Genomic DNA, 53885 nt, shown 5'->3' with positions numbered 1-53885 from the left:
AGGCGGTGGTGCTGGTCATCGTCGCCGCGCCGCACCGGCAGGCGGCGCTCGACGCCTGCGCCTTCCTGATGGATTTCCTCAAGACCTACGCGCCGTTCTGGAAGAAGGAGATCCACGGCGACGGCCATGCCGCATGGGTCGCCGCGCGCACGCGCGACGAGCAGGCGGCGGAGCGGTGGGGCTGAAACGGGGCGGCGCTGTCCCGGGCCGCAGGCTGCAGGCCTCAGGCTGCCGGTGTGAAGCGCTGCCACCAGGCGCAAGTCACAAGCCGATGACGCATGACGCATGACGCAACGACAACGGATGGATACCGATGAGACTGACCATCAAGACCTTCGCCAGCCTGCGCGAGCAACTCGGCACCCCGCAGGAGACCCTCGAGCTCGATACCGCCGAGGTGTCCATCGCCGGACTGCTGGAGATCCTGGCCGCGCGCGACGCGCGCTGGGCCGAAGCGCTGCGGCAGCGCCAGCCGATCCGGGCCGCGGTCGACCTGCAACTGGTGGACCGCGCCTACGTGGTGCGCGGCGACAGCGAGATCGCGTTTTTCCCGCCGGTGACGGGCGGCTGAGGGCGGCTGGGGGTCGACCGCCTTCGATGCCACCGCCGGCGTCCGGCGGCCGGAGCCGCCGGTGCGCCGGCCTCTTCAGCGGGCGCAGCTCGCGACCAGCTTGCCGACCTCGATCACTGCCTCCTCGATGCGCCGCGACCACGGGCTGCTGTAGTTCAGCCGGATGAAGTTGCGGTAGCTGCCGGAGATCGAGAACATATACCCCGGCCCGATCGTGATGCCGCGCTCCAGCGCGAGCTGGTAGAGATGCATGGCATCGACCTTGGCCGGCAGCTCGACCCACAGCACGTAGCCGCCGGCCGGGCTGGAGATGCGCGTGCCTTCGGGGAAGAAGCGCGACACCATCGCCCGCATCAGGTTGGCCTGCTGCGCGTAGGCCTTGCGGATCCGGCGCAGGTGGTGCTCATAGCCGTCGCGCTCGAGGTACTCGGCAATGGCCAGCTGCGGCACCAGCGGCGTGGCCAGGGTATTCAGGAACTTGAGCTTCTCGACCTGGTCGCGATAGCGGCCTGGCAGCGCCCAGCCGATGCGATAGGTCGCGGTCAGGCTCTTGGAGAACGACGAGCAATGCAGCACCAGGCCCTTGCGGTCATAGCTCTTCAAGGAGCTGGGGTGCGCGTCGCCGAAGTAGAGCTCGTTGTAGACGGCGTTCTCGATCACCGGGATGTCCGCCGCCGCCAGGAACTCGACCAGTTCCCGCTTGCGTTCGTCGGGCATCTGGAAGCCGAGCGGATTCTGGAAGTTCGGCATCACCATGCAGGCCGCGATCGGCTGCGACTTCACGATCGCCGCCAGCTCGCCGATATCGATGCCGTGCTCGGGGTGGGTCGACACCTCGATCGCCTTCATGCCCATGCGCTCGATCGCGTGCAGCATCGCGTAGAAGGTCGGCGACTCGACCGCGATCACGTCGCCCGGCTTGGCCACCGCCTGCAGGCACAGGTTGATCGCCTCGGTGGCGCCGACCGTGACGATGATCTCGTTGGGATCGACCGGCATGCCGTTCTCGAGGTGGCGCCGCGCGATCTGGCGCAGCAGGCGCGGATCGCCCGGCGGCAGCGCGTTGGTCAGGCTCCACAGCGTCTTGTCCCGGCCGGCGGTATAGGCGTAGCGGTTCAGCTTCTCGAAGGGGAACAGCACCGGATCCGGATAGGGCGAGCCGAGCGGCACCGCGTCACCGCTGCCGATCGAACGCAGCGTCGACAGCACCAGCCGGCTGACGTCCACCGTCGATGACACCGCGATCGGCTTGGACGCGCGCAGGTCCTGCATCTGCCGCTCGCCGTCGGCGCGCTCCAGGTTGACGAAATAGCCGGACTGCGGCCGGCTCGCCAGCAGGCCGCGGCTCTCCAGCAGCAGGTAGGCATGGAGCACGGTGGTGATGCTGATGCGGTGCTGCTGGCTGGCCTGGCGCACCGACGGCAGGCGCTCGCCGTGCCGATAGACGCCCTGGCGGATCAAGCGCTCGATATCGTCAGCGAATTTCTCGTAGAGCTTCATCGCAGGCCTCCCGCGCCGGTGGCGCCCGCCGTCGGCCAGGCGATGGCGCCGAACGGATCGGGACCGCTGCCGGTGGCAGGGGGGTGGATGGCCTTGCTTCTCTTCCTGGCTTCGTCCTTCACGGCGGGGGCTCCGATGGTGGCGAGGCGCCGGGCCCGTGGGGAGGGCTGCCGGCCGCGCGCAATGTTGATGGAAGGAAGAGTAAGAGGGAGCGGCTGCCCGCAGTACGCACACATCCGCCCACGGCACAAGAGTACAGTTTCTATCCCGCCTGGGCGGCGGCCGGATTGTACTCGGAACCACGTGACGTGCGCCCGCAGCCACTCCAAAAGCGCGCGCCGGACGCCGCAGCGCGACCGAGCCATGTCCGGCGTCTTGGCGGTCACCCGGGCAAATGCCATTACACTGTCCGGCCTATGACGTACACCCTAGCCGCCCCGGTCGAGGCCGAGCTCGACATCCGCAAGAGCCGCTTCCTCGCCCTGGCCATCCCCGTCGCCGACCGCGACGCCGCCATGGCCGAACTGCAGCGCCTGCGCGCACTGCATCCCACCGCCACACACGTCTGCTGGGCCCTGCTGGCCGGCGGACAGTCCGGCATGTCCGACGACGGCGAACCCTCGGGCACCGCCGGCCGCCCGATCCTCGAAGTGCTGCGCCACCACGACCTCGACGGCGTGCTGGCCGCCGTGGTGCGCTACTACGGCGGCATCAAGCTGGGCGCCGGCGGCCTGGTGCGGGCCTATACCGACGCCATTGCCGCCGCCCTCAAGCAGGCCGAACGTGTCGAACGGATCACCTACGCCACCTTGGCCGTGGAAGTCGACTACGCCGACGAACCGCGCGTGCGCCGCTGGCTGGACCAGCCCGAACAGGCCGGCTGCAGCCTGGCGGACAGCGCCTACGGCGCGCGCGCCCTGCTGACCCTGCACCTGCCCGCGGCACAGCGCGAGCGCGCACGCGCCGCCCTGCGCGACGCCACCCACGGGCGCGCAAGCTTTCCCGAGCAGCCCGGCGATGACGACGCCTGAGGCACCCGCCATGTCCGCCCCCTCCCCGCATCCCGCCACCGCCACGCTGGAGCCCGCCGGCACCCGCTTCCCGGTGGCCCCGGGGCAGACCCTGCTCGAAGCCGCGCTGCGGGCCGGCGTGACCCTGCCCCACTCGTGCCGCAACGGCACCTGCCGCACCTGCATGTGCAAGCTGCACGCCGGCGCGGTCGACTACCGCATCGCATGGCCCGGGCTCAGCCTGGACGAGAAGGAAGACGGCATGATCCTGGCCTGCGTGGCGCTGCCGCGCGGCGACGTGGTGATCGAGGTGGCGACCCCGTTCTGAAGCGGCGGCGGAGGCATTTGCGGGAGAAGGCGTCCTGGCGCGTATGCCCGCGCCAACGCCCTGCCCCGGCCCTACCCCGGCCACACCGCCACCGTGCGCGCATGCCGCGCCGCGCAGTCCGCCAGCGCGCCCAGCACCTCGCGCATCATCCACCCCTGCCACGCGTCGTAGTCGGCCATGGTCGGGGCATCCGGAATGCGGCACGGCGCCGCGAGCGCGCTATCGAGCGGCGGCGGCAGCGCGGGTGGCGTCGACGGCGCCGGACAGGAGGCGCATCCGCTCAGCATCAGGGCGGCAATCCACGGGAAGGGGCCTGGCACGTTGGAGTTCCTCCTCAAGACGATCGAGCCGCGCCGCCAGCGCGGACTGGGACTGCCGGTAGGCATCCGCCGCGGCACGCATGGCAGCGCTGCTGGCGCGCAAGGTCTCGAGCGCCTGCGCCGACTGCCGCGCCTGCGCCCCGCTGGCAGCCAGCGCGCTCGCAGCCTGCACGGCCTCCAGGCGCCAGCCATTGGCGGTCCAGCCTGCCGCGCCCAGCAGCAGGCCGGCGCCGGCCAGCCCGGCCAGCTGCCATGCGCCTACATCCGGCATAGCTCACGCTCCTGCCGCCGCCGCTCGACCAGGCCCGGCAGCACGCGGCCGCGCGCCAGCACCCAGCGCGGCAGCTCGTCGCAGGCGCCGGCCACGTCGCCGGCGTTGAGCTTGCGCAACAAGGTGCTGGCAGCGAAGGCCTCCGGCCCGACGTTGTAGACGAAGGACGCCAGCGCCGCCCGGCGCGTCTCCGGCAAGGGCACCGCCACCAGCCGGTCGACCGCGCCGAGCGCCTTGCCCAGGTCCGCGCGCAGCAGCGCCTCGCACTCCGCCTCGCTGCGCCGCTGCCCGAGGCGCACGCCATCGGTATGGCCGTAGCAGATGGTGGCGATGCCGACCGGGTCCAGGTAGGCTGCCGGACGGTAGCCCTCGAACAGCGCCACGGCGGCCGCCGCCAGCGCCAGCGCGCCGGAGCCGAGCGCCAGCGTCACGCGTTGCGGCAGCGCCATCTCAGCGCTCCCGCCGCGGCCGCCGCGCGCGCCACCACGGGCGGCCGATCTTGACCCACAGGAAATGCGCGGCGAGCAGCAGCACATAGCCCAGCGTGACCGCGCTGGCCCAGTCGGCGACGCCGTAGCCCATGAAGGTCATGATCGGCACGGGGGTGGCCGGCATGACCTTGGCGGCCTCCACTGTCATGTCGGCTTGGTTCATCGGGAATCCTCCGGCACAAAAGAAAAAACCCGCGCATGGATACCACGCGCGGGCACCAACGGCACCGGCCGCAGCGCTCAGTCCCAGGGCGCCTGCGGCCAGGCGCTCGCCTGCGCCGCATCCGGATCGATGGCGCGCAGCGCCTTGCGGTACTGGCTCATGGACCTGAGCCGCTCCACCTCCGGCTCCGTCAGTTCGCCCAGCAGGAAACCGTCGAGCAGCGGCGCGATGCGCCGCTCGGCCTCGGCCAGCAGCCCGTCGCGCCGTGCCGCGGCCTCGTCGGCTTGCAGCCGAGCGGCCAGCGCGCCGTCGAGCTGCCAGCCTTCGTCGCGCCACACATGGGCGGGACCGGGCCGCGGCTCGTCGGTGAGGAAAGGCGGCAGGTCGCCGATGCCGCTGTACTCGGCGCCCGCCTCGAAGCGGCTGCCGTCGGCCGTGCGGTAAAGCGGCACCCCGCGGTAGTCGGGCTGCGCGGTCCAGGCGCCGTCCGCCGCGTTCTGCGGCACGCCGCCCGCCGCATCGCGGTAGACGGCGATGGCGCGGCCGGCCGCGCGCGGCGGCGGCACCGGCGTGGCATAGCCGGGCACGATATGGACGCCGGGCTCGAGCGGGCTCGGATCGGCCACGCCCAGGCCGAGGTATTCGCCGGTGGTCGGGTGGTAGTTATGGATGTCCATGAGGTTCTTCCTTGTCTTGGGGTCAGTACTTGATGCAGGCGAGGAGGGCGATGTTGCGGGGGCGGGTTTCCCCTGCACCAGTAATTTCGGTAGACAGCTGCGGACCTTCGGCCTGCCCGTTGGCACCGTACTGGGCAATCGATCCAGATGTCCCCGTACCATTGAAAGCTGCTCTGAAGGTATGCCTATGGCTTTCCACGCTGCCCAACTGAATGCTGGCAAAGCTCCGTCCGCTATCGACTCCTCGGCCGTCATCCCATGCACGCACGAACTCCCCTCTCAACTCCGGCAGATTGAACGTCGTCGACCCGTCCCCGGCGCCGAAGCTCGTGCCGATCTCGGCGAACAGCTCCGCATACGTCGTGCGCGATACCGCGCCGCCGTTGCACTTCAGCCAGCCGGCCGGCGCCGCGCTCTTCGCGTGGAAGGCGACCGTACCCGGCATGATCAGGCCGAAGTTGGCGACGCCCAGCGGGCCGAGCTTGATCCACGCGGTATTGGCCGCGTTGCGCTGCTTGAGCAACCCGTTGCCCGTGTCCGCCCAGAACTGGAAGGGAAAGGACGGGTTCGGCTCGACCGAGCCGGACTGGTTGGTGGCGATGGCCGCCAGCGCGTTGTTCAGGTCGGCGCGGAAGGCGGCGCCGGCCTGGTTGTCGATCACCATGTCGTGTTGGGACATGCTTTATCTCCTGTCGAGAAAGGTGGTTAATAGCCGACGGCATCCCAGTCGAACCGTCTGGAGACGGGCGCGCCGGCGCTGTTGAAGAAGCGGATGGTGAACCCGCTGCGACTCTTGCCCGCGACCGTGAAGAAGTCGCCTTGTGCCATGTCCTGTGCGGTAACACCGAGCGAGGGCACGATGCGGAACGGCCGCGCGAAAGCGATCGCGTACGGCGCCGCCGGCGCCACCACGTCGCGCGCGTAGTCGCGCCGGTCCGGCATATCGACGCTCACGGCCAGGCCGCGCACCAGCACGTTGTGCGTGGGCGAGGCGCTGGCCAGCTCGGCCTTCCACTGGAAGGCACGCGCCTCGTAGTCGCCCACGGCGAAACGCTGCCAGGGCGACCAGGCCGGCGAGCCGCCCGGGTCGTCGGCGGTGGTGCGCACATAGAGCGCCACCGCGGTATCGCTGATGCGGTCGCCGTCGATGGACTGCCAGCCGTCGATCCGCTCCAGACGGAAGTCGAACAGGTCGCCGGTGTCGAAGGACACGGTGTCGATCGCCGCGGTCAGGCGCGAGCTTTCCACCACGCCCAGGTCCAGCGCACCGGCAAAGGCGTAGCTGCCGTGCTCCACGATGCCGCCCAGCGAATCGACCAGACCCCAGCCACCATTGCCGACCACCGTATCGACCGGACCGATGCCATCCACGCGCGGCTGGCTGTCCCACAGCCCGCTGGCGTCGACCGGCCCCTGCTCGTCGATCAGCGCGCGCCCGACCAGCTTGATGCCCCCCAGCGCCGCGTCGTAGACGATGCCCTGCTTCGAGCCGGCAAACTGCGGCTGTTCTGCCACCGTGGCCACCACGTTGAGGTCGAGCAGCGACGGCGCGGTAGTGGTCACCTGAGCAGCATGCAGCGACTCGTTGCCGCTGGAGTCGATCCACTTGGCCAGGTAGGCCCCCTCCAGCAGCGGCAGCTGCGCGGCGTTGGCCGAGCCGGCGGTATAGCCGCCGATGTCCACGGCGCTGTTCCACGAGGGTTGCTGCAGGTCGGTCGTATGGCGGATGCGGGCCTGCCCGCCGTTGCGCACGTCGAGATCCACCGAGGCATCCCAGCTGAGGTTGGCGAAGCCGTTCAGCACCGCCAGCGACAGTCCGCTCACGTCGTGCGGCGGCGCCGACTTGCCGATCACGCGGTGCGCCGGCGAGTAAGTCCAGTCCGGGCTGCGCACACCGATGGCCGAGACATAGCGCGCCCGCACCATGTAATAGGCCAGGTCTTCCACCGGCGCCAGGTAGGTACTGGTAGCGCCGGCCGGCAGCGCGGGCAGCGCGGTCCAGCTGGTCTCTTCCAGCAGCTTGAATTCCAGCTCGATCCGCCCGCGCTGCCGCAGCGTGACATCCTGCGCCGGTGGCCAGGACACCAGCACGCGCGAGATCACCACGCCGCTCTGGCTGAGGATCAGTTGCTCCTCGCCCGAATCCATGCGGATCTGCCCGACCGTCTCCACACGGAAGGGATTGGGCAGATTGGTATCCGGCGCCGGATCCGAGGTAGTGGCGTCGCCATGGTTCCAGTCGTACACCGCGGCGGCCTCCTCGTTCAGCACCAGGTCGACGCCGCCGTCGTCGGACATCTTCCATGACATCACGCGGAACACCTTGTCCTGCCAGCCGAACTTCGCCAGGTTCAGCTTGACCGTGCTGTAGGCTGACAGCTGGAAGGCGCTCAGCTTGGCCGGGAACTCGACCACGATGCCCTGGCGCGAGCGCTCCAGGATGATCTTGGCCAGGCGCTGTGCCGTCACGGTGTCGATGGTGAACGGCAGTTCGATGTCGCGCTCGATCACCTCGCCATCCTGCTGCGCGTACAGCGCATTGCGCTGCGGCGGGAAGTCACCGGGCTGCCAGTTGCCGGACGGATTGATGAAGGTGCCCTTGACCGCATTGAAGAGGTCGCGCCGCGACATGCGCGGCTGCACCTTGACCTGGCCGCGCAGGTCGTCCTCGCTCAGCGTCACCGTGGGGATGTCGTAGGCGCCGGCAAAGACGCGGAACACCCCGCCGGAGATCACCACCGCGCCGGCGCCGGCCGTGGTCATCTCGGTCAGGTTGTCGCGCGGCGACTTGTCCAGCATCACCACCCCGTTGCAGCGGTAGCGGGATTCGCTGCGGTCGTTGCCGAGCGGGACCAGTTCGTCCGACACATTGGCCGCCGCGCGCACCGTCGCCGCATCGACATCGCCATCGCCGCAGGCGAATCCGCGCGCATCCCGCAGGTAGTCGTAGACGCACAGCGCCCAGTTGTCCGACCACGTCGTGGTGCCGTTGCGCGGGTCGTAGACACGCTTGCCGCGCACCAGCGCCTTGATGTTGGGCAGGCCGTTGGGGAACAGGTCGGCGTCGTACTCCAGGCGCACGTAGAGATAGCAGACGCCGCGCAGGCGGTGCTCCCGGGTCCAGCCGGGCACTTCGGACACCAAGTCATCATCGGCACCCTGGTCTGACGAGCCAAGATGGCTGCGCACCTTCACGTAGGCCTTGGTACGGCGTCCGTCGAACGTCAACGCAAACGCTCGGGTGTCCTCCGGAAAGTCATCAATCCTGACTTGGCTCGCATTCCCGGCGACCACGATGCCCTTGACCGGTACGCTCCGGGTAGCAGCGCGGCTATCCTCGCCCTCGACCGGAAGGAGTGCCACCAGAGAAATGATGTTGCGCACCTCTTCACCGGCCTCGATAGTGACCGACCGCTGCCCAGCCTTCACAGGCCACTCGACTGTCTTCGACTCGTTCCACTCCTTGAGGAATCGGCCACCGACGGGAAAGCCCTTGGCATCCAGCCTTCCTACGGCATCCTCGCCGAGGTAGATCTCTTCAATGTCCTCGCACTCGTGGTCCGCCAGCGCCACCACCAGGTGCATGAACTGGTTGGCCCGCCCGTCACCATGCGTGCTGGCCGCGAACACCAGCGGGCCGGACGTCATCGCCCTGCCGTAGACCAGGTTGCGGGGCTGGACGTTGGAGCGGACGATCTGGGTCCGGCCCTGGGCTTCGCTGGTGAAGCTATTGGGAATCCTGGGCTTGAAAACAGCGCCCATGACGGCACTGAATGCGGCAGATGCCCCGAACATCACGACGGCATACGTGATGGCAGAAACAACCTCTGCGGCAATACCAGTAACTGAAAGTGCCCCGACAACCCAGCTCGCGATTGCGGCTATGCCTTCTGCCATGCTCCACCTCTTAGATTTTCCATGCCGCCTTCGCGGCACTCATTGGTAGAAAGACAAGCCCATTGCGCGCCTGGACCGCGATCGCGCTTCCGAGGCACAATGCGAGAGCTTCGCCCTCCGGAGCGTCGATAAGCACGATGTCACCGCGACCAGCCTGCATCGCGGCAACCGGCTCGCCCAGTGTCAATCTGGCGAACCCGGCGACGCCGCCATAGTCGCGCAGCAAGCGCAGCGCCGACTTGTCGGATGAGTAGGCCCCACGCCAACGAACTGCATGATCGACACCAGTCATCTCCAGCACTGCGTCGGCCACGAACATGCAGCAATCACTGGACCCACGTGCAAATGCTCGGTCGCGACGCGCTTCGATGAACGCCGCGAGCCGGCTCGGCCAATCGTTGAACCGTTTCATCCACGCCCCCAAATCAGTTGCTTTTCCACCATCTGCGACACGTACTCGAAACCACGGTCTCCGGGAAACCTGCTCTGCTGATCCTCATGGTTGTAGCGCCGCGTCCTGGCTCGCTCCCAAGCGACCATGCGCGACTCCGCCGATAGCGTGATGGTTGCCGTTTCCCCCACCGAAGTGTTCATCGTGTCCATCCTCCCCGCGAACAGCCGAACTGGTTCACCAAACAGCCGCAGATCCTCCCGCAGTGGCGCGAACCAGATCTGGCAAGCCTTGCCCTGGTACTGCTCCGCCAGCGTGATGGCGATCAGCTCGGGCGGCACGCCCGCCAGCGTGAGGCGCACGCCGATGGCCTCGAGGCCGGCCTGCTCCTGGATCGGCTCGATGCCGCCCAGCGCGCCGATGCCCAGCCACGTGGCGCCGTTCCACTCGATGTCGTAGCCGGCGCTGCACACGCGCAGCGGCTGGGAGAAATCCATCTGCACGAAGAACAGATAGGGCACGTGGCCCGCGCGTACCGCCGCGGCGGTGGCCTGGTCGAGGGGGCGCGTCATGCCGGCACCTCGATGAAGTCCACCGCGAAGGTCTCGTGCCGCCAGGCCGCGGTGCTGACGAACTCCCAGGTATCGCTGGCCGGGCGCATCAGCGCCTTGGGCTTGTCGAGCGCGATCGAGGAGCGGTCGGCGGGCGCGCGCCGGAACGGCGGTGCCACCGGGATCTGCGCCAGCCCGGCGGCGTCGCTGGTGACGTCCGCCGTGACGAGCTTGAGCTCGCCGCCGGCGGCGATGAACTCGCCGGCGCGCAGCACCAGCGTGGCGGCCGGCCAGGCGCGCGACGGCAGCAGGCGGAAGTCGCTCAGCGCGCCGTTGACCTGCGGCGCTGCCGCGCCGGCCAGCTCCGGACGCGCCGCGACGATGGCGGCGGCGGGTGTGCCGTGCGGCCACAGGTAGAGGCGGCCCGCCATGCCGTTGAGCGCGGCCAGCAGCGCCTTGAGCCGGCGCTGCTGCGGTTCGCTCAGCGTGGAGAAGGTCAGGCGCGCCCGCCACAGCGCGCCGGGCCGCTCCACCGTCTGCGTGGCCCGGTTCAGCGGCGAGGTGAAGCTCTCGGTGTTGGACTGCAGTCCGAACATCGCGCCGGACGGCAGGAGGTCGTCGGGAAAGGTCAGGATGGCCATGGCTTATCGTCTCTGGGAAAACTGGCCGCCCCGGTTGATGCTCTCGAGGATCTGGGCCTTGGTCTGCTGCTGGCTCTGCTGGATCGCGGCGATCACGTCGGCGCGGTCGGAGCGGCTGTCGATGTTGTAGGTGTTGTGGAAGGTGATGGCCGGCGCGGCGCCAGACACGTCTCCCGGACCGGGCAGGGCCGTGTCGGGCAGGATGCGGCCTGCCACGTCGGGCACGAACAGCTCGGGGCGGCCGCGTTCGCCGATCAGGTAGGGCTGGCCGGCATCGACGTTGCCACCGCTGGCACGTATCGGAGTGCCAACCGGCATGCTCATGTCAACGGGAGTACCAGCCATATCCGTACTGGCAGCTTCCCCACCGATCAGGCTGCCGATGAGGCTAATGCCCATCTTCGCTAGTCCGGAGATCGCTGCACGCGCCTGGATCTTGATCAGATCTGCAATAACCGACTTGGCAAACTCGCCAAAATCGAGCTTTCCGGTGGTAGCAAAAGTCGCCACGGCATCGCCCATCTTGCTGAACGCGTCGGAGAAGAGCGACTCCACCGCACCGGCGACGCCACCAGCGGAGCCGAGGTAGTCTTCGAGTCCCTTCTGCGCGTCGCCGAGCCAGCCTGAGAAGGTATTGATGCTGGCCTTCTTCGTCTTGCTATCGCCGGCGCCGGCGCCGGCCTCCGCGGTCGTGGCAGCGCTGACATCCGCGCTGCCGGCCGCCGCCTCTTGGGCCGCCTGTGCGGCGCCTTGCTGATCCTGCGCACCGCCGGAACCTGCGCCGGGAGTGGAAGTGCCTTCCTGCTGTGGGAACAACCAGTCCAGCAGGCCGACGCCCCCCTTGGCCAGTTGGGACAGCCCGACTTTGCCGACGGATTTGCCGAGCGACTGCAACGCGGTCTTGCCCGCTGCCGGCAGACTGAACTTGCCGGTCTTGGAGTAGTCGACGATGGCGTCCTCGAAGGCCGTCAGGGCATCCTTGACGCCGTTCTGGACCGACCCGGCTTCGACCCCGCTGTTACCCGCCTTCTTCTGCATCGCACTGCGGGCCGGATCCACCACGTACTCCCGGAACAGTCCACCGAGGCTGGTGGCGCTGGCGCGGTTGGCGCGCTCCAGCGCGTCGGTGGACTGCTTGGCGCGGTTGACCGCCGCCTCGTGCTGCTTGAGCGCGCTCTGTGCGCCGGTTGCGGTGGTACCGGTCTTGGCCAGCCCGGAGGCGGCCTTGTCGCCGTCGCCCGCCATCTTGGCGATGCTGCCGGTGGCGCGCTCGAGCGCCCGCACGAAGCGGTCGACCGCGTCCTCGCCGCGCTTGAGCGCGGCACTGTCGAGGGCGATGCCCAGGGTTGCGATTTGCATGGTTATCCCTTGCGCTGGTAGGCCGCCGCCATCACCACACGGTCGAGGCGGCGGATGGCGTCGAGCTGCCAGTGCGCCGGCCGCTGGCCGAGCAGGGTGAAGTAGGCGTGGATGTCGGAGTAGGTGAGCGGCTGTGGCATGGGCCTGCCGCGGCGGGCCGCGTTGAGGTCCGCGAACCACGTCCACAGCTGCAGGCCGGCCGCCGGCAGCGCCGGTCCCGCCAGTTCAGGCAGGGCGCGGCCACTCTGGCGTGCGGCCGCCTCGAGGTTGTGGCGGACGGACGAGCCGTCGGGCAGGCGCGCGTCGAGCACCGCCTGGTGCTCGGCGTAGGCCACCAGCTCGTCCGTCAGCGCGCCAAAAAATTGGCGGTCTCCGCCGCGGCCGCGTAGACCTGGCCGCGCGCCTCGGGGTTGATGGTGTACAGCAGGCGCGCGTGGTCCGGCGTGCAGGGTTCGTCGATGCCGCGCCAGGCCAGCGTGCGCAGCACCGCGCCTTCGATGGCACGCGCCTCCTCGTCCTCGATCGGGTCCGGCGCCATCTTCTCGCCCTTCTTGGCGGCGACGTAGGCACGCTCGCGCCGTTCGTTGATCAGCTTGCGGTTGGCGGCCATCACCGTGTCCGAGTGATCGCCCAGCACGGTGATGAAGACGCCGAGGCCGTCACCGGCGGAATTCTTCAGTTCGAACTCGTGGCCGGCCTCGCTGGCCCGCACCAGGTTGAGCGAGGCGAGCGGACGCGACGATGCGCCCTGGCTTGTTTCCATGGTCTTGCTCCGGGGAAAGTGAAGGAAGGCGCGGTGGCGGCGCACAAGCGCCGCCGCCGCGCCGGGGCCACTGTCAGGCCAGCGAGTCCTGCACCGACAGCGTGGTCTTCTCGCTGGCAGTGCCGGTGCCGCCGGCGGTGTTCAGCAGCGCCTGGAAACTGAAGGTCTGCACGATGCCCTTCTCGCCGTCGTCCTTGGCGGCGCTGCTCAGTTTCACGCGCGGCAGGTTGAAGGCGATGAAGTCGGCATTGGCGGCATTGCTGGTGGTCAGCGCCGCCACGATGCCGACCTCGCCCTCGCCGACGAAGGCATCGCGCAACGTGCCGTCCTGGAAGTAGGCGGTGAACTGGCCGGTCACCACCAGCCGGCCGGGGAAGAAATCGGGCATGGTGTTCTGCCCCACCACCGGATCGCCGCTGAGATTGCCGTTGACCGACACGCTGAGGCCGGTCACCAGCCCCACCTGCAAACCCCCGACCAGCAGTACGCCGTTGACGGCGGCCACCACGCCCGCAGCGGTCTCGGCCGCAGGCGCGGTGAAATAGGCGCCGGTGCCGGTCTTCATGTCGATGCCGCGCAGCTGCGGCGAGATGGTTGCCATGCCGATGGCGGGCAGGCTCACGTCGAGCTGGCCGACCTTGCAGTCGGTGAACTGCTCGGACTGGTTGATGTCCGCGTACCAGTGCTCGAAGGTCAGGTACTTGTCGGTGTGGCCGCTGGCCGGCACGAAGGTCTTCTTGCCCTGCACCGTGACCGAGGCCGAGGCAATCGGGCCTTCCGCCACCAGCGCGCTGCCATTGAGCACCAGCACGTTGAGCACGGTGGCGGTGAGCGACACCACCAGCAGGTTCTTGGCGGCATTGGCGGCGTTGAAGCCGCCGGCGAGCCGCACCACGTCGCCGGCCTTGATGCCGTCGGTGAGGAAGGAGCCGGCGGCGCGCGTGACCGTATAGGCCGGGCCGCTGCCTGCCACGGTCAGGCTGGCGCCGGACACCACCGCGCCGGCGCTGAAGTCGCGCCGCAGCGCCGCGGCGATCAGGTCGGCATAGGTGCCGGGCGACAGCTCGCCCTTGATGGTGCCTTCGACGCGGCGCACGCCGTGGCGGAAGTCGGCGATCTGCTGGTCGGCGCGGATCTCCTCCGACTGGTAGCTGTCTTTCACCAGCGACAGGTCAGAGGTGACACGGCGCAGGATCTGGCCGCCGGTCGAGCCGGCCGCGACACCCTGGCCGGTTTGCGCCTTGTAGCGCAGTTGCTTGTACAAACCCTTGGCAATCGGCATGGATAGGCTCCAGGAAAAGAAAAAACCCCGCGCGCGGCGGGGCTGGTGGCAAGGTGGAAAGAGAGCGGGCGGCGTCAGCCGCCCAGGTTGGCCAGGTAGTCGATGCTGACCGGCACGCAGTAGCGGTCGCCCTCGATGGCGCCGGCACCGATGGCCGGCGTGGTGCGCACGATCACCTCGACGCCGTCGGCACGCAGCGTGGTGGCGCGGGCGAACCACTGGCGCAGCGCGTCGGCCTGGGCCTGCACGGCGGCCGTGCCGCTGTCCTGCGGATAGCACAGCGTGACCTTGTAGAGACCGACCTCGCGGAAGGCAGCGCCGTAGCTGGCGTTCTCCGGCGTGGCGGGCGTCATCAGCACGCGCTGGTAGGGCACGCCGGCGGCGGGCGTGAACGGCTGGTTCTCCCAGGCCGTGGCCAGCGCGGGCTGCATGGTCTTGAGGCGTTCTTCGAGCGCCTTGCGGATGGCGACGGTACTCATCTCGGGGGGTCTCCTGCGAGGCAATGCATGGGAATCGGAACGGTTGCATCGATGGCCGGCGCAGCAAAGCAAAAAGCCCGCGAGGCGCTGGCCTGGCGGGCTGGATTCGCTGCGCTCCGGTCCGGCCACGGGCATCCCTCCATCGGGATGCTGTGTCTCGGTCTGAACCGGTGCGCCGCGCTGGGCAATCAGTAATCTGGGTTCAGATTAGAGGACAACCGCACAGCGCGCAAGCTTTTGCACCGTGTTTTTTTACGCCATCGCGCATGGCGCGGCGCGCACCGTGAGCACGCGCCGTGCGGGCAATGCGGAAGGCGAGGAAGGCAAATGCGGTGCGGGCTGTGCGGACAGTGTCGCCGCCTGTTGCACCGCCTGTTGCACCGCCTGTTGCACCGCCTGTTGCACCGACTGCCGTGCCACCTGCCGCGCCAGTTGCCGGCGCGCGTCGTCCAACGACAGCACATGCATCATCACGCGCTGAGCCTTGGCCAGGCGCGCCTCCCAGTGGCGCAGCGTGCTGGGCGCGGCGCCGTACTTGCGCACCAGCACGCGGCACACCATCTCGGCCTCCATGCGGTGCACATAGTGGTATTGCAGCAGGCGCTTGGCGAGCGGGTCCTGGATGCGCTGCCAGGCGCGCTCGATCCTCCAGCCGTCCTCGATGTCGCGCGGCAGCAGCGGGATCGCGGCCTGCCGCTCGGCGGCATCGCGCAGCGCGGTCGCCACGCGTGCCCACGATGCGCAGCATTGCGGCTGCCAGCGCGGATCGCGTACCACCCTGCCCCAGTTGTCCAGCCGGTCTTCGATATTCATGATCGCTCCTGTGGTGATCGGCCTTGGTTCGGCCCTGCTTCGGTTGCAACGCCCGCCCGCGCCTGGCGCGGGCGCCGTGCATGGCGTCCTTCATAGATCCTCGCGGATCGCCCGCGCGGGGCGCGGCGCCGGCGCGCGGTATCCCGCCGGTGCGTCGAGGAAGCGCGTGGTCTCGCCGTGGTAGGCCAGCGGCACGCTGCCGGTCTCGCCCTGGCGCTGCTTCTCGACCAGCACCTCGCACATGCCGCGCGCTGGCGACTCCGGGTGGTAGACCTCGTCGCGGTAGAGCAGAAGGATGATGTCCGCGTCCTGCTCCAGCTCGCCGGAATCGCGCAGGTCGCCCATCAGCGGGCGCTTGTTGGCCCGGCTCTCGAGACTTCGGTTGAGCTGCGCCAGCGCGATCACCGGAATGCCCAGCTCCTTGGCCAGCGCCTTCAACCCACGCGAATAGCTGCCGACTTCCTGGCTGCGGTTCTCGCTGGCGCCACCGCTCATCAGGCCGAGGTAGTCGATTACCAGCAGGTCGAGCCCGTGGCGGCGGCGCACCATGCGCGCCTTGGCACGCACGTCAGCCAGCGACAGCGCCGGCTGGTCGTCGAGGAACAGGCCGAGCTCGGCCACGCGGCTGCGCGCCGCCGCCAGGCGCCGCCAGTCCTCGTCGCCGAGTTGCTCGGGCTGGCGCAGGCGCGGCAGCGGCACCTCGGCCAGCATGGCTAGGTTGCGCTGGTGCAGCTGCGCCTTGGGCATCTCCAGCGACAACACCAGCACGCTGTGGCTGCGCGCGGCGTGGCAGGCCACGTTGAGCGCGAAAGCGGTCTTGCCCATGGCCGGGCGCCCCGCCACGATGACCAGCTCGCCGGCGCGCAGGCCGCCGCCGAGCTTGGTGTCGAGCGCGCGAAAGCCCGTTGCCAGCGCCTGGTGCGCGCCGGCCGCCTGCTCGCGCAGCGCGCCCAGGCAGGCGTCGAACTCCTCGCTTGCGCGCACCGGGCGCGCCATCGTACGTTCCTGCGCCAGGGCTTCCAGCCGTGCCTGCACGCGGTCAAGCACGGCGCGCGCAGGTTCGCCGCCTGCCACCAGGGCCGGCAGGTCCGACGCCACCGCCAGCAGTTGCCGCTTGAGCGCGCGGTCGCGCACGGTGGCCGCGTAGCGCGCGATATTGGCACTGCCCGGCGTCTGCAGCGCCAGCGCATTCAAGTAGGCCAGGCCGCCCGCGTGGGCGTCCAGTCCGTGCGCGGCCAGGCGTTCGAAGACAGTGACCGCGTCGGCACCGACGCCATCGGCAAGCAGGGCGACGATATGGCGGAAGATCGCCGCATGGTCGGCGCGGTAGAAATGCTCGGGCAGCAGCCAGCCGGCGCGATCGATCGCGTCGTTGTCGAGCAGCAGCCCGCCCAGCACGGCCTGCTCGGACTCGATGCTGTGTGGCACCGCGCCAGCCGTCACCGCCGCCAGGCCGACGTCGCGCGCGCTCATGCCGCCTCCTTGTGGTAGCGCCCCTCGCGGATCTTGGCGAAGTTTTCGGCCTTGACGATCCAGTCGAGGCTGGCCACGAACGGCGGCTTGCCGGCGCTGGGCGCACGGCCGGTCAGGAAACGGCTCTCGGCGATGTAGGCGAACAGGCGGCGCCAGTAGTCCAGCGTGCGGCGCCCGGCGTCCTCGCTCCAGCGCGCGCGCAGTTGTGCCTGCCGCGCCGGCGTCCAGTCGCGGATGCGCGGACACATCGGCAGCAGCTCGTGGTAGAGCGCGACGATGTCTCGGTGCGGACAGTCGGCGCGGCCGCGCTCGGACGCGGCGGGTAGCGTGGCTTCGGCAATCCCCTCGCCGGCAGCGGTGGCCACAGGTAACCCGCCAGGGTTACCCCTTTCCTGGTCCTTCCCCTGGTCCTTCCCCTGGTCCTTCCCCTGGTCCTTCCCCTGGTCCTGCTCATGCCCTTGCTCCTGCTCCTGTTCATGGCTCGCAAGGGCCAGGCAAGGGGCTTCGCCCGGTGCCGGCGCACCGCGGCACCGGCTCAGGTGGAAATCGGTGCGGTACTGGTCGAAGAAGGGGAGCAGGAAGGGGTTGTCCGGCAGCGCGTTGTACTCGTTCTGCGCGCCGGCGCAGCGCTTATCGGCCGCGCTCAGCGCCCGGCCGATCTGGTAGTGGGCCATCTCGCACACCCACACCATTTCGGTGGCCGGATCGTAGCGGCAGAAGCCGGCCTCGATGCAGCCGGCCAGCCCCGCCGACGCAGCATCCATGCCCAGGCCGGTCTCGTGCGCGATATACATCACCGGCAGGTAGTAGAGGCCGAGCATATTGGCATGCGGGCAGGTGGTCAGGTAGAGCGCCACCAGTTGCGCGGGTGCGCCGTGCGCGCGCAGCCGCCTGCCGGTCGGCCCCATCCAGAACTGCGGGCTGATCTTGCCGTAGTCACGCATGGCGGCCCTTCCCGTCCATGCCGGACGCCATGGCCGGCCCGCGCAGGGCGCCGTGCCCGTGCCGCGGCGCCTTCATCGCGCCCCCTTGCGCCCGAGCAGTTCGTGCGGCTTGCCGGTGGCGGCGCAGCGCCGCAGGCCGCGTACCTGCAGGTAGCCGGCGTCGAGCAGCTCACGCACGCGTCCGCACACCGACGACAGGCGCAGGTGGGTGCGTGCGGCGATGTCCTCGCGCGTCAGCAGCACGCCACCGCCGTCGAAGCAGTCGATGACCATGCGCTGGCGCGCGCTGAGACCCGCTGCGCCACCGGCGCCCGGCGCCGTGTTCGCGGCCGCGTCGCCCATCGCTGCGCCGGCCTCCGCTTTCCCTTCCCTTGCATCGTTCATGGCACTTCCCTCCTGTTGAAAGGGCAGGCCCGCACTGCGCGCGCGGCCCGCCGGACCGCCCTGGCGCCGCGTGGCCGGGTTGGGTCGGATGCACTTTCGGACGATTCTATTACCATATTGGTAACCATTACAAGACTCGTCTGTTACCATGAAGGTCTATTTACCTTCTCGGTCAAACCGGGTTCAATCACGCGCATGAAGTCGATCAAAGAAATCCGCCGCGAGAAGTTCTCGATTGCCATCGCCGAGAAGTCCGACGGCAACCAGTCGCGCGCCGCCCAGGCCCTCGGCTATTCCACCCCCTCCCTGGTCAACCGCTACCTGAGCGGCGGCAAGGACATTGGCGACCGCACCGCGCGCAAGATCGAGGAGACCTTCGGCTATCCGCAGTTCTGGATGGATTCGGAAAGCCGGCCGGCCGTGCCGCCGGCGCAGTCGGACGGCCTGGCCGCGCGCGTCGGCTTCGTGCTGGAACGGCTGGGCATCCGCAAGAAAGAACTGGCGGCAGCGGTGGGCGCGCCGGAATCGGATGTGCAGGAATGGGCCGAGGGCAGCCGCAAGCCGACCCTGGTCCAGGCCACCGTGCTGCAGGAGCGCTACCAGGTCAACGCTGTATGGCTGCTGACCGGCAAGGGCCAGCCATCGCCGGCGGTGGCCTACAGCGACGACTGGCACCCGATCCCGATCGCGCCGCAGGCATTCAAGAAGATCGCCGTGGTGGCAATGGCCCAGCTCGGCGACAACGGGCACTTCTGCGACCTGGAATACCCGGTCGGGCACGGCGACGGCTACCTGCATTTCCTCAGCGCCGACCCCGATGCCTATGGCCTGCGCTGCGTCGGCGACTCGATGGAGCCGCGCATCCGCGACGGGGAATTCGTCGTGGTCGAGCCCAACCAGGCCGTGGCCAGCGGCGACGAGGTGCTGGTGAAATCGCGCGACGGGCGGGTGATGGTGAAGATCCTCGGCTATACGCGCGACGGCTACACCCACTTCCTGTCGATCAACCAGAACCACAAGACGGTGAAGATCCGGGCCGAGGAGATCGAGCAGCTTTCCTTCGTCTCGGCCATCGTCAAGGCCTCGTCCTGGCGCCCCGACTAGGCGGCAGGGGGTGGCGCCGGGCTGGCTGTGACCCCATAGGACAAAGACAGCCAGCCGAATTGTTACCTTTTTGGTTCCAATTATCAGAAGTGTTTGGTAAGATTCCGTCGGTCGCCGGCAGCGGTGGCCGACCCAGGCAGGAGGAACATCGATGACCGATCAGGACAACCCGGGCAAGGCGCAGGACAAGCGGGCGCGCAACAATCGCTGGCTGTTCCGCGCCATGGTGGTCGCGGTGGCGGCGATCGCGGTGGCCAACCTGCTGCTGGGGGAAAACGACGACGATCACGACGACGGCTGCGCGCCTTGCGAGCGCCTGCCGGTCAGCGACACCTGAGTCGCCGCCGCCTGCGGGACTCGGGCCCTGCCTTCATTCCTTGCGGCAAAACTCGCGGAAAACCGACGATTGCAGACCATTGACCAGAACCGGCATCCGAGCCGGCAGCCGAACCAGCACGACGCGGCCGCGAACATCGTGGCCGTCACCCGCCAGGCCTGGGGCCTGGTGCCCGCCCCGGGGCCTTATTCCTCCTCGCCCCCCTCCCGTTGCGCCGGCTCGGACCGGCCGGCGGCGCAGGCCGCCCCGCTGGCACAGCCAGCACACTCCGCACAACCGGCGCTCAACGGGGCGGCCGCCTGAGCGGGTGCGCCTGCCGGCTGTCCTCCGGCGCCGCCTCCCGCTCGTCCAGCCCGTAGTCGCGCAGCACCTGGGCCACACGCAGCCGATAGCCGGCGAATACGCCGGCGCGACCGGCCGCCTGCGCGCGCCGGTGCGCTTCCACATTGCGCCAGCGGCGCACGGCCTCCTCGTCACGGAAGAAAGACAGCGACAGCAGCTTGCCGGGCGTGCTCAGGCTCTCGAAGCGCTCGACCGACAGGAAGCCGTCGATGGACTGCAGCGTGGGTAACAGCTGCGCGGCGAGGTCGAGATACTGGTCGCGGCGGCCGGGGGCAGGTTCGACTTCGAAGAGGACGGCGATCATGGCTGGTTTCCAGGCAAGGGATGGGGCATGACAGGGAATCGGCAACGATTCCGGAACGACATGCCGCCAATGTGCCAGCGCCGTGCGCCGCCATGTTTCATGCTGTGATGAAGCGTGGGCCGCCCCCTCCGACCCGCTGAGACGCACGGCACGATTTTCCGAGACGCCCGGGACAGTACGCGCGGCGCGCTCCTGCAACAATCCCCGCCGGCCCGCCGGCCGCGCCGCCACCAGAGCGGCCCGCAGGCGGCCCCCTGGCCGAGGCCAGGACACTCGATTGATCGACAGGGGGGTAAATCCATGCTGTTCTCCTACACCAGGAACCTATCGCTGACGCTGCTTGCGGCGGCCGCGCTCGCCGCCTGCGGCGGCGACAACGCGGACAGCGGCACCACGAGCGCCGGCGGCACGCCGGCGACGGGCGGCGGTGCCACGGCACCGGCGTCCGGCTGCGCCGAGACCGGCGTCGATGCGCGCTACGCCTGCCAGACCGGCAGCACCGAGCCGCTCTATGCCTACCAGTGGGCGCTCAAGCAGGCCACCAGCTTCTTCCGCGCCTTCACCGGCACCGCCGATGGCGTCACCGACATCAACGTCGAGGAAGCGCACGCCGCCGGCTTCAAGGGACAGGGTGTCAACGTGCTGGTGCTGGACGACGGCATGGACATCGGCAACGAGGACCTGGCCGCCAACGTCAACCGCGCCATGACCCACAACTTCGACGATGGCGGCAGCGACCCCACGCCGGCCGATATCGCCGCCAACATCGACGAAGCGCACGGCACGGTAGTCGCCGGCATCATCGGCGCGGCGCAGAACGGCAAGGGCGTGATGGGCATCGCGCCGCGCGCGGTGCTCGGCGGCGCCCGCTTCATCGGCCCGGCCAAGGCCGATCCCCTCAAGGCCTACGGCGGCGCCGACTGGTCGAGGTCGGCGCACATCATCAATGCGTCCTACGGCGACAACCCGAAGCTGCCACTTGCCTATGACACCGGCGAGGACGCCTCGCCGCTGATCCGCGCCTTCCCCAAGTTACGCGGCGGCAAGGGCCTGGTGATGGTCAAGGCGGCCGGCAATGAGTTTGCCGACACCGGCGAGAAGCCGACGCGGTACTGCGCTTCGGTCGGCGGCCAGGGCGGCGTGGTGAGCTGCCAGAACCCGGCCAACGACACCGATGCGCTCGAGCCCGGCGTGATCGTGGTCGGCGCGGCCAATGCCCGCGGCGTGCGTGCCTCCTATTCGAGCGCGGGCTCGGTCAACTGGGTGACGGGCCTGGGTGGCGAGGGCGGCGAGGCCGGCCGCTACGGCGAAGCGGGCAGCGGCCCGACCATCTTCTCGACCGACCTGCACGGCTGCGCGCGCGGCTACGCCCGCACAGGGGTGAGCAAGGTGAACGACTTCATGGTGGCCGGCAGCGTGACCAACCAGAAGGACAACGCCAACTGCGACTACGCCAGCATGAACGGCACCTCGGCGGCCACGCCGACGGTGACCGGCGTGGTGGCGCTGATGCTGTCGGCCAATCCGAACCTGAGCTGGCGCGACGTGCGCGAGATCCTGCGCGCCACCGCCAGGCCCATCGATCCTGGCTATGGCTCGCGCGATAACCGCAACCAGCGCGTGAACCTGCGCGACAGCAGCTTCACCGGCTCGACCGACGCCAGCCTGGTGGATGGCAGCCGCAGCGCCCGCGTGGACCTGGGCTGGCAGAAGAACGCCGCCGGCTACCGCTACTCGAACTGGTACGGCTTCGGCCTCGTCGACGCCGGCGCGGCGGTCAAGGCGGCGCGGGCCTACACGGCCTACAAGCCGGCGGAACTGACGGTGCCGGACTTCACCGAGGCCTTCAACGAGATCACCGAGTTCCGCTACGGCCAGGTGCAGAAACTCGGCCAGTTCACCGTGACCGGCAGCGACAAGGTGGATGCGCTGCAACTGCGGCTGAGCGGCTCGGTCTGCCTCGGCAGCGTCGGCATCTTCGTCAAGTCGCCGTCCGGCACGGTGTCGGCGCTGGCGGTGCCCTACAACGCCTTCTACGTGACCGGCGCGGCCGCAGCCGACCACTACGGACTGGGCAGCTATGCCTTCTACGGCGAAGCGGCGGCGGGCACCTGGGAGGTGTACGCGGTCAACGCCGTGCCGCTGATCGAAGGCCCCGGCCAGTGCAGGAACTACACGCCGCGGGACGGCACGTCCACCGTGACGCTGGCCAGCCCGCTGGCTGTCGAGTACCGTATCATTGCCGCCCGCTGAGGCGGCGGGGAGATCCAGATGAAGACCAATCCGTTCGACCGTGCGGCGTCCGGCGCCTGCGCCGCGGCCTTGCTCGCCGCCGTCCTCGCCCTGCCCGCCGTATCTGCCGCTGCCGCCGACACCGGCTACGCCATCGGCACCCGCCTCAGCCAGGCGCAGCAGGCCGCGCTCGGCGGCGCGCGTGAGGTACAGATCGGGGGCCAGGCCTACCGCGTGCTGCCCGACACCGACAGCAAGCCGCGCACGCTCAGCAGCGGGGCGTCGGCCGCCGAGGCCACCTCGCTGGTGGTCAATGCGCGCGGCGTGGTGGGCGAGTCGCGCAACGAGGTGCTGGTCTCGCGCGTGCCGGTGCAGGCCGTGCAGCAGGCCGTCGGCCAGCTCGGCATCCGCGCGGTGTCGGTGCAGTACTACGACCACATCGCCATCAGCAGCCTGCGCTTCGCCAGCTTCGAGGACACCGCCGCCGCGCGCGAGCGGCTCAAGTCCCTGCTGCCCGCCGACGCCGGCGTGGACGTGCCGGTCCGCTACAGCAAGAGCACGGTGCGCTGACCCTGGGCTGACCCTGGGCTGACCTTGAGCAAACCCGCTGCCGGGCCCTTTGCCGCTCCTGCAGCGGGCCCGGCGCGGCAATTCGCGCCGGGCCCGCCCCTCCTTCACCGACGGTTCCCCTTTCCGCCTCCCATGCGCCATCTCTACCGCCTGGCGGCCTGGGCGGCGCTCGCGCTGCTCGCCGGCGCCTGCGCTTCCTACCGCTATATCCCACCGCAGACGGCCGCCGGCCGCCAGTGCGTCACCACCTGCGACACCAACAAGCAGCTCTGCGCCGCCGGCAAGGAGCAGACCGCCGCCGTCAAGGCACAAGCCTGCGAGACGCGGCGTGCGACGCAGCTTTCGGCCTGCCTCGCGGTGGCGGGCAACGACAAGGCTGCGCGCGAACAGTGCGCGAAGAAGGTCGGCTACTGCTCGACCTACGCCGACACCAGCGCCTGCGACGAGGGTTATCGCAGCTGCTACGTCCAGTGCGGCGGCCAGGTGGTGCTGGAGGAGGACTGAGCTGGAGGAGGACTGAGCGGCACCGGGCACCGCGCATCGGGCCTCCGGCCGGCTGGCGATAGCGGCTAGGCGCGCTCGCCTGCGTGCCGCAATCCCGCCAGCCAGGCCTGGATCAGCGCCGCCTCGCCGGCTTCGGCGTCGGCCACGCCGATGCCGGCGGGCGGGCGGGCCGCGTGCGCAGAGAGCACGCGCACCTCGCGCGGACTGAGGCCGAAGCGGCGGCGGAAGGCGCGGCTGAAGGCGCTTTCGCTGGAAAAGGCATAGCGGTAGGCCAGTTCTCCGATGGCCGGCGGATGCGCGTGCGGACGCGCCAGTTCGTCGAAGCAGTGATCCAGGCGGCGGCCCTGGATGTAGGCGTGCACGCCACCATCGTCGTCGAACAGGCGGTACAGCGTGGCACGCGACAAGCGGAAGGTGCGCGCGATCTGCGCGGCCGACAGCGTCTCGGCGCACAGGTGCGCGTCGACATAACCCTGCACCAGGCGGCGCATGCTGCGGCGCGCCGCGGTCTGCGCCGGCAGCATGCCGTCATCGAGTGCGGCCGCGCCACCTTCGAGCAGCACCAGCGCTGCGCGCACGCCGGCCGCCATTTCCTCCGGCGTCAGGTCGGCGCCGTGTTCCAGCAGCTCGGCCAGATGCGAACCCAGCAGGCGCGTGGCGGCGCGCGCCGGCTCGAGTGCGGCGCCATGCAGGTCGCGGCGCCGCAAGGACAGCGGCAGGTGGTCGCGCGGCACCACCAGGGTCAGGTTGGAGAAGGCGCCCGCGCGCGAATCGAGCGCGCGGCCCAGGTCCAGCACGCTGACCGAGCCGGTCGCTGCATGAACCTGGCGTCCGCCGTAGTCCCCCTCGACCGCCCCGGCGAGATAGCACTGGATCAGGATGTGGTCGACCTGGCTGCGGCGGATATCGCCGGCGCCACGCCGGAACGCGTGCGCCACCGACGCGCTGCAGCGCGAGATCAGGCTGTCGCCCAGGTGCACCGCGTCCAGTTCGCCGCGGAAGGCCGCGGCATCGCCGTCGATGTCGATCGTGAACAGCGGTGCCAGCGCCATGCGCCAGGAAGCGGTGGCCTGCGGGTCGGCGCCACCGTCCAGCCGCACCCGCAGCCGCGGCACCGGTGCGCGCGCGGCGGCGTCCGCCAGCGGGGTGCCGGTGCGGGCGGATGCGGAGCGGGAGGCGGATGCGGCAGCGGACAAGAAGGTCTCGGTGATCGGTGATCGGAACAGCGCGCGCGCAGTTCATGGAACCGAGCACGGATGCGCGGGGAAAAGTGCAGATAGGATCATAGCGAATGCCCCTCGCCATGGGAATGGCCGGCACCGTGAGCGGCCCGGCCGTCTTGCCGGATTCCGCCTCCGCCTCAGCCGCCTCAGCCGCGATCAGGCGACGGGCGCGGAGCCGGCCGTGCCGGCACCCGGCTCGTCTTCCACCGCGATGCCATCGCGCCCCGCGTCCTTGGCGCGGTACAGCTGCCGGTCGGCCCGCTTCATCAGGTCTTCCAGCCAGGCCGCCTCGCCCGCGGCGGCGAAGGCCAGGCCGAAGCTCGCGCGGATGGCGATACCCTCGCCATTGTCCGCCTGCATGCCGGCATGGCCCAGCCGCTCGCGCAGCGCCTGGGCCTGGGCCACCGCCTCGCGGCGGCCGGGTACGAAGGCCAGCACCGCGAACTCCTCGCCGCCGACGCGCGCGACGATCTCGTCCGCCTGCCAGACCTCGCGGCAGAGACGGGCGATGCGCACCAGCACGCGGTCACCGGCGGCGTGGCCGTAGGTGTCGTTGATGCGCTTGAAATAGTCGACATCGAACAAGGTCAGTGCCAGCATGCGGCCGGCCCGACCCGCCTGCGCGCAGGCCGGTGCCGCCTGGCGCTCGAAAGCGCCGCGGTTGAGCAGGCCGGTCAGCGCATCGCGCTCCGCCTGCACGGTCAGTTCCTCGATCAGGCGGTGGCGCTCCTGCTCCAGCCGGGCCCGCTCGCTGCTGTGCTCCTGCAGCACCTGCACCGCCTCGAACAGTTCGCGGATCTCACCGCTGTAGTGCTGCGCCGGCGCCACCGCGGTGAACTGGCCGGCGGCGATGGCACGGATGTCGCGCGTGGCTTCGGCGAAGGGCTGCACCACCTGGCGGCGGAACAGCCGGGCACTGAGGAAAAAGGTGGCGATCACGGCCGAGAGCGCGGCACCGATGGCGGCCAGCCACGCCAGGCGGGTGTCGCGCCAGCGCTGCACCTGGGCCTGCGCCAGGTCCAGGATCTCATCGCGGAAGGCAACGATGGAGGCCATCAGCGGCACGTAGTGCTGCGTAAGCTCGGCCGTGGTCACGCCGGTGCCCGCCGGCGCGCTCGCGAGCACGCGCAGTTGCTCGATATAGGCCAGGCCCTCGTCGAAGTACTGGCTTTCCATGCGCTGGAAGGTGCCGTGCGCCAAGGCGGGATCGTTGAGCACGCGCGGCTGCAGCAGGCCGCGCAACTGGTCGATGGTGCCGCGCGTGCGTTCGATCGCGTACTGCTCGGCCTCCCCCAGCGGCCGGTGCGCGGCCAGGGCCGGCGCCAGCTGCGAGCCCAGCAGCCCGGCCTGCTCGCGCAGCACCGCGGCCAGACGCGCCGCCAGCAGGCGGCCCAGGATCCCGGGCGCCCCCTCGTCGACGCTGGCGGCGGCGGCGTCGGCGATCGAGACAAAGCGCGGGATCACCCGGACCATGCCATCGATCGCGTGATACAGCGAAGCGCTCGAACGCCGCGCGCGCGGCTGCCGCAGCAGGCTGTCGATGGTGGCGCGCGCCCTGACGAGGTCGGCCTGCGCGACCAGCACCGCGGCCCGCTCGGCACGGCACGGGGTGCAATCGGCCGCTGCCAGTTCACCCAGCAGGTCCGCGATGCGGGCATCGCTCTCGCCACGGAATGCCTGCAGCGTGGCCAGGCGCGCGCTCGGGATCGGCAGGTCTTCGCCGAGCGCGGCGTTGCCCGGACCGCGCTCGGCGGACACCTTCTCCATGGCGAGCAGCACGGCGCGGAAGATGCGCAGGTTCGCCAGCGCCCGCTCGGCGTCGGCGTAGGCGGCCCATTGATGGAGGAACAGCCAGCCGGACCCGGCCAGCAGGATGCCGGCCAGGGCGCCCGTGACGAGGCCGAAGCGGCGCTCCAGCGAGGAGGCGCGCAGGGCGGCGCCGAGCCTGCGCTTCAGCATATCGAGGGCAAACGGGCGCCGCCGGCCGCGGCCGGCGGGATACGGGCGGCGCAGGCGTGGCGACGGCGGCCACGCCCGTCTGGGTGGCGGTGCCGCCACCCGGCCCGCCACGCAGGCGCGCCCTGTCTGATACGGCGATGGGTTCTTGACATAGTGGGCGGGTAATCTCCGCGTTCGGCAATCGGCCGGGCCGTGACCGCCCGGCGCCGCCAGGCAGGCAGCCGGCCGTCGCGCGGTACCCGGATGCGGGCGGGACCAGTCCGCCCGCTCCGGCAGTGCGGACCCGGCCAGGCCGCACGCGAGCCTACTCCAGGAAGCGGATTTGACAGCACCCCACACTGGAATGGACTCTGCATGGTACCGGGCAGGCGTCCCCGTTTTACGGCACCGTCCCCGACAAATTGAGCGCCCGCCGCGCAAGCCCGGCGGGGCCGCCGGAGGGGCCGCACAGGTTGTGACGGCCGGTGCGCACCGAGGCTCTTGTGCGCATGCCCGGCCCTGGCCTCGGTCATCGGCAGACAGTGAAGGGCGGGTGGATTATTATCATCAGATGTAAATGGACATCAACCATGCGCAGGGAAGCGAAAGCAAGTGATATCGAACTAGGGCAGCCGTTGAAATCCGCGCTGCTCGACGAGTTGGGATTTCCGATTGCGGACCAGGGAACGGTCTTCCACAACCAGGAAGAACTGGCCCTCGCCATGTATGGCGGCCGCTGTTTCTGGGCGGACGATATGGAGCCCCTCGGCGCGGACGAACCGGCATCCCCGCTGGGCGACCGCTATGGCCTGGTGGTCGGCACCCTGCTGCACGTAAAGCGTCCCGGCGATGCCAGCCGGGCCGCCGCCAGCCGCCTGATCGGCTTCACCGAGAACGCGGCCTTCATCGCCTGGCCGAAGCTGGAGGGCCGCAACGCGGACGCACTCGACGGCGAGACGGTACTGCTGCGCGGCTTCACCGGCACCAGCATCCACAGCTTCTCGGCCCGCGTCAAAGCCAGCTCGGGCGCGCCGTTCCCCTACTGGATGCTCGACGAGATCAAGCACATCGACGCGCGCGAGATGCGCGGCAGCATCCGCGTGCCGGTGCGTATCGCCGGCACCTTGTCGATGGCCGACGGCAGCGCCGCGCCGGAGACGGTGCTCATTACCGACCTGAGCCTCGGTGGCGCCTCGCTGATGGCCGCCAGCGCCGCCCTGACCGCGCCGGGCAAGCCGGTGCAGCTCGCCTTCACGCTGCGCGCGGCCGGCCGCAACACGCGCTTCGTGCTCGACGCCCTGACCCGCGACGAATCCAACACCGACGAAAGCGGCCCCTTCCACTGCGTCGGCGTCGCCTTCGATGCCTACGACGAACGCGAGGCCCTGCTGCTGCGCTCCTTCATTCACGAGCAACTGCTGGAAAGCGCGACCCTGCGCACCAAGGGCTGAGCGGCGGCGGCGCGGCCGCTGCCACTGCCACTGCCACTGCGGCCGCCCCGGCCTTCTCCTCTCTCTCCTGCCCCCGGCCTATACTGGAATCCTTGTTTCACCCTGGGGGAAACCATGGAATACACGCCTGGCATCAGCCAGCTCGCCGGCCTGCTGGCCGACCCCGGCCGCGCCGCCATGCTGTGGGCGCTGATGGACGGCAGCGCGCGCCCGGCCGGCGAACTGGCACTGATCGCTGGCCTCTCCGCCTCGTCGGCCAGCGGCCATCTGGCGCGCCTGGCCGAGGGCGGGCTGGTGGCGATGCAGGCACGCGGGCGCAGCCGTTTCTACCGGCTCGCCGCGCCCGAGATCGGGGTCGCGATCGAGGCGCTGGCGACGGCCTCGCTGGCCAGTCCGCCGCCGCGCCTGCGCGCGCTGCCGGCGTCGCGCGGCGCGCCCGCCGCGCTGCGCCAGGCACGCACCTGCTACGACCATATGGCCGGCGAGCTGGCGGTGGGGCTGTTCGAGCGCATGGTGCGGGCGCGCTGGCTGCACCTGGCCGGAACCGGCGTGGAGTTGACCGAAGCCGGCGCCGCGGCCATCGGCGGACTCGGCGTGGACCTGGAGGGCGCGCGCCGCCGCCGGCGGCAATTTGCCTGCACCTGTCCGGACTGGAGCGAGCGCAAACCCCACCTGGGCGGCGCGCTCGGCGCCGCGCTGCTCGACGGTTTCCTCGCGCGCGGCTGGGTGGAACCGGTGCGCGGCTCGCGCGCGCTGCGCCTGACGCCGGGCGGCCAGCGCGAGATCCCGCGCCTGGCGGGCTGACGGCGCGCCGCGATCCGGCTAACATCGCGGGCCGGCCCCATGCATGGCGGCCCGCCTCACCCTGCTCCACCCAGACTTCCCCTGCGCCCGACACAATGCCTCTCGACGACGACCACGACGACCTCCGGTTCACCCTGGAACGCCTGCTCGCCCTGATCAATCTCGACGACCCGGCCGTCTGCGCCGACCAGCTCGCCACGCTCGAAACGCGGCTGGACGACGATCCCGATGCCACCGAGGGCGAGGCGCTGGCCGCGCTGATCAAGGAGGTGATCGACTGGGAATCGGGCTTCTGCGTCGGCGCCGATGACACTGCCGGCTTCGTCGGCTGCATAGGCCACCTCTGCGCGCGCCTGGACTTCGAGCCGGACTGGGGCGTGGAAGACCCCGAGGATCCCGCCCTGCTGGAGGACAACAGCGTGTCCGAGCTGATGGAGCTGGTCCATGCGCAGCTGCGCGTGGCCGGCTACACGCTATGGGCCTGGGACACCGGCGGCGACGCCTATGCCGGCTGGATCACACGCAGCGAGGACGATCCGGAGATGCTGGACGTGGCGCACAGGCTGGGCCTGCACGTGCACAGCGCCGACCGCGCCGGCTGAACCAGAGCTGCACCAGGCCTGCATCGGGACCGGGTCAGGGCTGGAGCGCGGACGCGACACGCGGCGCGCCGTCCTCGTCGGGCAGGTCGCCCAGGCGGATGCCGGCCGCCGCGCCGCCGCGCGCATCGGGCACGCCCAGCGTCTCCTCCAGCACATCGAGGAAGGCGCGCACGCTGGCGGGCATCAGTTTGCGGGCCGGCATCAGCACATAGACCTTGAGTTGCGAGGAGGTGTAGGCCGGCAGCAGGCGCACCAGCCGCCCCAGCTCGACCTCCTCTCCGGCAAAGCGCGAGGACAGGCGTGCCACGCCCAGCCCTTCGGTGGCGGCCTTGAGCCGCAACTCCGCATTGTGGGTGGCGACACGCGGCTGCACCGGCAGCCGCGCCACCTCCACGCCGTCATGCATCACTTCCCACTCGGTGTCGCCGGCATCGCCCAGGGTCGGCCAGCCGGCCAGGTCCTGCGGCACGCGCGGCAGCCCGCGCATGCGGATCAGGTCGGGCGAGGCGTAGAAGCAGCGCTCCACCAGCACCACGCGCTTGCTGGCGAAAGAGGAATCCGACAGTCCGGTGTGGGTCATGACGAAGGCGAGGTCGTAACCCTGCTTGATCAGGTCGGGCTGGTCCCAGGTGACATCGACTTCGACGCGCAGCCCGGGATGCAGCTTGAGCAGGCGCAGCAGGCTGCCGGACAGGTGGGACGAGCCGACCTCGTAGGGCGTGGCGATGCGCAGGGTGCCGTTGACCTGCTCGCTGACCGAGACGGCCTCGGCGCTGATCTCGCGCAGCGCGCTGAAATGCGGCGCGACGCGTTCGTAGAGCTGCTGGCCGCGCTCGGTGATGCGCACGCGCCGGGTGGTGCGCTCGAACAGGCGCACGCCCAGTTCGGTCTCGAGCCGGGACACGGCGGCGCTGGCCGACGACTTGGGCACATCCGCCAGTTCCGCGCCGAGCGTGAAACTGCCGCCTTCCGCCACCCGGCAGAAGATCTCCCAGTCCTTCCAATCGATCGTCTTCATTCGCAAGCCTCGCCGCCTTCGCCCGCACCGGCGCTGGAAAGCGCGTCAGCTGCGGCCGGCCATTGTCCCACAGGGCGAACAATGCTGCAGCGCAGTGCCGCAAGCACGGCGGGCGGTGCCGGCGTACCGGCATCACTGCTACGGCATCCCCGCCTTTTCCTTGACAATTTACACCGTATATTTACACTGTAAATAATCGTAGTGATACCGCGGAACCGGCCCGGCCGGAGCGCGCACGTTCCTGGAATGCCATGGCCAAGTCCCTGACCCAACCCGAGATCGATGCCTTCAAGGCACGCCTGTGCGAGGTGGCCGAGCGCCGCTTCGCCGAGGGCGGCGTGGCCAGCGTCAGCATGCGCCAGCTGGCCGAGGAACTGGGCTGCAGCCCGATGACGCCTTACCGCTACTTCCGCGACAAGGAGGACATCCTCGCCGCGGTGCGGGCGGCGGCCTTCGACCGCTTCGCCGACGCCATGGAAAACGCCGGCACCGGCATCGAAGACCCCATCGAGCGCGCGCGCGCCTCCGGCCGCGCCTACCTGGATTTCGCCTTCTCCCAGCCGAACGCCTATCGGCTGATGTTCGACATGTCGCAGCCCGACGACGGCCGCTACCCGGAACTGCAGCGGGCCGGCGAGCGCGCCCGCCGCACCATGGGCGCCCACCTGCAGATGCTGGCTGAACGCGGCCAGATCCATGGCGACCCGCAGGTGCTCAGCTACGTGGTCTGGGCGGCCGTGCACGGCCTGGTGGTACTGCACCTGGCCGGCAAGCTGCCGGAGTCCCCCGATTTCCGCACCATCCACGGCGAGATGATGCGGCTTCTCGTGCAAGGCATGCGCACGCCGCCGGCACCCGCCGGCGACACGCCCTGACCAGCCCTGCCAAGCCACCGGCCGCGCCGAGCCGCCCCCACACACTGCAGGAGACATCGATGAGCCAGCCCTTCCCGTCCGTCCCCTACCTGACGGGCAACTTCGCCCCCATCCTGATGGAATGCGACGCGCCGGACCTGCCGGTCAGCGGCGAGCTGCCGCGCGCGCTGCGCGGCACGCTGTACCGCAACGGCCCCAACCCGATGTTCGCGCCGCGCGACGACTTCTATCACTGGTTCATCGGCGACGGCATGGTGCATGCCTTCGAGATCGGCGACGGCCGCGCCAGCTACCGCAACCGCTGGGTCCGCACCGAGAAGCTGCGCCGCGAGCAGGCGGCCGGCTGCGCCCTGTTCGGCAGCTGGGGCAACCCGGCCACCACCGATGCCTCGGTGCAGGAAGTCGACGGGCAGGGCGTGGCCAACACCAACATCCTGTGGCACGGGGGCAAGCTGCTGGCGCTGGAGGAAGCGCATCCGCCGATCGCGCTCGACGCGCGCGAGCTGACCACGCTGGGTCCGCTGCGCTACGAGAGCGACCTCGGCGGCCACGCGCTCGGCAAGATGACGGCCCACCCGAAGATCGACCCGCGCACCGGCGAGATGGTGTTCTTCGCCTATGCGGCCGACGGCCCCTTCACGCCGTCCATGCTGTACGGCAAGCTCGACAGCGCCGGACACCTGACGCACCTGGAGCGCTTGCTGGCGCCCTACCCGAGCATGGTGCACGACTTCATGGTGACGCAGCACTACGCGCTCTTCCCCATCCTGCCGCTGTCCGGCAGCATGGACCGCGCCATGCGCGGCGAGCCGGCCTACGCCTGGGAACCGGACAGGGGCTCCCACATCGGCATCCTGCCGCGCAGCGGCGGCGCCGCGCGCATGCGCTGGTTCCGCAACGATGCCTGCTATGTGTTCCACGTGATGAATGCCTGGGAAGACGGCAGCAAGATCATCGCCGACGTGATGCAGTACGACAGTTCACCGCTGTTCAACCCCGGCGCCGGCCCGGCCGGCACCTCGGCGCGCCTGTGCCGCTGGACCTTCGACCTGGAAGGCAACAGCGACACCTTCACGCGCACCTGGCTGGACGACCTGCCCGGCGAATTCCCGCGCTTCGACGAGCGCTTCGCCATGCAGCCCACCCGCCACGGCTATTTCGCCTGGCGCGGGCACGAGAGCACCGAGCGCAGCGTCTTCGACGGACTGGCCCACTTCGACGCCGTCACCGGGCAGCGCAGGACCTGGCTGCTGCCGGAGGGCGACGGCCTCTCCGAACCGGTCTTCGTGCCGCGCGCCGACGACGCGCCCGAGGGTGACGGCTGGCTGCTGGCGACGGTCTACCGGGGCGCCGACAAGCGCAGCGACCTGGCGGTCTTCGACGCCACCGACATCGCGCGCGGTCCGGTGGCCCTGGTGCACCTCTCGCACCGGGTGCCATTCGGCTTCCACGGCAACTGGCGCAGCCACGGCTGAAGCCGGCCGTCCACGTCTGCCGATGCACGGATCCCCGGACACAAGGACAAGGAGCACATCATGGGCATGCTGACCGGCTTCGCGCCATTCATCGCCTTTTTCATCGCCATGCGCCTGGCCTCGCCGCTCGCCGGCCTGGGCGCGGCCTTCCTGGTCTCGCTGCTGCTGTGCGCGCGCATGCGGCGGCGCGGCGAATCGCTGAAGACGCTGGAGGTGGGCAGCCTGCTGCTGTTCGGCGCGCTGGCGGCCTATACCCTGGTACTGTCGCCGGCCTGGACAGTGGCGACCGTGCGGCTGGTGGTCGACAGCGGGCTGCTCGCCATCGTGGTCGTCTCGCTGGCGATCGGACGGCCGTTCACGCTGCAATATGCGCGCGAACGGGTACCGCGCGAATACTGGGACTCGCCGCGCTTCCTCGCCGTCAACCGCCATATCACGCTGGCCTGGGCCGTGGCGCTGGCGGTGATGGTAGCGGCCGACGCCGCCGCCGAATACGCCAGCGCGATCCCGCTGTGGATCGACATCGCCGCGACCATCCTGGCCTTCGCCGGCGCGGTGACCTTCACCATCCGCTACCCGCAGGCGGTACGGCGGGCGGCGATGGCACAACCAGCGCCGGCCCTCTCCCCCGGCCCCTCTCCCGCGAGCGGGAGAGGGGAGCAAACCGGCGCGGCGCGAATTCCGTAGCACTGGACGAAGCCGACGATGCGCCAACACCGATCGCCAAGCAAACGGTCTTGGCTCCCTCTCCCCGCACGGGCAGAGGGTGGGGGAGAGGGGTGGTTCAGCAAGGCGCCACATCCAACGAAGCCGTCGGTGTGATCCAGCACGTGGGCATAGAGACGAAGCCGATGGTGTGATTCCACCCGTCACGACCAGCCAGCGCCTGCCCTCACCCCCGGCCCCTCTCCCGCGAGCTGGAGAGGGGAGACAACCAGCGCGGTGCGAACGCTGCCGTACCGGACGAAGCCGCCGGCCAGCCCTCGCCTACTGCTCGAACAAAATCACCGAACGCGCCAGTTCCCCGCGGCGCAGTTCGTCGAAGGCGTCGTTGATCTGCTCCAGCGGCATGCGCTGCGAGATCAGCTGGTCGAGCTTCAGTTTGCCCGAGAGGTAGAAGTCCACCAGGCGCGGCATGTCGACGGGAAAGCGGTTGGAGCCCATCATCGAGCCCTGGATGCGCTTCTCGGCGAGGAAGTCGGTGCCCTTGAGCTCGACCTTCTGGCCCGGCGGGATCATGCCGATCACGGTGGCGGTGCCGCCCCGGCGCAGCATGCCAAAGGCCTGCTCGGCGGTCTGCTTCAGGCCGATGGCTTCGAAGGCGTGGTGCACGCCGCCGCCGGTCAGGGCGCGCACGGCTTCCACCGCGTCGGTGGCGCCGGCGTCGACCACGTCGGTGGCGCCGAACTGGCGGGCCAGTTCGAGCTTGCCGGGCACGCGGTCGATGGCGATGATGCGGCCGGCGCCGGCAATGGCGGCGCCGTTGATGGTGGCCAGGCCGATGCCGCCGCAGCCGATCACGGCCACGGTCTCGCCCGGCTGCACCTTGGCGGTATGGACCACCGCGCCCACGCCGGTGGTGACAGCGCAGCCGATCAGCGCGGCACGGTCCAGCGGCATGTCGCGGCGGATCGCCACCAGCGCGTGCTCGTGGATCAGCATCTGCTCGGCGAAGGCGGACAGGTTCAGGAACTGGTTCATGTTCCCCTGCGGCGCGAGCAGGCGCGGCTCCTCGCCTTCGGCGCGCCTGGTATCGGGCGCCACGCACAGCGACAGGTGACCCGTCAGGCAGAACTCGCAGTGGCCGCAGAAGGCCGACAGGCAGGTGATGACGTGGTCGCCGGGCTTGACCGTGCGCACCAGCGAGCCGACCTGCTCGACCACGCCGGCCGCTTCGTGGCCCAGCACGGCCGGCAGCGCGGTCGGATAGGCGCCGTCGACGAAGTGCAGGTCGGAATGGCATACCCCGACCGCCGCGGTGCGGACCAGCACTTCGTGCGGTCCCGGCTTGGAGATGGCGACGTTTTCGATCACGAGAGGGGTCTTGGGCTGGTGCAGGACAGCGGCTTTCATGCTTCTCCTCTGGGCTTCGCGTTGGGAAGGGCCGGCGCGCGGCGCGGGCACGAGGCACCACCATACCCCCGAAACGGGATTCGGTGAAGCGCCGCGCGGGTGGCCGAAGCCTGGCTACAGTTCGCGCTCTGCCGTCAGCAAGCGCAGCAGGTCCAGGCCGATCTGCTGCGGCACCGAGACGCCGGGTTCGCTGTCGTAGGTGACCAGCAGCCCATGCTCGCGCGTGGTCCAGGCCAGTGGTGGCGCGCTGTCCGGCGCGCTGTCCGGCGCGATGTCCGGCCCGCTCTCGGGCGGGCGCAGCTCCACCTTGTAGGCCATGTCGAGCAAGTTGGGATCCACGCCGCGCGCGATGTGCTCGCACAGCGCGGCGCTGTCGAGCACGATACCCATCTCGGTGTTCAGGCGCGCCGAGCGCATGTCGAGGTTCAGCGAGCCGACGAAGAGCAGGTGCTGGTCGACCATGTAACCCTTCGCGTGCAGGGTCGCGCGGCTCGAGCTGAACAGGCTGCGCGGCCCGCGCCCCTCCAGGTCGCCATAGGCGGAGGGCTTGAGCTCGTAGAGTTCCACCCCCGCCTCGAGCAAGGGCCGCCGGTACGGCGCGTACGCCGCGTGCACCGCCTTGATGTCGGTGGCGGCGAAGGAGTTGGTCAGGATCCGCACATGCACGCCGCGGCGTGCGATCGCCGCCAGCCATTCGGTACCGCCCTCGCCCGGCACGAAGTACGGCGACACCAGGGCCAGGTCATGCCGGGCCCCTCCAAGCAGCTTGGCAAGCTGGTTGATGGCGTGGGTGGGATTGTCTTCCGCCGTGCGCAACACCTTGTCGGGGCGGTCGGCGATCACCGCGGCACGTCCGCTGAACACCGGCATGCGGCCGCGGCGGATACCGGCCGCCAGGCCGGAATCGAGCAACTCCTGCACGTAGGGGCTGGTGCGGGCCTGGCGTCCGGCGGCGGCCAGGCGCCGGCGCACCTTGTCCAGTTCGTCCCCGCCCTGCCCGTCCTTGCCGAAATGGATCAGCGACGCCGCCGGATAGGCGGCCGCGCTGTTCCAGTAGTCGTCGAACACCGCCGACACCTGTGGCACCACGGGGCCGGCGGCGAGCAGGTCGAGGTCGCTGAAGTCCACCTGGGGGGCGGCGGCGAAGTAGGCATCGGACACATTGCGGCCACCGACGATGGCGAACTGGTTGTCGGCGATCATGGCCTTGTTGTGCATGCGGCGGTCCAGGCGATGGAAATCACCGATGAAATCCATCCAGCGCGCCCCGCGGTTGGCGAAGGGATTGAACAGCCGTACCTGGATGCGGGGGTGCGCATCGAGCGCTGCCAGCAGCGCGTCGTGGCCGTCGGTATGCAGGTCGTCCAGCAGCAGGCGCACGCGCACGCCGCGATCGGCCGCGGCCAGCAGCTCGCCGATCAACGCGGTACCGGAGGCGTCGGCATCGAAGGCGTAGTACTGCAGGTCGAGCGTGCGGGTGGCGGCGCGCGCCAGCACCAGGCGCGCGGCCAGGGCATCGGGCCCGGACGCCATCGGGTAGAACAGCGAATCGCCGGGATGCTCGGCCAGCTTGGGCGCCACCGCCTCGCCCAGCGGCGTGCCGGCGGTGGCGGCGTAGCCCAGGGCGTGGGAAGGCGTGCGCTGCACATCGCGGGGCAGGCTGGCGCAGGCAGCGAGGAGGAAGGTGGCGCACAGCACGGCAAGTCTGGCCGACATGAGGAATCCTCCTTGCTGCGGCGCACCAGGATCAGGGCACGGGATCCGGCGCGGCGGCCTGCGGGTTCGGTTCGCGCCTGCGCGGCACGCCAGGGTCTGGCGCTCCGTCGGCGCGGTGGAAGGCACGGATGATGTGCTGCGCCACGCGCACCCGCCCGATCACCGGCGCCGGGAAACGCAGCAGCGCGTCCATCCGGCCCGGTCCGGCCGGTTCGAACAGGACGCGCGGCTCGAACTGCGACAGGTCGACGAAATGCATGTCGCCATGATGGCGCAGGCTGCGCCCGGCCTCTTCCAGGAAGTCGGCGCACGCCAGCCGGCCGATGGCGACCAGGCGGGCTTCCACCGCCTCCGGGTCGGCCCCTTCGGCGAGCGGGAAGCGCACCTGGTCGAGTGTGTACTTGCCGGTCCGGGAATGGTTGCGCACCGCCGTGGTCAGCAGCAGGCTGTTGGGAATCTGCACCGTGAAGCCGGTGTACTGGCGCGCCGAGCCGACCTCGACCAGGGTCGTGGTCAGCACGTCCTGGTCGATCACCTCGCCGCAATGGGGCCCGATCTCGACCAGGTCACCGAGCTGGAAGGGACGCGACATCATGCGCATGAACGCCCCCAGGAAGCACATCACGAGTTCCTTGCCGACCAGCAGGATGGCCGCCGCGAAGGCCGCCAAAGAGATCGCCACGCTCTTCAGCTCCGACACCCAGATGCCCAGCAGCAGCAGGAACACCACGGCCGCCACCAGGTTGCGGCTGGCCACGGTCCAGGCGCGATAGTTGTCGCGCGTGTCGGCCTGCTGGCGGCCGCGGAAGAAACGGTTGACCAGCTTGACGACGATCACGCCGCCCAGCACGATGAGCGCGCTCAGCAGTACATCGAACCACAGGTTTTCAGTCTTGATCGGAAGGTCCATTCGCTAGCCGGATGTTGCAGCGCCCACAAGCCGCGGCCAGGCCGCCGCGGTGGCGCACATTGTTGATTCTAGCGGCAGCGCGGCACCCCCGCGCGCTTTGCGCACGACGCGTTTTCTCTTATGATGCCGCCCGACGTACCGGCCGGCAGGCACTGGCCGGCCCCCGACCGGCATCATCCGCACGGGCCGGCCCGCCGCGGGCGGCGCCCGGCCCAGAACACAAGGCCCAATGGACAGCCAGCAACCCCGTACCGGCGCCCCCGTGCCCGCCCTGCGCCGCGCCCTCCGTGCGCGCCATCTCACCATGATCGCCATCGGCGGCTCGATCGGCACCGGCCTGTTCGTCGCTTCCGGCGCCACCATCGCCCAGGCCGGCCCGGGCGGCGCGCTGGTGGCCTACCTGCTGGTCGGCGCCATGGTCTATTTCCTGATGACCAGCCTGGGCGAACTCGCCGCCTACATGCCGGTGTCGGGTTCCTTCGCCACCTACGGCGCGCTCTACGTCGACGAGGGCTTCGGCTTCGCGCTGGGCTGGAACTACTGGTACAACTGGGCGGTAACCATCGCGGTGGAGCTGGCCGCGGCGCAGCTGGTGATGCAGTACTGGTTCCCCCATACGCCCGGCATCCTGTGGAGCGCGCTGTTCCTCGCCGCCATGTTCCTGCTCAATGCGATCTCGGTGCGTGGCTTCGGCGAGGCCGAATACTGGTGCGCGCTGGTCAAGGTGGTCACCGTGGTGGCCTTCATCGGCATCGGCCTGCTGATGATCTTCGGCATCCTGCGCGGCGACGCCGGCGGCATGCCGGCCGGGCTGGCCAACCTCACCATCGGCGACGCGCCCTTCGTCGGCGGCCTGCCGGCCATGATCGGCGTGGCCATGATCGCCGGCTTCTCCTTCCAGGGCACCGAGCTGATCGGCGTGGCCGCGGGCGAGTCGGCCGAGCCGGCCAAGAGTATCCCGCGCGCGGTGCGCCAGGTGTTCTGGCGCATCCTGCTGTTCTACGTGCTGGCCATCCTGATCATCGGCATCCTCGTCCCCTACACCGACCCCAGCCTGCTGAAAAGCGACGTGCAGACGGTCGGCGTGAGCCCCTTCACGCTGGTATTCCGCCACGCCGGCCTGGCCTTCGCCGCCGGCGTGATGAACGCGGTGATCCTGACCGCCGTGCTGTCGGCGGGCAATTCGGGCATGTATGCCTCGACCCGCATGCTCTACAACCTCGCCACCGAGGGCCGCGCACCGCGCGTGTTCGCGCGGCTCACGCGCAACGGCGTGCCGATGCCGGCGCTGCTGGCCACCACCGCCGTGGGCGCGCTGTGCTTCCTCACCTCGTTGTTCGAAAGCCAGTCGGTCTACCTGTGGCTGCTCAACCTGTCGGGCATGACAGGCTTCATCGCCTGGCTGGGCATCGCCATCAGCCACTACCGCTTCCGCAAGGGCTTCGTCGCCAAGGGCCTGGACCTGTCGCGCCTGCCCTACCGCTCGCCCTTCTTCCCCTACGGGCCGCTGTTCGCCTTCGCCCTGTGCATGGTGATCACGCTGGGCCAGAACTACCAGGCCTTCACCCAGGGCCGCGTCGACTGGCTGGCGGTGGCCGCCACCTATGTCGGCATCCCCGTCTTCCTGCTGATCTGGCTGGGCTACCGGCTGGTGCGCAAGACGCGCATCGTGCCCTATGCCGCGATGCACTTCCCGCCGCTGCCGGCGCGCGCCACCGGGCTGCCCGACGCGGGCGCCGCGGCGGCGGCGGCCGAGTAATGGCCGTACGGGCCGCCCCCCTTGGCGGGGCGGCGGGCGCGCCGGGTTCCGCAACGGGCACGACGGAAGACCGGCGCAAGCGAACACAAGCAGAAGGCAGGTCCACTGCCCGCAACAGGACGCATCCCGACGCGTACCACAACAAGCCATCCCAAGGCACAACACAAGGAGAACCGCTTTGACGCACCGTACCCGCACCACGCTGGCCGCCCTCGCCGCCAGCCTCGCCTTCGGCGTGCCCGCCGGCGCCCAGGCCGCCCCCACCCTGGTCGAATCCGTGCAGGGCTACACGCTGCAGGACGGCAGGCTGGCCACCTTCACCGGCCTGGTGTTCGACCAGGGCAAGGTGCTGGCCACCGGCGACGCCTCCGCGCTGCGCGCCCGCTATCCGGACGCCGCCCGCGTCGATGGCGGCGGCAAGACGCTGCTGCCGGGCCTGATCGACGCCCACGGCCACGTCTTCCGGCTGGGCTTCAAGACCACCGAGATCTCGCTGTCGGGCACCAGGGACCTGGCCGAGGCGCAGGGCCTGATCCGCGCCTATGGCGCCAGGAACCCGCAGCGCCAATGGCTGCTGGGCTATGGCTGGAACCAGGTCAACTGGAAGCTGGGCCGCTTCCCCACCGCCGCCGAGCTGGATGCCGCCGTATCCGACCGCCCGGTGCGCCTGATCCGCGTCGACGGCCACGCCGCCTGGCTCAATACCAAGGCGCTGCAGGCGGCCGGCATCACGCGCGAGACCAAGGATCCGGCCGGCGGCCGCATCGAGCGCGACGCCGACGGCAATCCCACCGGCGTGCTGGTCGACAAGGCCATGGCCCTGGTCAACGAGGTGATCCCGCCCTACTCGGACGACGACCGCCGCGCCGCGCTGGCCGCCGCCGTGGCGCACCTGAACGCGCTCGGCCTGACCGCCGTGGGCGACGCCGGCGTGACCGCCGCCGAGGACCGCATCTACCGCGAATTCGCCGACCAGGGCAAGCTGACCACGCGCATCTACGGCATGATCCGCGACGTCGGCGACGACTTCAAGGCGCTTTCGGCCAAGGGGCCGCTGGTCGGCTATGGCAACGACCGCTACAGCCTGCGCGCGGTCAAGCTGTACGGCGACGGCGCGCTGGGCAGCCGCGGCGCCGCGCTGATGGCGCCCTACTCGGACGACCACGTCCACAGCGGCCTGCTGTTCATGAGCGACGCCGCCATGCAGGCCGCGGTCAAGAGCGCCATCCGCGCCGGCTACCAGGTCAATGTGCACGCCATCGGCGACGCCACCAACCACCAGGTGCTGGACGCCATGGAAGCCGCCTTCAAGGAGGTGGGCGGGCGCGAACTGCGCAACCGCATCGAGCATGCGCAGGTGATCGCACTGCCGGACATCCCGCGCTTCAAGCAGCTCGACCTGATCGCCTCGATGCAGCCCACCCATGCCACCAGCGATATGAACATGGCGGAGGACCGCATCGGCAAGGAACGCATCAAGGGCGCCTACGCCTGGCAGACGCTGCTCAGGCAGGGCACCGTGATCGCCGGCGGCTCCGATTTCCCGGTGGAATCGGCCAACCCCTTCTATGGGCTGCACGCCGCCGTCACCCGCACCGACCACGAAGGCCGGCCGATCCAGGGCTGGCATCCGGAAGAGGCGATGACGCTGCCGCAGGCCTTCCGTGCCTTCACGCTGGACGCGGCCTACGCGGAACACCAGGAGAAGACGCTCGGCTCGCTGGAGCCGGGCAAGTGGGCCGACTTCATCCTGGTCGACCGCGACCTGTTCCGGGTGGCGCCGGCGGACATCTGGAAGACACGGGTGCTGCAGACCTGGGTGGCTGGCCAACGCGTCTACGTGAACGAGAACGTGAACGCGAAGCTGGACTGAGCGGCTGCGGCCGGCTCCGGTCTTCCATGGCCGGAAAGCGGCCGGGGCGCCGCGTGCGCTGCCGGGCGCATGCGGGCCGGCCATCTTCACCGGCGCCGCTCCTTGTGGGATAGTCGGGAGATGCGGACGGCGGCGCCACGCCGCCGCCGTCTCCGTTTCGGCAGGGCGGCCCGATGATCCCGCACCCTTCTCGCTTTTTCGCCCCCGGCACCTTGTGGCCGGCCATCCTGCGCCAGGCCGAGCGCGCCCGGCACAGCGGCGCGCTGCAGCCGATCGAGACCGGTACCGTGCTGATCGACGATGGCGGCGTGCGCTTCCAGGTACGCCAGGTCTCGAGCCTCGCCCGCAAACCCGTGGCGACGCAGGCGCCGCACCGGGCCACCGCCGACCCCTTCCTGCCCCATGACCCCGAACTGTTCGTCGCCGACGTGGGCCCGGCTCACCTGGCGCTGCTCAACAAGTTCCATGTCATCGACCACCACCTGCTGATCGTCACGCGCGCCTTCGTGCCGCAGGAGACGCTGCTGGACCTGGCCGACTTCGCCGCCTTGTTCGCCTGCCTGGCCGAGTTCGACGGCCTGGGCTTCTACAACGGCGGCACCGTGGCCGGCGCCAGCCAGCCGCACAAGCACCTGCAGGTGGTGCCGCTGGCCGGCCTGGGCGGCACGCCGCCGATGGTGCCGCTGCTGGACGCGGCGCCGGCCAGCGGCACGCACCCCCATGTGCGCCGCGCGCCCGGCCTCGCCTTCGCCCACGCCTACGCACCGCTGACCACGCTGCTGCCGCCGGAACGCATGGCGCGCGTGGCGCTGGCGCGCTACCGGGAACTGCTGGAGGCCGTCGGCATCGAGGCGCGCGCGACCGAGGCGGGGAACCTGCAATCCGCGCCCTACAACCTGCTGGTGTTCCCGCGCGGCATGCTGCTGGTGCGGCGCGCGGCGGAGCATGTGGCGGGTCTGTCCGTCAACGCGCTGGCCTATGCCGGCTCGCTGTTCGTGCGCGACGCGGCGCAACTGACGGCGGTGGCCACGCTGGGACCGATGGCGGTCCTGCGCCAGGCGGCCGCGCCGGATGACGGCCACGCTTGAGGCTTGCCTGGGACGTGCCTCGGACGTGCCTGGGACGTGCCTGAAGCGCGCTGGGGCTGGTCGCCCTCGCCTTCCAGGTAGATGCGCGCCAGGTGCCTGCCGGAACTGCCCGGGGTGCCCGCCGTGGCGGAATCCGGCTTGCCCGGCTTCGAAGCGTATTCGTGGATCGGTATTCGTGGATCGGCATCTTCGCACCGGCCGGCACCCCGCCGGCGACGCTGCGCAAGCTGACCGCCGACTTCCAGGCCGCGCTCAACGATCCCGAGACCCACCGCAAGCTGACCCAGGCCGGCTTCGAGGTGATGGCCAGCGACGGCCCCGCGCTCGACCGCTACGCGCGCGAACAGTACGAACGCTGGAAGGGCTTCGTGGCGAAGACGGGCCTGAAGCTGGAGGAATAGGGAACAGCGAATGGGCCGACGTGCGCTGGCGAGCGCTGGCGCCTCAGAAGTCGACGCTGGCCGATGCCGGCGCCGCGATGCGCACGCCGAAGCTGGTAATGTCCGGCAACGTCGCATTGTGGTGGGCGAAGATGCTTGCCACCGGCGCATGCGGCTTGTCGCGCGTGGTGTGCGCATCCGCCACCAGCGAGATGGCATAGCCCAGCCCTGCCACGCGCGTCCAGCCAATCCTGCAGCGGCGTGCGCATCGCGACGCCGGATCGAACAGGACTTGCTGGACGTCGATGACGAGCAGGGCGGAGGTGGTCATGACAAGGCGCAACGGTACGCACGCGATGAGCCGGCACCACGGTACTGCTGCGCGAGCCGAGGCGTTCCCTACTTGGCGCCGTAGTGCAGGCGACAGGCAATGATGGTCAACTCGTCATCGTTGGCGTGATAAACGAGACGGTTGGTATTGTCGATGCGGCGCGACCAGTAGCCGGACAGATTCCCCGTCAGGGGCTCAGGCTTGCCGACTCCATCGAAAGGGTTACGCGTGGTGTCCTGGATGAGCTGATTGATTCGCTTGAGCGTCTTTCTGTCCTGTCCTTGCCAGTAGAGATAGTCATCCCACGCGTCGGGCATGAAGACCAGCTGGCGCGTCATGCCGCGTCCGGATCGATCAACTCACGCTCCACCCCCTCGCCCCGGCGATGCTGCTCGATGGAGCGCAGCAAGCGCTCCGCATTGGCCGGCGAACTGAGCAGGTACATGGTTTCCATCCAGCTGTCGTACTGTTCCTGCGACATGATCACGGCATTGGGCGCATCGCGCCGTGTGATCAGGATGGCATCGTGATCGGCGATGGCCTGGTCGATCACGGCCTTCAGGTTGTTGCGGGCATCGGAGAAATGAACGGTGCGCATGGCTCGCCCCCACTGAACTTGTTCAACTGATTGTACAAGTATAGCAGGCATCGGCCGCAGCGCAGGCCCGCGGTCTCACAGGCGGGAGCGCTCCGGTCGGACGGCGTCGCCCAGCGCGCGCCGCAGCGCCGCGCGCGCCAGCAGGCGGGTGGAGTCCAGCGTGGGCAGCGCCGAATTGGCGTCGCCGATGATCAGCGGGATCTCGGTGCAACCCAGCACCACGGCGTCGCAGCCGCGCTCGCGCAGGCCTTCGATCACACGCTGGAACACGCGTACCGAATCCGCTTCGATGCGTCCCGGCACCAGTTCGTCCATGATGATGCGCGCGATCGCATCGCGCTCGCCGGGCTCGGGCCGCACGCAGGCCAGACCGGCCCTGGCCAGGGCGTCCGGGTAGACCTCGCTGTCGACCAGCCAGCGCGTGCCGGTCAGGCCCAGGCGGCGGTAACCGCGCCCGGCGGCCTCGGCGGCGACCACCTCGGCAATCGACAGCCAGGGCAGCGGCGAGCGCGGCAGCACCTCGGGCAGGGCCTGGTGGATGGTGTTGTCGGGACAGATCAGGAAATCGGCGCCGGCCCGCGCCAGCTTATGCGCCGAGGACAGCATCAGTTCGGCGACGCCGCCGCGATCGCCCGCCTCCAGGCAGCGCACGTAGTCGGCCAGCGAGTGGCCGTGCAGCGAGACTTCCGGGTGGCCGTGCGGCCCCAGCCAGTGCGCGCCCTCGCTGCAGAGGGTGCGGTAGCAGAGCGCGGCGCCTTCGGCCGAGCAGGCAACGATTCCAATGTGTTGTGGCATGTGAGTATCTCCCGTTTCGGTGTCCCGTTTCGGTGCGCAGGCCCGGCCAGCCCACCGCATGTGCCGGTCGACGCACAAGCCGGCAGCCTACATCAAGTGGCCGGCCGGCGCAGCGGACGGTGCGGCAGGTGGAGTGGGGCGGACCGGCGGCACCGACACGGGGCCGCGGCCGGCAGAGTCCGGCATCTGAGATTCCTGAATCGGTTTCGGACGCGTCCCAAACATCCCTGCAAGCGCTTTCGCCATGATGATCCGCCTCCGCAGGCCTCCCTTTCCCACCCCGACCACATGACGACGCCCATCCCCCAGCCCACCTCCTTCGCCTTCGTCGCGGCCTCCTGGGCCGCGCTGCTCGCCGGCCTCGTCGCCTTCCTGATCGGCCTGTTCAACGCCGACATGCAGCTCAACGAGAAGGGCTACTACTTCACCGTCCTCGCCTATGGCCTCTTTGCTGCGATCTCGGTGCAGAAGAGCGTACGCGACCGGCTGGAGGGCATTCCGGTGACAGGCATCTACTACGGCCTGAGCTGGGCATCGACCCTGCTGGCGGTGCTGCTGCTGTGCGTCGGCCTGTTCAACGCAACCCTCGCGCTGAGCGAGAAGGGCTTCTACGGCATGGCCTTCCTGCTCTCGCTGTTCGGCGCCATCGCCGTGCAGAAGAACACCCGCGACCTTCAGACAGCAAGGCCCGCGCCGCTCGACCCTCCTCCGCTACCGGCGCACGACGGCGCCGCGTCCGCTCGCCACGACGAGCGGGAAGACTTCTGAAACCGCGCCCATCCGCCGCTTTCAGCGCGGAAAACACGCGGCAGCGACACCATCGGCGCACCCCTGGCCGCGCCTACGCCGCCAGCGCCATGGCACCTCCCCTGCGCTGCGCCGCCAGCGCCTCGAGCGCCTCCAGCACGATGCCCGCGAGCCGCTCCGCGGCCGGCGGCAGTACCGGCCCGGCCCGCAGCAGCTTGAGCGGCAGCGAAGGCAGCGGGGGCAGGCCCAGGGCGGCGGCATCGAGCGCGCAGACACTGGCCGGCAAGCCGTAGCGGGTGCGCACGGTGACGCCGAGGCCGGCGGCGGCGGCGGCCCACAGGCCCGCCAGGCTGGGGCTGGTGAAGACCACGCGCCACGCAATGCCGGCCTGGTCCAGCGCCGCGGTCGCGGCGGCGTGGAACTGGCAGGGCCGGTCGAAGGCCAGCAGCGGCAGCGGCTCGCCACCGCCGGGCTGCCACGCCGGCGCGTGGGCACCGATCCAGCACATCGGCGCCTCGTCGATGCGCTCGACGCCGCCCACGCCCTGCAGGCGGTAGCCGAAGGCGGCGGCATCGTCCCAGATCAAGGCCAGGTCCAGGCGACCGGTGGCGATGCGCTCCAGCAGGTCGGCGTTGCGCGCCACCGCGGCCTCCACGCGCACACGCGGATGGGCCCGCGCGAAACGGCCCAGCACCTCGGGCAGCACGGCTTCGCCGAACTCCTCCTGCAAACCCAGGCGCACACCGCCGTCCAGCCCGGTGCCGCGCACCGCGACCGCGGCTTCGTCGTTCAGCTCCAGCAGGCGCCGCGCATAGGCCAGCATCACCTCGCCGGCGTCGGTCAGCGCCAGGCCGCGGCCCTCCTTGCGGAACAGCGCGATGCCGGCCTGCTCCTCCAGCTTCTTGATCTGCGCGCTCACCGCCGAGCTGGAGCGTCCGACGCGATCCGCCGCGCGCGCGAAGCTGCCCAGTTCCATGCCGGTCACGAGGCTGCGCAGAGCGGCCAGATCGAAGTGGATCTGTGACATATCAATGATCCTGTTTTATCGAATCATTGATTCGATATTTTCCGATTTTCAGGATGAATTCTAAGCGCCAGACTGCACAGGTCAACCCTGATCCGGTACCTGCCATGCCTGCTTCCTGCGATTCGCCCCTGTCCCGCCCGTCCGACGCCGCCTCCGCACGCCCCGCCCCCGCGCACGGCCCTGCCCACCGCTGGAAAGTGCTCGGCGTCGGCGTCGCCGCCAACGCTGCCTTCTCCGCCGCGGCCGCCGGCATTCCCACCACCGCGGTCTGGCTGCGCGCCGGCTACCGGCTCGACAACGCCCAGCTCGGCCTGGCGCTGGGCGCGCTCGGCCTGGGCGTGGCCCTGTCGGAACTGCCCTGGGGCCTCGCCGCCGACCGCTTCGGCGACCGCCCGGTGCTGCTCGCAGGGCTTGCCGCCACCGCCGCCACCCTGCTGGCCACGGCCGCATGGCTGGCGCCGTCGGCCGGCTTCGTGCCGCCGCTGGCCGCGCTGATGGCGGCGCTCTGCCTGGCCGGCCTGCTCGGCGGCAGCGTCAATGGCGCCAGCGGACGCGCGGTGATGCGCTGGTTCCGCGAGGGCGAGCGCGGCTTCGCCATGAGCGTGCGCCAGACCGCGGTGCCGCTGGGGGGCGGCCTGGGCGCGCTGGCGCTGCCCTGGCTGGCTTCGTCGGCAGGCTTTGCCTGGGTCTTCGGCGCGCTGGGGCTGGCCTGCGCGCTGGCCGCGTGGCTGACCTGGGCCTGGCTGCATGAGCCGCCGCAGGCACTGTCCGCTACGGTCCCTGCCGCGGCGGCGCCACGGCCGGCGGCCGAGCCCGCGGGCACGCGCGGCCCGCTGCGCGATGTGGCGGTGTGGCGCCTGGTCGGGGGCATCGGCATCCTGTGCGTGCCGCAGTTCGCCGTGCTGACCTTTGCCACCGTCTACCTGCACGATTTCGCCCGCATGGGCCTGGCCGGCATGTCGGCCACCATGGTGGCGGTGCAGGCTGGCGCGATGGCGATGCGGGTCTGGAGCGGCCGCCTGACCGACCGCCGCGGCAACCGGCGCGGCTACCTGCGTGCCAGCACCTGGGCGGCGGCGGGCACCTTCCTGCTGCTGGCGCTGGCCAGCGCCGGCGCCCCGGCGGCGGTGCCTCTGCTGGCGCTGCTGCTGGTGACGGCCGGCATCAGCGTGTCGGCCTGGCACGGCGTGGCCTACACCGAACTCGCCACGCTGGCGGGCGCGGAACGCGCCGGCACCGCGCTCGGCATGGCCAACACCATCGTCTACCTCGGCTTCTTCCTGACCCCGCTGCTGATCCCGGCGCTGCTGGCCGCCAGCGCCTGGCCCTGGGTATGGGCGGTGGCGGGCATGGCGGCGCTGGCCGCGCTGCCGCTGTTCGCGCCGGCGCGCGGCTGAGCGGCTGAGCGGCCGGCGCTGCGCCGGCCGGGCCCGCCTCAGTCGACCTGGGCGCCCGAGCTCTTGACGATCTTCGCCCACTTGTCCATGTCGGACTTCAGCAGGGCGGAGAACTGCTGCGGGGTGCCGTCCAGCACTTCGGCGCCCTGCGCGGCCAGCTTGTCGCGCAGGGCTTTGTCGGCCAGCGCGGCGTGCAGCGTCTGCGCGAGCTTCTGCGAGACTTCGCGCGGCGTGCCTTTGACCGCGAACAGGCCCACCCACAGGTCGCCGCTGTAGCCCGGCACGGTCTCGCCGATGGCCGGGATGTCCGGCGCGAACGGCGAGCGCCTGGCCGAACTGACGCCCAGCGCGCGCACCTTGCCCGCCTTGATGTGCGACAGCACCGAGGGCAGGCTGGCGAAGGCCATCGGCACCTGGTTGCCCAGCACGTCGTTGAGCGCCGGCGCCACGCCCTTGTAGGGCACGTGCTCCAGCTTGATGCCCGCCATGCTGTTGAGCATTTCCCCCAGCAGATGGTTGAGCGTGCCGTTGCCCGCCGAGGCGAAGCGGTAGTAGTCGGGGCGGGCCTTGGCCATGCTGATCAGCTCGGCCATGCTGCGCGCCGGGAAGGCGGGATTGACCACCAGCACGTTCGGCACGCTGGCGACCGGCGCGATCGGCTCGAAGTCCTTGACCGGATCGAAGGGCACCTGGCGGTACAGCGAGGGATTGATGGCCTGCGTGCTGCTGATGGTCATCAGCAGCGTATAGCCGTCCGGCGTGGCGCGCGCGGCGTACTGCGTGCCGATGTTGCCGCCGGCGCCCGGCCGGTTCTCCACCACCACCTGCTGGCCGAGCCGCTGCGACAGGTCGGCGGCCACCAGGCGCGCGACGATGTCGTTGGTGCCGCCGGGCGCCTGTGGCACCACCATCTGGATGGGCTTGGCGGGATAGGGCTCGGCGTGGGCCGGGGCGGCGGCGCACAGCGCCAGGCTGGCGGCCAGGCCGGCCAGCGCGCGGGGGTTGCGTAGCATTGCGTCTCCTCTGGTTGACGGCCGGCGGCATCGGGCCGCGGCCGCATCGGAGCGCACTCTACCCGCGAAGCCCGCGGGCGGGAAATTCAATCGGCGACTACGCGCATAAGTTTTACTTATCCGCCTGCGCAGCGGTCGCCGGCGCTGCCTCGGCCGGTGCCGGCGGCCGCTTCAGCGAGCCGCCCTCGGCGATACGCGCCGCCACCAGCTCGCGCAGGATCTCCGCCACCGCCTCGGCCGCATGGGTACGCGGCAGCGCGCGCGGCCAGCACAGCGACAAGGTGCGGCGCAGCTCCGGCACGATCAGCCGGCGCGGCACCGCCGGCGCCGCGTCCGCGACCGAGGAGGCCGGCAGGATGGTGCAGGCCAGCCCCTCGCGTGCCGAGGCCAGCAGGAAGGGCAGCGAATCGAGGTCGGCCACCACCTCGAGGCGGATGCCCGCACGCGCGAAGCTGCGCTCCACCACGTCGCGCAGGCCCTGCGCGCCGCTGGGCAGCACTAGCGGAACGCCATCGAGCTGGCGCAGCGCCACCGTCCCCTCGCCGGCCGCATCGAGCCCATCGTCTGCATCGTGCGCAGCGCCGGCACCACCCGCCCCGTGCAGGCTCCCGCGCCGGGCCCGGCGCGGCGGACGCAGGCTGCCCGCCGGCGGGGTGCCGATCAGGTAGAGCGATTCGGTGGCGAGCGGCTCCGGCTCCACCGCGCGCGAGGGCGTGTCGCGGAACAGGATGGCGAAATCCAGGCGGCCGTTGTTGAGCAGCTCCGAGATATATCCGCTCATGCTCTCGAACAGCTGCAGGCGCACGCGCGGATAGCGCTCGCGCACGGCCCGCATCAAGGGCATGCCGAAGGCGGCCGCGGCCGTGGTCGGCAGGCCGATCGCCACCGCGCCGGTGACATCGGCGCCGGCCACGCGCACCTCCGCGCCCGCGGCCTCGACCTGCTTGATGATGGCGCGTGCATGCCGGTACAGCGTGCGGCCCGCTTCGGTCGGCCGCACGCCCTTGGCGCTGCGGTGCAGCAAGGCGACGCCGAACTCGGCCTCGAGCGCCGCCAGCTGCTGGCTGAGCGCCGGCTGTGCCACGCACACCACCTCCGCCGCCCGCGTCAGGCTGCCTTGGTCCACGATGGCCACGAAATAGCGCATGGCACGGATATCCATCGAATTCGGCTCCTGTGCGGTGAGATCGATGCGGGCCGCCACCGCGCGGGGCGGCGGGCAATGTATTGATTCTACTTATGGACGCCTGCATTTTCGCTATTTCCGCCGGCGGGCGAAAGCGGCTAGATTCTCGCCATCGACCACTAGCCCACTGAATCCCTGAGATCGGCCGGTGCCTGCCATGGCAGGCCTTTCCCCTCCCATTTCCATGATCCAGTGGACCAGCGCCCCGGACTCCATCCCAGCCCCGACATGTCCCGTCCCCTGCAAGGCATCACCGTCGTCTCCCTCGAGCAAGCCATCGCGGCTCCCTTCTGCACCCGGCAACTGGCCGACCTCGGTGCGCGCGTGATCAAGATCGAACGCCCCGGCGGCGGTGATTTCGCCCGCGCCTACGATACGCGGGTGCGGGGCCAGTCCTCGCACTTCGTCTGGACCAACCGTTCCAAGGAAAGCCTGACGCTCGACCTCAAGCACGAGGCGGCCGGCGCGCTGCTGCGCAAGCTGCTGGCCGGGGCCGACGTGCTGGTGCAGAACCTGGCCCCCGGCGCCGCCGCGCGGCTGGGCCTGGACTACGCCAGCCTGAGCGGCGACTTTCCCCGCCTGATCGTCTGCGACATCTCCGGCTACGGCGCCGACGGCCCCTATCGCGACAAGAAGGCCTACGACCTGCTGGTGCAGAGCGAGTCGGGCTTCGTCTCGGTCACCGGCACGCCGGAAGAAGGCGTCAAGGCCGGCGCCTCGGTGGCCGACATCGCCGCCGGGATGTATGCCTACAGCAATATCCTGGCCGCGCTGCTCGAACGCGGCCAGACCGGACGGGGCAAGCGCATCGACATTTCCATGCTGGAAGCAACGGTGGAATGGATGGGCTTCCCGCTCTACTATGCCTTCGACGGCGCCGCGCCGCCGCCCCGCGCCGGGGCCGCGCACGCCACCATCTATCCATACGGCCCCTTCCCCACCGGCGACGGCAAGACGGTGATGGTGGGCCTGCAGAACGAACGGGAATGGGCCGCGTTCTGCGCCACGGTGCTGCAGGATCCTGACCTGGCCAGCCATCCGGACTACGCCGACAACAGCCGGCGCAGCGCCAACCGCGACACGCTGCGCGCACGCATCGTCGCCGTGTTCTCCGCGCTCGATGCCGACCAGGTCATCGCCCGCCTGGAGGCGGCCCGCATCGCCAACGCCCGCGTCAACACCATGGCCGACGTCTGGGCCCACCCCCAGCTCGCCGCGCGCGGGCGCTGGCGCGAGGTCGAGACGCCGGCCGGCGCCGTGCCGGCACTGCTGCCGCCGGGAGCCACGGAGGCGCGCATGGATCCCGTGCCCGCCGTGGGCCAGCAGACCGACGCCATCCTCGCCGAACTGGGCTGCACGCCCGAGGACATCCACGCCCTGCATGCCGCGGGCGCGCTGTGAGGAGTGCCGCGATGTCCCGACCTGCCCTGCCGCTCAGCTACCTGTTCGTGCCGGCCGACCGCCCAGAGCGTATCGGCAAGGCGCTCGCCTGTGGCGCCCATGCCGTGATCGTCGACTTCGAGGATGCGGTCGCGCCGGCCGCCAAGGACGATGCCCGCACGGCCTTGTCCGCCGCCTGGCCGGCCCTGCGCACGCAGGCGGCCGCGGCGGGCGTGCCGCTGCTGGTGCGCGTCAACGGCGCCGACACGTGCTGGCACCGTTCCGACTTGGCGTGGTGCGCGCAGGGTGGCGCCGATGGCATCGTGCTGCCCAAGGCCGAGCCAGAGGCCGCGCGCGCCCTGCGCGCGGCGCTGCCTGACTGTGCCTGCCTGCCGCTGCTGGAAACGGCCGCCGGCTTCGCGCGCCTGCGCGAACTCGCCGCCCTGCCCGGCGTGGCGCGCCTGCTGTTCGGCAGCATCGACCTGATGCTGGACCTCGACATCGGCGATGCCGGCGCCCCGCTCGACTACTTCCGCAGCCGCCTGGTAGCGCATGCGCGCGCCGCCGGCCTGCCGGCGCCGGTGGATGGCGTCTGCACCGCGCTGGGCGACGCCGCCGCGCTGGCGGCCGAAACCACCCGCGCGCGCGCCTTCGGCTTCGGTGCCAAGCTGCTGATCCACCCGGCCCAGGTGGCGGGCGTGCATGCCGGCCTGGCACCGGATGCCGAGCAAGCCGCGTGGGCCCGCCGCGTGCTCGACGCGGCTGACCGGGCCGGCGGCGCGGCCATCGCCGTGGACGGAAAGATGGTCGACCGGCCCGTGCTGGAACGGGCCCGGCGCATCGTGTCGCGCCTGGCGCCGGCGCGACCGGGCGGGAACGGAGATCCGCGCTAGCACTTGCCGGCGCGTGGCCGGCCCTGGCGCGACGGCCTGTGAGGCGGCGCGCGGAGCGGCATGCAGGCCGACGTGCAGGCCGACTTGCAGGCCGGGCTACAGGCCGGCCGACTGGAACCGCCGCGGCGCCGAGCAGGCCCGATAGGCAATGTCGGCGATGTCGCCCAGGTCCTCGGCCGGCCGCCACTCGGACGGCTGGTCGCGCGACATCGCGGCGATCTCGCCGTACATGGCGTCCGGCGCGTCGCTGCGCTGGTAGCCCCGGTACTTGACCACGCGGTAGCGCGCGAAACCGCCGGCGCAGTCCAGTTCGATACGCGACAGCGAGCCATGCAGGCGCTCGCCATGGAAGCGGCTGGCATCGCCCTGGTAGACCACGGCGAGATCCAGCGTCGGACGGCCCTGGCCGTCCTGGCGGCGGAAGTAGTAGGACTTCGTGCCACCGGTGTGGGACATCTCCTTCAGCAGCAGCCACTCGCCATCGCCATCCCAGCGCTGCGCCGCGGCATCGCCTCGCCACAGGCCGAAGTGGCGGCCCACGCCGAGCGCGACCACCAGCACGACGGCCAGCGTCAGCAGCTTGCTGGCGCGCGAGCCCTGGTCCGGCGCCGGCAGCCGCGCCGCGGCCGCCACCGGAAGCGGGGCAGGCACCGGAGCGGGTACCGGTGCAGGCACGGCAGCGGCGATCGACATGCCGAACGGGGCAGGACCGGGAGCCGGAACAGGAAAGGGAACGGGGGCCATCGCCAGTCCGCCGCCGCGGACGTAGCCACGGCCATGGCCGCGGATCCAGCCCCAGAACGAGCCGCCGGCGAAGCCTAGCACCATGCAGGTACCGACCGTGATGCCGGTGGCAACCAGCGCGTCGACGCCCGACTGCTGGTACAGCGGCGTGGCGGGCGCGGAAACCAGCCCCGCCGTCACGCCGAATGTCATCCACGCCTGCGCCGTGCGCAGGACCGAGGCCTCGGTGCTGCGCGGATAAATCAGGTGCGAGACGAAATAGGCAACGATGGCATGCACGATGACGGGCAGCATGGACTGGATCTCCTTCTTCTCAGTCGAGCCTGGCGAAGACTCCGGAAGCGCACTGCTGGATACCAGACCACCTTGTCGTGCGCATCAAGGCACCGGGAATCCGGTTGCGGGTCATAACGTGATCTTATAAGCGCAACAAAGTGCGGTTTCAACCGCCAACTCGGGGGGGATGCCCGAGCCGCAACAAGTGCTCGATGAGATGCTTGGCGCCGGTTCGCTCCCCTCTCCGGTCTGAACACGCATGCGGGGAGAGGGAGCCACGACACCATGCTTGGCCAACGGCGTCGGCGTCGCTGCCGGCTCCGTCCAGCGCGTCTGCGTCCATCCGTTGGCTAGGCCGTGCGTTGCCGCACCAGATCGGAGCGGCCGTGGTTCACCAGCGCGATCGAGGCCGCGGCGATCACCGCCGGCACGGCGATGACAAGGAAGTTGTGGGCCAGCGGCAGGGACAGTCCGATGATGGCGCCGATCAGGATCGGCGCCAGGATCGCCCCGGCTCGCCCCACGCCCAGCATCAGGCCCAGCCCGGTGCCGCGGCAGGCCAGCGGATAGAACTGTCCGCAATAGGCACAGGACAGCGTCTGCGTGCCAATG

Annotated in this window: 58 protein-coding genes and 1 pseudogene (2 of these 59 cut by a window edge); 24 read left to right on the top strand and 35 right to left on the bottom strand. The window is 70.3% G+C overall.

The features are described from left to right. Both BKK81_RS23625 and BKK81_RS23620 read left to right on the top strand, forming a co-directional pair. Nucleotides 1-185 carry the 3' end of a molybdenum cofactor biosynthesis protein MoaE gene (locus tag BKK81_RS23625; protein WP_071018188.1) on the top strand. 397 nt of this gene lie to the left of the window's left edge, so 185 of the gene's 582 nt are visible here — the last part of the coding sequence; the start codon falls outside the window, past its left edge; it ends in the stop codon at nucleotides 183-185. A gap of 128 nt (nucleotides 186-313) precedes the next feature. Then, on the top strand, nucleotides 314-571 hold the full coding sequence (locus tag BKK81_RS23620; protein WP_071018186.1) for a MoaD/ThiS family protein: 258 nt from the start codon (nucleotides 314-316) through the stop codon (nucleotides 569-571). A 75-nt stretch (nucleotides 572-646) separates the two neighbouring features. Here BKK81_RS23620 and BKK81_RS23615 read toward each other — a convergent pair whose 3' ends face one another. Beyond that, entirely contained in the window at nucleotides 647-2071 is a 1425-nt protein-coding gene (locus BKK81_RS23615) for an aminotransferase-like domain-containing protein (protein WP_071018185.1), read from the bottom strand. 416 nt (nucleotides 2072-2487) lie between these two features. Here BKK81_RS23615 and BKK81_RS23610 point away from each other — a divergent pair, with 416 nt between their 5' ends. Then, on the top strand, nucleotides 2488-3102 hold the full coding sequence (locus BKK81_RS23610; RefSeq protein ID WP_071018183.1) for an IMPACT family protein: 615 nt from the start codon (nucleotides 2488-2490) through the stop codon (nucleotides 3100-3102). Nucleotides 3103-3112: 10 nt separating this feature from the next. Further along, complete coding sequence (locus BKK81_RS23605) at nucleotides 3113-3409, top strand: 2Fe-2S iron-sulfur cluster-binding protein (RefSeq protein ID WP_071018181.1); 297 nt, start codon at nucleotides 3113-3115, stop codon at nucleotides 3407-3409. Between the two features lie 219 nt (nucleotides 3410-3628). Here the strand turns inward: BKK81_RS23605 and BKK81_RS23600 are convergent, their stop codons facing one another. From BKK81_RS23600 to BKK81_RS23515, 18 genes are all read right to left on the bottom strand, one after another. Continuing rightward, entirely contained in the window at nucleotides 3629-4000 is a 372-nt protein-coding gene (locus BKK81_RS23600; protein WP_071018180.1) for a hypothetical protein, read from the bottom strand. Next, nucleotides 3988-4449 carry a lysozyme gene (locus BKK81_RS23595; RefSeq protein WP_071018177.1) on the bottom strand — a complete coding sequence of 154 codons (462 nt, stop codon included), beginning with the start codon at nucleotides 4447-4449 and terminating at the stop codon, nucleotides 3988-3990. The genes BKK81_RS23600 and BKK81_RS23595 overlap by 13 nt, the downstream gene beginning before the upstream one ends. Nucleotide 4450: 1 nt before the next feature. Then, on the bottom strand, nucleotides 4451-4654 hold the full coding sequence (locus BKK81_RS23590) for a hypothetical protein (protein ID WP_071018175.1): 204 nt from the start codon (nucleotides 4652-4654) through the stop codon (nucleotides 4451-4453). A 77-nt stretch (nucleotides 4655-4731) separates the two neighbouring features. Then, entirely contained in the window at nucleotides 4732-5331 is a 600-nt protein-coding gene (locus tag BKK81_RS23585; protein ID WP_071018173.1) for a tail fiber assembly protein, read from the bottom strand. Between the two features lie 22 nt (nucleotides 5332-5353). Continuing rightward, nucleotides 5354-6010 (bottom strand): phage tail protein, encoded by a 657-nt coding sequence (locus BKK81_RS23580; RefSeq protein ID WP_083384383.1) that lies wholly within the window; start codon nucleotides 6008-6010, stop codon nucleotides 5354-5356. A gap of 26 nt (nucleotides 6011-6036) precedes the next feature. Then, nucleotides 6037-9093: a phage tail protein gene (locus BKK81_RS23575; RefSeq protein ID WP_071018169.1), complete on the bottom strand. Its 3057-nt coding sequence runs from the start codon at nucleotides 9091-9093 to the stop codon at nucleotides 6037-6039. A 145-nt stretch (nucleotides 9094-9238) separates the two neighbouring features. Continuing rightward, on the bottom strand, nucleotides 9239-9640 hold the full coding sequence (locus BKK81_RS23570) for a DUF6950 family protein (protein ID WP_156811430.1): 402 nt from the start codon (nucleotides 9638-9640) through the stop codon (nucleotides 9239-9241). After that, the gene (locus tag BKK81_RS23565) at nucleotides 9637-10191 is read right to left on the bottom strand and encodes a hypothetical protein (RefSeq protein WP_071018166.1); all 555 of its coding nucleotides are present in this window, start codon (nucleotides 10189-10191) and stop codon (nucleotides 9637-9639) included. The genes BKK81_RS23570 and BKK81_RS23565 overlap by 4 nt, the downstream gene beginning before the upstream one ends. Continuing rightward, complete coding sequence (locus BKK81_RS23560) at nucleotides 10188-10811, bottom strand: hypothetical protein (RefSeq protein WP_071018164.1); 624 nt, start codon at nucleotides 10809-10811, stop codon at nucleotides 10188-10190. The genes BKK81_RS23565 and BKK81_RS23560 overlap by 4 nt, the downstream gene beginning before the upstream one ends. A gap of 3 nt (nucleotides 10812-10814) precedes the next feature. After that, nucleotides 10815-12170 carry a phage tail tape measure C-terminal domain-containing protein gene (locus BKK81_RS23555; RefSeq protein ID WP_071018163.1) on the bottom strand — a complete coding sequence of 452 codons (1356 nt, stop codon included), beginning with the start codon at nucleotides 12168-12170 and terminating at the stop codon, nucleotides 10815-10817. A gap of 2 nt (nucleotides 12171-12172) precedes the next feature. Beyond that, on the bottom strand, nucleotides 12173-12505 hold the full coding sequence (locus BKK81_RS23550; protein ID WP_071018161.1) for a phage tail assembly chaperone: 333 nt from the start codon (nucleotides 12503-12505) through the stop codon (nucleotides 12173-12175). A gap of 11 nt (nucleotides 12506-12516) precedes the next feature. Next, nucleotides 12517-12933: a hypothetical protein gene (locus BKK81_RS23545; RefSeq protein WP_071018159.1), complete on the bottom strand. Its 417-nt coding sequence runs from the start codon at nucleotides 12931-12933 to the stop codon at nucleotides 12517-12519. A gap of 73 nt (nucleotides 12934-13006) precedes the next feature. Beyond that, complete coding sequence (locus BKK81_RS23540) at nucleotides 13007-14215, bottom strand: phage tail tube protein (protein WP_071018157.1); 1209 nt, start codon at nucleotides 14213-14215, stop codon at nucleotides 13007-13009. Between the two features lie 74 nt (nucleotides 14216-14289). After that, nucleotides 14290-14694 carry a phage tail terminator-like protein gene (locus BKK81_RS23535; RefSeq protein WP_071018155.1) on the bottom strand — a complete coding sequence of 135 codons (405 nt, stop codon included), beginning with the start codon at nucleotides 14692-14694 and terminating at the stop codon, nucleotides 14290-14292. Between the two features lie 252 nt (nucleotides 14695-14946). Further along, entirely contained in the window at nucleotides 14947-15507 is a 561-nt protein-coding gene (locus BKK81_RS23530; RefSeq protein ID WP_071018154.1) for a hypothetical protein, read from the bottom strand. Nucleotides 15508-15597: 90 nt separating this feature from the next. After that, nucleotides 15598-16980, bottom strand: a complete 1383-nt coding sequence (dnaB, locus tag BKK81_RS23525) for a replicative DNA helicase (protein ID WP_071018152.1) — start codon at nucleotides 16978-16980, stop codon at nucleotides 15598-15600. Further along, nucleotides 16977-17924 (bottom strand): hypothetical protein, encoded by a 948-nt coding sequence (locus BKK81_RS23520; RefSeq protein WP_071018150.1) that lies wholly within the window; start codon nucleotides 17922-17924, stop codon nucleotides 16977-16979. The genes dnaB and BKK81_RS23520 overlap by 4 nt, the downstream gene beginning before the upstream one ends. Before the next feature lie 72 nt (nucleotides 17925-17996). Further along, nucleotides 17997-18308: a hypothetical protein gene (locus tag BKK81_RS23515; RefSeq protein ID WP_156811429.1), complete on the bottom strand. Its 312-nt coding sequence runs from the start codon at nucleotides 18306-18308 to the stop codon at nucleotides 17997-17999. Nucleotides 18309-18503: 195 nt separating this feature from the next. Between BKK81_RS23515 and BKK81_RS23510 the strand changes: the two genes are divergently transcribed. The 3 genes from BKK81_RS23510 (at nucleotide 18504) to BKK81_RS35600 (ending at nucleotide 20052) form a co-directional block, all read left to right on the top strand. Next, nucleotides 18504-19412, top strand: a complete 909-nt coding sequence (locus BKK81_RS23510; protein WP_231908204.1) for a S24 family peptidase — start codon at nucleotides 18504-18506, stop codon at nucleotides 19410-19412. Between the two features lie 151 nt (nucleotides 19413-19563). Next, entirely contained in the window at nucleotides 19564-19749 is a 186-nt protein-coding gene (locus BKK81_RS23505; RefSeq protein WP_071018147.1) for a hypothetical protein, read from the top strand. Nucleotides 19750-19818: 69 nt separating this feature from the next. Beyond that, complete coding sequence (locus BKK81_RS35600; protein WP_156811428.1) at nucleotides 19819-20052, top strand: hypothetical protein; 234 nt, start codon at nucleotides 19819-19821, stop codon at nucleotides 20050-20052. Here the strand turns inward: BKK81_RS35600 and BKK81_RS23500 are convergent. Next, nucleotides 20033-20395, bottom strand: coding sequence for an antibiotic biosynthesis monooxygenase family protein (locus BKK81_RS23500; protein ID WP_071018145.1), 363 nt, complete (start codon nucleotides 20393-20395; stop codon nucleotides 20033-20035). The two genes, BKK81_RS35600 and BKK81_RS23500, sit on opposite strands and share 20 nt — an antisense overlap. A gap of 300 nt (nucleotides 20396-20695) precedes the next feature. Between BKK81_RS23500 and BKK81_RS23495 the strand changes: the two genes are divergently transcribed. The 3 genes from BKK81_RS23495 to BKK81_RS23485 all read left to right on the top strand — a co-directional run bounded on the left by BKK81_RS23495 (nucleotide 20696) and on the right by BKK81_RS23485 (nucleotide 23701). Continuing rightward, nucleotides 20696-22648, top strand: a complete 1953-nt coding sequence (locus BKK81_RS23495) for a S8 family serine peptidase (RefSeq protein ID WP_071018144.1) — start codon at nucleotides 20696-20698, stop codon at nucleotides 22646-22648. 18 nt (nucleotides 22649-22666) lie between these two features. Further along, entirely contained in the window at nucleotides 22667-23197 is a 531-nt protein-coding gene (locus tag BKK81_RS23490) for a hypothetical protein (RefSeq protein WP_071018142.1), read from the top strand. Between the two features lie 132 nt (nucleotides 23198-23329). After that, nucleotides 23330-23701, top strand: coding sequence for a hypothetical protein (locus BKK81_RS23485; protein WP_071018141.1), 372 nt, complete (start codon nucleotides 23330-23332; stop codon nucleotides 23699-23701). Nucleotides 23702-23766: 65 nt separating this feature from the next. On the opposite strand, the gene BKK81_RS23480 is transcribed toward BKK81_RS23485, so the two are convergent. After that, a complete protein-coding gene (locus tag BKK81_RS23480) occupies nucleotides 23767-24897 on the bottom strand; it encodes a helix-turn-helix domain-containing protein (protein ID WP_071018140.1) in 1131 nt (376 codons plus the stop codon). 183 nt (nucleotides 24898-25080) lie between these two features. Beyond that, nucleotides 25081-26883 carry a GGDEF domain-containing protein gene (locus BKK81_RS23475; protein ID WP_083384379.1) on the bottom strand — a complete coding sequence of 601 codons (1803 nt, stop codon included), beginning with the start codon at nucleotides 26881-26883 and terminating at the stop codon, nucleotides 25081-25083. Nucleotides 26884-27452: 569 nt separating this feature from the next. Between BKK81_RS23475 and BKK81_RS23470 the strand changes: the two genes are divergently transcribed. From BKK81_RS23470 to BKK81_RS23460, 3 genes are all read left to right on the top strand, one after another. Further along, entirely contained in the window at nucleotides 27453-28313 is an 861-nt protein-coding gene (locus tag BKK81_RS23470; protein WP_071018138.1) for a flagellar brake domain-containing protein, read from the top strand. A gap of 114 nt (nucleotides 28314-28427) precedes the next feature. Beyond that, on the top strand, nucleotides 28428-29117 hold the full coding sequence (locus tag BKK81_RS23465) for an ArsR/SmtB family transcription factor (protein WP_071018136.1): 690 nt from the start codon (nucleotides 28428-28430) through the stop codon (nucleotides 29115-29117). A 95-nt stretch (nucleotides 29118-29212) separates the two neighbouring features. After that, nucleotides 29213-29719 carry a DUF6630 family protein gene (locus BKK81_RS23460; protein WP_071018134.1) on the top strand — a complete coding sequence of 169 codons (507 nt, stop codon included), beginning with the start codon at nucleotides 29213-29215 and terminating at the stop codon, nucleotides 29717-29719. A gap of 34 nt (nucleotides 29720-29753) precedes the next feature. On the opposite strand, the gene BKK81_RS23455 is transcribed toward BKK81_RS23460, so the two are convergent. Next, complete coding sequence (locus BKK81_RS23455) at nucleotides 29754-30737, bottom strand: LysR family transcriptional regulator (RefSeq protein ID WP_071018132.1); 984 nt, start codon at nucleotides 30735-30737, stop codon at nucleotides 29754-29756. 251 nt (nucleotides 30738-30988) lie between these two features. Here BKK81_RS23455 and BKK81_RS23450 point away from each other — a divergent pair, with 251 nt between their 5' ends. Genes BKK81_RS23450 through BKK81_RS23440 form a run of 3 tightly spaced genes read left to right on the top strand, consistent with a single transcriptional unit; the run spans nucleotide 30989 to nucleotide 33774 of the window. Then, nucleotides 30989-31612: a TetR/AcrR family transcriptional regulator gene (locus BKK81_RS23450; protein ID WP_071018131.1), complete on the top strand. Its 624-nt coding sequence runs from the start codon at nucleotides 30989-30991 to the stop codon at nucleotides 31610-31612. Between the two features lie 59 nt (nucleotides 31613-31671). After that, on the top strand, nucleotides 31672-33087 hold the full coding sequence (locus BKK81_RS23445) for a carotenoid oxygenase family protein (RefSeq protein ID WP_071018129.1): 1416 nt from the start codon (nucleotides 31672-31674) through the stop codon (nucleotides 33085-33087). 60 nt (nucleotides 33088-33147) lie between these two features. Further along, nucleotides 33148-33774, top strand: a complete 627-nt coding sequence (locus BKK81_RS23440; protein WP_197524047.1) for a hypothetical protein — start codon at nucleotides 33148-33150, stop codon at nucleotides 33772-33774. A 300-nt stretch (nucleotides 33775-34074) separates the two neighbouring features. Here the strand turns inward: BKK81_RS23440 and BKK81_RS23435 are convergent, their stop codons facing one another. From BKK81_RS23435 to BKK81_RS23425, 3 genes are all read right to left on the bottom strand, one after another. Continuing rightward, the gene (locus BKK81_RS23435) at nucleotides 34075-35160 is read right to left on the bottom strand and encodes a Zn-dependent alcohol dehydrogenase (protein ID WP_071018127.1); all 1086 of its coding nucleotides are present in this window, start codon (nucleotides 35158-35160) and stop codon (nucleotides 34075-34077) included. Between the two features lie 114 nt (nucleotides 35161-35274). Then, nucleotides 35275-36876, bottom strand: coding sequence for a phospholipase D family protein (locus BKK81_RS23430; RefSeq protein ID WP_071018125.1), 1602 nt, complete (start codon nucleotides 36874-36876; stop codon nucleotides 35275-35277). 31 nt (nucleotides 36877-36907) lie between these two features. Further along, nucleotides 36908-37786: a mechanosensitive ion channel family protein gene (locus BKK81_RS23425; RefSeq protein ID WP_083384378.1), complete on the bottom strand. Its 879-nt coding sequence runs from the start codon at nucleotides 37784-37786 to the stop codon at nucleotides 36908-36910. 229 nt (nucleotides 37787-38015) lie between these two features. Between BKK81_RS23425 and BKK81_RS23420 the strand changes: the two genes are divergently transcribed. The 4 genes and pseudogenes from BKK81_RS23420 to BKK81_RS23405 form a co-directional block, all read left to right on the top strand. After that, the gene (locus tag BKK81_RS23420) at nucleotides 38016-39545 is read left to right on the top strand and encodes an amino acid permease (RefSeq protein ID WP_071018123.1); all 1530 of its coding nucleotides are present in this window, start codon (nucleotides 38016-38018) and stop codon (nucleotides 39543-39545) included. 178 nt (nucleotides 39546-39723) lie between these two features. Continuing rightward, complete coding sequence (locus BKK81_RS23415) at nucleotides 39724-41418, top strand: amidohydrolase (RefSeq protein WP_071018122.1); 1695 nt, start codon at nucleotides 39724-39726, stop codon at nucleotides 41416-41418. A 173-nt stretch (nucleotides 41419-41591) separates the two neighbouring features. Next, nucleotides 41592-42506: an ATP adenylyltransferase family protein gene (locus tag BKK81_RS23410; RefSeq protein ID WP_071018120.1), complete on the top strand. Its 915-nt coding sequence runs from the start codon at nucleotides 41592-41594 to the stop codon at nucleotides 42504-42506. Between the two features lie 96 nt (nucleotides 42507-42602). Further along, a pseudogene (locus BKK81_RS23405) lies at nucleotides 42603-42907 on the top strand (Bug family tripartite tricarboxylate transporter substrate binding protein); the annotation flags it as partial. 43 nt (nucleotides 42908-42950) lie between these two features. On the opposite strand, the gene BKK81_RS23400 reads toward BKK81_RS23405, so the two are convergent. From BKK81_RS23400 to BKK81_RS23385, 4 genes are all read right to left on the bottom strand, one after another. Further along, entirely contained in the window at nucleotides 42951-43217 is a 267-nt protein-coding gene (locus tag BKK81_RS23400) for a hypothetical protein (protein ID WP_071018116.1), read from the bottom strand. 68 nt (nucleotides 43218-43285) lie between these two features. Then, nucleotides 43286-43555 carry a Txe/YoeB family addiction module toxin gene (locus BKK81_RS23395; protein ID WP_071018114.1) on the bottom strand — a complete coding sequence of 90 codons (270 nt, stop codon included), beginning with the start codon at nucleotides 43553-43555 and terminating at the stop codon, nucleotides 43286-43288. Further along, entirely contained in the window at nucleotides 43552-43815 is a 264-nt protein-coding gene (locus BKK81_RS23390; RefSeq protein ID WP_071018112.1) for a type II toxin-antitoxin system Phd/YefM family antitoxin, read from the bottom strand. Before BKK81_RS23390 ends, BKK81_RS23395 begins: the two co-directional genes overlap by 4 nt. Before the next feature lie 75 nt (nucleotides 43816-43890). Further along, the gene (locus BKK81_RS23385) at nucleotides 43891-44610 is read right to left on the bottom strand and encodes an aspartate/glutamate racemase family protein (protein WP_071018110.1); all 720 of its coding nucleotides are present in this window, start codon (nucleotides 44608-44610) and stop codon (nucleotides 43891-43893) included. Nucleotides 44611-44898: 288 nt separating this feature from the next. Between BKK81_RS23385 and yiaA the strand changes: the two genes are divergently transcribed. Next, nucleotides 44899-45378 carry an inner membrane protein YiaA gene (yiaA, locus tag BKK81_RS23380; RefSeq protein ID WP_071018109.1) on the top strand — a complete coding sequence of 160 codons (480 nt, stop codon included), beginning with the start codon at nucleotides 44899-44901 and terminating at the stop codon, nucleotides 45376-45378. Nucleotides 45379-45451: 73 nt separating this feature from the next. Here the strand turns inward: yiaA and BKK81_RS23375 are convergent, their stop codons facing one another. Further along, entirely contained in the window at nucleotides 45452-46384 is a 933-nt protein-coding gene (locus tag BKK81_RS23375) for a LysR substrate-binding domain-containing protein (RefSeq protein WP_071018107.1), read from the bottom strand. 104 nt (nucleotides 46385-46488) lie between these two features. Here BKK81_RS23375 and BKK81_RS23370 point away from each other — a divergent pair, with 104 nt between their 5' ends. After that, on the top strand, nucleotides 46489-47781 hold the full coding sequence (locus BKK81_RS23370; RefSeq protein WP_071018105.1) for an MFS transporter: 1293 nt from the start codon (nucleotides 46489-46491) through the stop codon (nucleotides 47779-47781). A gap of 38 nt (nucleotides 47782-47819) precedes the next feature. On the opposite strand, the gene BKK81_RS23365 is transcribed toward BKK81_RS23370, so the two are convergent. Continuing rightward, the gene (locus BKK81_RS23365; protein WP_071018103.1) at nucleotides 47820-48794 is read right to left on the bottom strand and encodes a tripartite tricarboxylate transporter substrate binding protein; all 975 of its coding nucleotides are present in this window, start codon (nucleotides 48792-48794) and stop codon (nucleotides 47820-47822) included. 112 nt (nucleotides 48795-48906) lie between these two features. After that, entirely contained in the window at nucleotides 48907-49956 is a 1050-nt protein-coding gene (locus BKK81_RS23360; RefSeq protein WP_071018102.1) for a LysR substrate-binding domain-containing protein, read from the bottom strand. A 252-nt stretch (nucleotides 49957-50208) separates the two neighbouring features. On the opposite strand from BKK81_RS23360, the gene BKK81_RS23355 reads away from it, so the two are divergent. After that, nucleotides 50209-51381, top strand: a complete 1173-nt coding sequence (locus BKK81_RS23355) for a CaiB/BaiF CoA transferase family protein (RefSeq protein WP_071018100.1) — start codon at nucleotides 50209-50211, stop codon at nucleotides 51379-51381. 11 nt (nucleotides 51382-51392) lie between these two features. Further along, entirely contained in the window at nucleotides 51393-52253 is an 861-nt protein-coding gene (locus BKK81_RS23350) for an HpcH/HpaI aldolase/citrate lyase family protein (protein WP_071018098.1), read from the top strand. A 96-nt stretch (nucleotides 52254-52349) separates the two neighbouring features. Here BKK81_RS23350 and BKK81_RS23345 read toward each other — a convergent pair whose 3' ends face one another. Beyond that, nucleotides 52350-53291 (bottom strand): hypothetical protein, encoded by a 942-nt coding sequence (locus BKK81_RS23345; protein WP_071018096.1) that lies wholly within the window; start codon nucleotides 53289-53291, stop codon nucleotides 52350-52352. A 332-nt stretch (nucleotides 53292-53623) separates the two neighbouring features. Then, nucleotides 53624-53885, bottom strand: partial view of an MFS transporter gene (locus tag BKK81_RS23340; RefSeq protein WP_071018094.1) — the 3' end only. Its footprint extends 1064 nt past the window's final position; the window shows 262 of its 1326 coding nt (coding positions 1065-1326); its start codon lies beyond the right edge, outside the window; its stop codon occupies nucleotides 53624-53626.

This window comes from Cupriavidus sp. USMAHM13 (assembly GCF_001854285.1).
GTDB classification, from domain to species: domain Bacteria; phylum Pseudomonadota; class Gammaproteobacteria; order Burkholderiales; family Burkholderiaceae; genus Cupriavidus; species Cupriavidus malaysiensis.
Note: the sequence above shows the minus strand (reverse complement) of the source record. Positions and strands in the feature narration are given on the sequence as shown.

What these genes read in the sequence shown, in the direction of transcription:
- BKK81_RS23620 (WP_071018186.1), top strand. Translation starts at nt 314, where the DNA reads ATGAGACTGACCATCAAGACCTTCGCCAGCCTGCGCGAGCAACTCGGC.
- BKK81_RS23615 (WP_071018185.1), bottom strand. Translation starts at nt 2,071, where the DNA reads ATGAAGCTCTACGAGAAATTCGCTGACGATATCGAGCGCTTGATCCGC.
- BKK81_RS23610 (WP_071018183.1), top strand. Translation starts at nt 2,488, where the DNA reads ATGACGTACACCCTAGCCGCCCCGGTCGAGGCCGAGCTCGACATCCGC.
- BKK81_RS23605 (WP_071018181.1), top strand. Translation starts at nt 3,113, where the DNA reads ATGTCCGCCCCCTCCCCGCATCCCGCCACCGCCACGCTGGAGCCCGCC.
- BKK81_RS23600 (WP_071018180.1), bottom strand. Translation starts at nt 4,000, where the DNA reads ATGCCGGATGTAGGCGCATGGCAGCTGGCCGGGCTGGCCGGCGCCGGC.
- BKK81_RS23595 (WP_071018177.1), bottom strand. Translation starts at nt 4,449, where the DNA reads ATGGCGCTGCCGCAACGCGTGACGCTGGCGCTCGGCTCCGGCGCGCTG.
- BKK81_RS23590 (WP_071018175.1), bottom strand. Translation starts at nt 4,654, where the DNA reads ATGAACCAAGCCGACATGACAGTGGAGGCCGCCAAGGTCATGCCGGCC.
- BKK81_RS23585 (WP_071018173.1), bottom strand. Translation starts at nt 5,331, where the DNA reads ATGGACATCCATAACTACCACCCGACCACCGGCGAATACCTCGGCCTG.
- BKK81_RS23580 (WP_083384383.1), bottom strand. Translation starts at nt 6,010, where the DNA reads ATGTCCCAACACGACATGGTGATCGACAACCAGGCCGGCGCCGCCTTC.
- BKK81_RS23575 (WP_071018169.1), bottom strand. Translation starts at nt 9,093, where the DNA reads ATGGGCGCTGTTTTCAAGCCCAGGATTCCCAATAGCTTCACCAGCGAA.
- BKK81_RS23570 (WP_156811430.1), bottom strand. Translation starts at nt 9,640, where the DNA reads ATGAAACGGTTCAACGATTGGCCGAGCCGGCTCGCGGCGTTCATCGAA.
- BKK81_RS23565 (WP_071018166.1), bottom strand. Translation starts at nt 10,191, where the DNA reads ATGACGCGCCCCCTCGACCAGGCCACCGCCGCGGCGGTACGCGCGGGC.
- BKK81_RS23560 (WP_071018164.1), bottom strand. Translation starts at nt 10,811, where the DNA reads ATGGCCATCCTGACCTTTCCCGACGACCTCCTGCCGTCCGGCGCGATG.
- BKK81_RS23555 (WP_071018163.1), bottom strand. Translation starts at nt 12,170, where the DNA reads ATGCAAATCGCAACCCTGGGCATCGCCCTCGACAGTGCCGCGCTCAAG.
- BKK81_RS23545 (WP_071018159.1), bottom strand. Translation starts at nt 12,933, where the DNA reads ATGGAAACAAGCCAGGGCGCATCGTCGCGTCCGCTCGCCTCGCTCAAC.
- BKK81_RS23540 (WP_071018157.1), bottom strand. Translation starts at nt 14,215, where the DNA reads ATGCCGATTGCCAAGGGTTTGTACAAGCAACTGCGCTACAAGGCGCAA.
- BKK81_RS23535 (WP_071018155.1), bottom strand. Translation starts at nt 14,694, where the DNA reads ATGAGTACCGTCGCCATCCGCAAGGCGCTCGAAGAACGCCTCAAGACC.
- BKK81_RS23530 (WP_071018154.1), bottom strand. Translation starts at nt 15,507, where the DNA reads ATGAATATCGAAGACCGGCTGGACAACTGGGGCAGGGTGGTACGCGAT.
- dnaB (WP_071018152.1), bottom strand. Translation starts at nt 16,980, where the DNA reads ATGAGCGCGCGCGACGTCGGCCTGGCGGCGGTGACGGCTGGCGCGGTG.
- BKK81_RS23520 (WP_071018150.1), bottom strand. Translation starts at nt 17,924, where the DNA reads ATGCGTGACTACGGCAAGATCAGCCCGCAGTTCTGGATGGGGCCGACC.
- BKK81_RS23515 (WP_156811429.1), bottom strand. Translation starts at nt 18,308, where the DNA reads ATGAACGATGCAAGGGAAGGGAAAGCGGAGGCCGGCGCAGCGATGGGC.
- BKK81_RS23510 (WP_231908204.1), top strand. Translation starts at nt 18,504, where the DNA reads ATGAAGTCGATCAAAGAAATCCGCCGCGAGAAGTTCTCGATTGCCATC.
- BKK81_RS23505 (WP_071018147.1), top strand. Translation starts at nt 19,564, where the DNA reads ATGACCGATCAGGACAACCCGGGCAAGGCGCAGGACAAGCGGGCGCGC.
- BKK81_RS23500 (WP_071018145.1), bottom strand. Translation starts at nt 20,395, where the DNA reads ATGATCGCCGTCCTCTTCGAAGTCGAACCTGCCCCCGGCCGCCGCGAC.
- BKK81_RS23495 (WP_071018144.1), top strand. Translation starts at nt 20,696, where the DNA reads ATGCTGTTCTCCTACACCAGGAACCTATCGCTGACGCTGCTTGCGGCG.
- BKK81_RS23490 (WP_071018142.1), top strand. Translation starts at nt 22,667, where the DNA reads ATGAAGACCAATCCGTTCGACCGTGCGGCGTCCGGCGCCTGCGCCGCG.
- BKK81_RS23485 (WP_071018141.1), top strand. Translation starts at nt 23,330, where the DNA reads ATGCGCCATCTCTACCGCCTGGCGGCCTGGGCGGCGCTCGCGCTGCTC.
- BKK81_RS23475 (WP_083384379.1), bottom strand. Translation starts at nt 26,883, where the DNA reads ATGCTGAAGCGCAGGCTCGGCGCCGCCCTGCGCGCCTCCTCGCTGGAG.
- BKK81_RS23470 (WP_071018138.1), top strand. Translation starts at nt 27,453, where the DNA reads ATGCGCAGGGAAGCGAAAGCAAGTGATATCGAACTAGGGCAGCCGTTG.
- BKK81_RS23465 (WP_071018136.1), top strand. Translation starts at nt 28,428, where the DNA reads ATGGAATACACGCCTGGCATCAGCCAGCTCGCCGGCCTGCTGGCCGAC.
- BKK81_RS23460 (WP_071018134.1), top strand. Translation starts at nt 29,213, where the DNA reads ATGCCTCTCGACGACGACCACGACGACCTCCGGTTCACCCTGGAACGC.
- BKK81_RS23455 (WP_071018132.1), bottom strand. Translation starts at nt 30,737, where the DNA reads ATGAAGACGATCGATTGGAAGGACTGGGAGATCTTCTGCCGGGTGGCG.
- BKK81_RS23450 (WP_071018131.1), top strand. Translation starts at nt 30,989, where the DNA reads ATGGCCAAGTCCCTGACCCAACCCGAGATCGATGCCTTCAAGGCACGC.
- BKK81_RS23445 (WP_071018129.1), top strand. Translation starts at nt 31,672, where the DNA reads ATGAGCCAGCCCTTCCCGTCCGTCCCCTACCTGACGGGCAACTTCGCC.
- BKK81_RS23440 (WP_197524047.1), top strand. Translation starts at nt 33,148, where the DNA reads ATGGGCATGCTGACCGGCTTCGCGCCATTCATCGCCTTTTTCATCGCC.
- BKK81_RS23435 (WP_071018127.1), bottom strand. Translation starts at nt 35,160, where the DNA reads ATGAAAGCCGCTGTCCTGCACCAGCCCAAGACCCCTCTCGTGATCGAA.
- BKK81_RS23430 (WP_071018125.1), bottom strand. Translation starts at nt 36,876, where the DNA reads ATGTCGGCCAGACTTGCCGTGCTGTGCGCCACCTTCCTCCTCGCTGCC.
- BKK81_RS23425 (WP_083384378.1), bottom strand. Translation starts at nt 37,786, where the DNA reads ATGGACCTTCCGATCAAGACTGAAAACCTGTGGTTCGATGTACTGCTG.
- BKK81_RS23420 (WP_071018123.1), top strand. Translation starts at nt 38,016, where the DNA reads ATGGACAGCCAGCAACCCCGTACCGGCGCCCCCGTGCCCGCCCTGCGC.
- BKK81_RS23410 (WP_071018120.1), top strand. Translation starts at nt 41,592, where the DNA reads ATGATCCCGCACCCTTCTCGCTTTTTCGCCCCCGGCACCTTGTGGCCG.
- BKK81_RS23400 (WP_071018116.1), bottom strand. Translation starts at nt 43,217, where the DNA reads ATGACCACCTCCGCCCTGCTCGTCATCGACGTCCAGCAAGTCCTGTTC.
- BKK81_RS23395 (WP_071018114.1), bottom strand. Translation starts at nt 43,555, where the DNA reads ATGACGCGCCAGCTGGTCTTCATGCCCGACGCGTGGGATGACTATCTC.
- BKK81_RS23390 (WP_071018112.1), bottom strand. Translation starts at nt 43,815, where the DNA reads ATGCGCACCGTTCATTTCTCCGATGCCCGCAACAACCTGAAGGCCGTG.
- BKK81_RS23385 (WP_071018110.1), bottom strand. Translation starts at nt 44,610, where the DNA reads ATGCCACAACACATTGGAATCGTTGCCTGCTCGGCCGAAGGCGCCGCG.
- yiaA (WP_071018109.1), top strand. Translation starts at nt 44,899, where the DNA reads ATGACGACGCCCATCCCCCAGCCCACCTCCTTCGCCTTCGTCGCGGCC.
- BKK81_RS23375 (WP_071018107.1), bottom strand. Translation starts at nt 46,384, where the DNA reads ATGTCACAGATCCACTTCGATCTGGCCGCTCTGCGCAGCCTCGTGACC.
- BKK81_RS23370 (WP_071018105.1), top strand. Translation starts at nt 46,489, where the DNA reads ATGCCTGCTTCCTGCGATTCGCCCCTGTCCCGCCCGTCCGACGCCGCC.
- BKK81_RS23365 (WP_071018103.1), bottom strand. Translation starts at nt 48,794, where the DNA reads ATGCTACGCAACCCCCGCGCGCTGGCCGGCCTGGCCGCCAGCCTGGCG.
- BKK81_RS23360 (WP_071018102.1), bottom strand. Translation starts at nt 49,956, where the DNA reads ATGGATATCCGTGCCATGCGCTATTTCGTGGCCATCGTGGACCAAGGC.
- BKK81_RS23355 (WP_071018100.1), top strand. Translation starts at nt 50,209, where the DNA reads ATGTCCCGTCCCCTGCAAGGCATCACCGTCGTCTCCCTCGAGCAAGCC.
- BKK81_RS23350 (WP_071018098.1), top strand. Translation starts at nt 51,393, where the DNA reads ATGTCCCGACCTGCCCTGCCGCTCAGCTACCTGTTCGTGCCGGCCGAC.
- BKK81_RS23345 (WP_071018096.1), bottom strand. Translation starts at nt 53,291, where the DNA reads ATGCTGCCCGTCATCGTGCATGCCATCGTTGCCTATTTCGTCTCGCAC.